Below are 57,671 nucleotides of genomic sequence, written 5' to 3' on the forward strand. Positions count from 1 at the left end.
TGAGCCTCTTCCAGAGGCGGTTAAAGTGGCAATCGCAGTAGGCCTTGAACGAAGTGAGGCCAGCGCCTTGAGACGCAGCCAGCAACAGGGGCTTATAGCCCCAGAGAAAACCACCCGTTCGACGGGTGGTTTTTATTGTGTTGTGGCGCCGGGCACGCTTGCGATAAGGCTGTTCAACTGTGTGAACTGCTGCGGGCGCAGATTTGGGCTAAGAATGTGTCACGAACTGTTTTATGGCTTATAATATAACTGTTGTCAATGTGTAAGCGCAAACAATATAAAACGTATCAGTTCACGCAGTGAGGCTGTTATAGGCCATTGACGATTCTGTCACCATCATCGTGGCGTCTGCCGCCGCAAGGGTGGCGTAAGCCGCAATGGCGACCGTGGTGCTAAGATGGGTCTAGGGAGCGGCAGGTCGGTTTGATTGGCTGCGGAAGTCAGCGGGAGACTTCAGGCGACTTTACTGCAAGCGTGACGCGATCATGGAGGCAGAGCAATGAGCATTGCAATCAGGTATTTTTCGAAGACCGGGAACACGGAAAAAGTGGCGCAGGAGCTTGGCGGGCACCTGAATGTTGAGGCGAAAAGCGTTGACATCCCGCTCGCCGGGCCGGTCGATCAGCTGTATTTGGGTGGTGCTATTCACATGGGCAGCATTGATAAGGAGCTGAAGGCGTTTGTGGCTCAGCTGGATCCGGCCCAGGTCAAGATGGTGACCATGTTTGGCACGTCTGGCGGTGTGATGTCGATTGGCCATGGCCTGGAAAAGGAGCTTAAAGCCAAGGGCCTGACTGTTTCCCAGGCCCGGCTGTTCCTGCATGGCCTGATGCCGAGCAAGAAGGCGCTCAGCGACGATGAAAAAGAAAAGATTGCCGCGTTTGCGCAGCAATCTTCCAAATAAGTCTAGATTGACTTTAACTGAGTTTGCTTCAACCAGGCGACAGGCGAGGAACTTTTCTCGCCTGTTTTGATTAGCCCTCAGTGTACGGGTGATCGGGATCGTCGTGCTTTTCTGGGGCACTGCTTTCAGCAGGCGCATCTGCGGCCTTTGGCGCCTCAGGTGCTGCCGGCGCTTTCGGTGCTGCAAACACGTCTGGGTTGATCCGCGAGTCCAAATTGTTTTGCGGTGCGGCACCATCATTGGGCAGCGGTTTGGACGGCAGCAGGGTGAGAATCAGAATCGACAGCGACACGGCCCATGACAGCAGGCTGGCGGCCGTTGAGTCTTTTGGCATCAGGTTGGTCGCGGCGTTGAGTGCCAGTTGAATCAGGTAGATCCACCACGGAATGCCCGCATCGCGGTAGCGGCGGATAACGATGGCGAGCGACGGGATCAGCACCGCCAGCGCAAAGACAATGACCAGCAGGAGGAAGACTACCAGGCCGATCCCCATGTGGCTAAAAATCCGCTCCGGGCTGAGGTGGTCAGGGTCGAGCCCGACCGCCGAGCCGACCACAGCGGCGATGAAGGCGATCATCGCGACAATACTCAGAATCGTCCCGAAGAGGATGGTCCACCAGTATTCACTGCGGCTTGAGCGCCCGGTAAAGTTGACGTAGTTGCCAAAAAAGGCCTTGATCGATGAAAACCCGGTGGCGCGGTAATAGCGATTGTGCGCCGTGGCTTGTTCTTGTGCGTTAGACTTGATTGCCATTTTTGCTCACTCCTTACCCAATTTTACTGAATCGTAGCATAACCCACAGCAGCGTGCAATCGCTGCCACCTAGGCGCCGTTCGTTTTGCGTGGGCATAAATGGTATACTAGAACGGATGGTGCGCTGACGCACCGCTGATTGGAGGCTGTTGCATGGACATTTTAACGTGGCGCGTGCTGCCGCCCCCATGGCGCAGAGCCAGTCGGACGCAGCTTAAGGTTTAAGGAGAGATAAATCATGACGCAAGCAATCGATTTACGTGCCGGCATGACGTTCGTGAAGGACGGCAAGCTGATCAAAGTTTTGGAAAGTAACCACCACAAGCCAGGCAAGGGCAACACCCTGATGCAGCTGAAGCTGTATGATGTGCGGTCCGGCTCGACTGTGCAGACGACCTACCGCCCGACGGAAAAAATCGAGCTGGCCGAACTGATCACCAAGCCCGCACAGTACCTGTACACGCAAGATGACACCGCCATCTTTATGGACATGGAAACTTACGAGCAGTACGAGATCCCGACGGAAAGCCTGGAATCGGAGCGCAAGTACCTGCTGGAAAACATGCAGGTCAATATCCAGTTCTACGGCACCGAAGTGATCGGGGTGACCCTGCCGAGCACGGTGAACCTCAAGGTCGTTGAGACCCAGCCTTCACTTAAAGGCGGCTCAGTCACCAACGGCGGCAAGCCTGCCACTATGGAAACCGGCCTGGTTGTGAACGTGCCAGACTTTGTTCAAGCCGGTGAAACCATCGTGGTCAGCACTCAAACGGGCAACTACGAGAAGCGCGCCTAATTATTTAGAAAGCACTGCTGCGGCAGTGCTTTTTTTGCGGGCGCAGGCGGTAAATTGGCAAGAGACGGGCAAAACTAAACTGCCCGCAACCGATTGATGAGCGGGCGATGAGAATCTAATCATTACTTCTAACAGGATTGTTAGGTTATCCGAGATGATTTCCCCGTATACTGGAAGAGCAATGGGGAAGGGCGGAAAACATTGAGAAGCGAACAAAAAACCAATCAGAAATGGGGACTGGCCCTAGGCAGTGTGGGTCTGCTAGTGGTCGTCATCGGCCTTTGGACGGCCTTTCGGGTCAACCGGCCGACTGCGCAGCACGATTCGGCCAGCGGGCAGGCCGCGGCGATTCTCAAGCAGCACCCGGGCAAACCAGTCAAGATCAAGCTGACGGCCGGGCGCGGGGCGTTTTTCCTGCCTGCTGGTGAGAAGACGGTTGCGCCGGCACTGAAACAGGCAGCATCAGCCGTACTGGCCGAGCAGCCGCAGGGGGCCAAGCAGAAAATGGTGATCGTCGCCACGGAGAAAAGCCAGGCGCCGCTGGGGCTGGTGTCCCTAGCAACGCATTTTGACAGCTTGTATACGCTGGGTCACCACGAGCATCACCAGCGTCTGCAGCGGCAGCTGACGGTGACCAAAGCCGGGAAGCTGGCCAAGATTGGCGACATTGTGGCTGACGACAACGCGCGGCGCGCCGTTAACTACGCGGCGCAGACGCACGTGGCGGAGACCAAGGCGCTGGATGAAGCGCAGCTGAGCGTCCTGATGCAACAGCCGCTACTGCACTCGCTTGAGGCGACAAATTTTACGCTGACGAAGGCGGGCATGACGATCAGGACAGCAGACGGTAAGCCGAGTGCCTCGGTCCCGTATCACAAACTCACACCTTACCTGAAAGGCGCGACGCCCCAGCCGCCGAGCGGCAAGTTGATCGCGTTGACCTTTGACGACGGGCCGAACCCCAAAACGACGCCGGCGATTTTGAAGACCCTAGCGGATGCTAAGGTCAAGGCCACCTTTTTTGAACTTGGGTCTGGCATCGCCGAATTTCCGGCGGTGGCCAAAAGCGTGAAAGCGGCGGGGCATGAGGTGGGCACGCACACCTACGATCACCCATTCTTGCCTAAACTAAGTGCGGCTCAAACGCTCGATGAGATTTACGGGAAAAACCTGTGGACCTACTACCATGTTTTCGGAACGCTGCCGCCGTTCATTCGGCCGCCGTTTGGGGCGATGTCCAAAGCTAACGGTGATCTGGTGGGGATGCCGGCGATTCAGTGGTCGGTCGACTCGCAGGACTGGAAATCGAAGAGCAAACCGGCAATTATCGCCCGCGTGCAGGCGACCGCTCAGCCGGGCGGCATCGTGCTGATGCATGACATTCAACCGGCCGAAGTCGAGGCCTTGCCAGTGGTGATTGCCAACCTGAAAAACCAGGGCTACCAGTTCGTGACGGTCAGCCAGCTGCTTGGTCAACGGCTCATGCCTGGCCATCAGTATTTCGGGCAAGGCGACGAACGGCCGCTCAGTTAGCCTCAGAAGCGTTTGCCGCGGCAGGCGCTTTTTTGTTATCATCACCTCGGAGGTGCGTCATGACAGAGTTTTACCTGGTGCGGCACGGACAGACCGAAATTAACCAAAAAGGGGCCTTCAACGGCGGGCTCGTCGATTCACCGCTGACGGCCAAGGGCGTGGCCGGAGCCCACGCGGTGGGTGCAGCGCTCGCCGGGGTACGTTTCACCCAGGTCCTCAGCTCGCCGCTGCCGCGGGCGCTGACGACGGCGCAGCTGATTCTGGCCGCCAACCAGTTTAGCACGCACACGCCGCTGCAAGCGGTCTGGGGGCTGAATGAGATGCGGCTGGGCCAATGGGACGGGCACACCATCAAACACGTGGCGGCCCAAGAGGCGCTTGATCTGTACTTTCACCGTCCGCTGGAATTCGATGCGGATTACGCGGCGCAGTACCAGATCGAGCCGTACGAAGCCGTGGCCCGCCGGGCAGTGCCCGTGTTTGAAACCGCCGCCTTGGCGCATCCGACCGGGCAAATCCTGGTGGTCGGGCACGGGCTGCTGTTTCAGATCCTGCTGACGGTGTTGTCAGGGCAGCCGCTGGGCCGCTTGCGTACGACCCCAATGCTGAAAAACACGACGGTGACAAAATTGACCACCGCAAATGGCAAGCATTTTTCGGTTGCGTTCCGCGACCGGCAACCCGACGCCAGCATACTGGAACAGGCCTGATTGCCGGCCGTACGCCACCACTGGGCCTTCCGCCGAAAAATAAAATTTCACTATGGGCTTGACATTGTTTTCTAATTTTTGTATTCTCTTGTCATACCAGTTCAACTGGTGCGAAGGAGTGTTGATCATGACAATGAATAAACCAACACAACTAAATCGCTCGTATTACTACGGCTATTACGGATAGCGGCTGCATCGCCAATCGGATGCAGACCGCGCAGCAGGTTTGCATCCATGATAGGCGCAGCGTTTAAGCATGACTTTTAAGCGGCCACATGGATGAGAGGATCTCTTCCATGTGGCTTTTTCTTTCCGGAAAGAAACTGGCCGGCCACAGGGGAAAATCCTGCGGCCGGCTTTTCTGTTTCGCGGCAAACGAGTGAACGCAATAAATTCTGGAGGAAAATTATGATGAAAATGAACAAGGTTTTGTTATCTGTTGCAGCAGTCGGGATGGTCGGCGCGCTTGCCGCGTGCGGCAACAGCGCCAGCAGCAATCAAACGGTGAAGGTCGGCGTCTTGCAGCTGATCGATCAACAGGCGCTTAATGCCGCCAACAAGGGCTTTAAGGAGCAGCTGGCCAAGGAAGGTTTCAAGGGCAGCAAGGTCAAGTTTGATAACCTTAACGCGCAAGGCGATCAGGGCAACCTGAGCTCTATGTCCGCCCGCCTGAAAAGCGATAAGAACACCGTCAACTTGGCCATTGCAACGCCGGCCGCGCAGGCTTTGCTGAAGGCGGACAACAAGACGCCGATGGTGTTCACCGCCGTCACTGATCCTAAGTCTGCCGGCTTGATGAGCGACCCGAAGAAGCCGGATAAAAATGCCACGGGCGTCACCGATATGGTCGACGTAAAGGGCCAAATCGACTTCACGCATCAGCTGTTCCCAAAGGCCAAGACAATCGGGCTGCTGTACAACGCTGCCGAGGAAAACTCGGTCGTTCAGATCAAAATCGCGCGCCAGGAAATCGCCAAGCTGGGGCTTAAGGCCGTTGTGAAGACCGCGGCCACCACCAACGACGTCCAGCAGGCCGCCGAAACCCTGGCCAGCCAGGCTGACGCCATCTACATTCCAACTGATAACACCGCCGCGGCGGCCATGCCGACGATTGGCAAAGTCTCTGCTGCTAAGAAGGTGCCAGTGGTCACTGCCGATGCGACGATGGTCAAGCTGGCCGGGGTCGCCACAGTCGGCATCAACTACGAGGACCTGGGCAAGCAGACTGCTAAGCTGGCAGTGAAGATCATCAAGGGTAAGAAGGTTTCCGACCTGGCCGTTCAGGCGCCAGCCAAGGCCACGCTGGTCACCAACAGCAAGCGCATGGCGCAGTTCGGCGTCACCAAGGCGCAGGCAGAAAAGGCGGCGAAGGCCGTCGAATAACCCTTCTGCGCGGTGAGCCGGAACCAAGTTTGTGATTAATTTCCAAAAGGTCCTTGACAGTGGGGATGAGATGAGTGTATTCTCATTTACATAGCAAAGGTTAATCTTTGCCAGTAAAGGACGTGTTGACAATGAATCAAGTAATCTCAACACAGCTTAATCGCAACTTTTTCGCCGGCTTTTTCGGATAGCGGTTTGCATCGTGGATGCAAGCCGCGGGCTTACATCCATGATGGCCGGCACCTTTAAACGTGCAATTTACCGCCACATGGAGCAACTTCATTCCATGTGGCTTTTGTTTTTCCTAGGACAAAAACAAGCGCCAGCCACTGGAATGAATCCGAGCGGCTGGCGTTTTCTGTTTCGCGGACAGAAGGCCGGCTGCTGGCAGTCCGGATCCGGCACCACATACTAGGAGGAATTCATGATGAAGTTGAAACACATCGCATTGGGCATGGCCGCCGTGGCCGTTTTGGCACTGGCAGGGTGCAGCAGCAGTGCAACCGCCAGCACCGATAACAAAACCGTCAAGGTCGGGATCTTGCAGCTGATCAACCAAACCGCGCTGGATGATGCGCGCAAGGGCTTTGAACAGGAGCTCGCCAAGGCCGGCTACAAGGGCAACAAGATCAAGATCGATTACGTCAACGCGCAAGGCGATCAAAGCAACCTGCAAAGCATGAGCCAGCGCTTGAAGCAGGACAACAACGACGTCAACTTAGCCATCGCCACGCCGGCCGCCCAGGCCTTGATGAAGGCGGATGAGGACACCCCGATGGTCTTCACCGCCGTCACCGATCCGAAAAGTGCCGGTCTGGTGGCCGACCCGAGCCACCCGAGCGCCAACGCGACCGGGGTCACCGACATGACGGACATCAAGGGCCAGCTGGAATACCTGAAGCAGCTGTTCCCTAAAACCAAGACGGTTGGCATGCTGTACAACGCCGCTGAGCAGAACTCGGTTGTCCAAATCAAAACCGCGACCAAGGCAGCCAAGCAGCTGGGCCTGAAGGTGGCCACCGCGACGGTCGCTTCGACCAACGATGTGCAGTCCGCAACCGAAACGCTGGCGGGCAAGGCGGACGCGATGTACCTGGTTACTGACAACACGGTCGCCGCGGCGATGCCAACTGTCGGCAAGATTTCTTTGAGCAAGCATGTGCCAGTGGTCTGCGCCGCCTCGACGATGGTCGAAGACGGTGGGGTCGCCACGAAGGGCATTTCCTATAAAGAGCTCGGCAAGCAGACCGCACGCATGGCGATCAAGATCCTGAAGGGGAAGAAAGTGGCCAACCTGCCAGTCGAAAAGCCGGCTAAGACCACTGTGGTCAAGAACGAAAAAATGATGAAGGCGTTCGGCCTGACCGACGCGGACGTTGAAAAGTAATCTGTCACTCAGTTTTTGGAGGTTAACATGGACATCCTGACTTCGAACATCTCTACCGGTTTTTTGTGGGCGATCATGGCGATTGGCGTCTACCTGACCTTTCGCATCCTAGACATCGCCGACATGACCGCTGAAGGGAGCTTTCCCTTGGGTGCGGCGATCACGGCCCACACGCTGGTTTCCGGCGTTGGCCCGATTCCGGCCACGCTGCTGGGTTTTTGCGGCGGCGCGCTGGCGGGGCTGGTTTCCGGCCTGCTGCACACCAAGTTAAAAATTCCTGACCTGCTCACCGGTATTTTGACGATGACGGGACTGTATTCCGTGAACCTGTTCATCATGAAGGCGGCCAACGTGTCGCTTTTGGCCGACATTAAGACGGTGTTCACGATGGTCAACATCGGGGATGCCACGATGACCACGATCGTCATCGGGCTGATTATTCTGCTGATTGTTATCGGTCTGCTGGTGCTGTTCTTTAACACCGAAATGGGCCTGGCCGCGCGCGCCGTCGGGAACAACCAGGCGATGGCCGCGGCCAACGGCATCAACAACGACAACATGAAGATCATCGTTTACATGATTTCCAACGGCCTGATCGCCCTTTCCGGTTCCCTGATGGCGCAAACCAACGGGTACGCCGACGTCTCGATGGGGATTGGCACCTTGGTCATCGCGCTGTCAGCCATCATTATCGCCGAGATCCTGGTGCGCAACCTCAGCTTTGGCCAGCGCCTGCTGATGATCATTGTCGGGGCAGTCATTTACCGCCTGATTATCGCTGGGGTCCTGCAGCTTGGGGTCGATCCGAACTACCTGCGCCTGTTCTACGCGCTGATGCTGGTGGTCTTCCTGGCTTTGCCACTGGTTGAGAAAGAGGTCAAAAAGGCTCGCGAGCGGGCTGCCAACAAACGGGAGATGAATAACTGATGACAACGCCAGCCTTAGAAGTACACAAGTTGAATCAGTGGTTCGAAAAGGGCACGCCCAACGAGAACCACGCACTGAAAGACATTGAGCTGACGCTGCAGCCCGGCGAATTCGTCACCATCATCGGCGGCAACGGGGCCGGCAAGTCCACACTGCTTAACAGCGTGGCGGGCTCACTGCAGGTCACGCAGGGTCAAATCAAAATTGCCGGTAAAGATGTCACTTACCAGTCGGTGGCCAAGCGGGCCAACCTGATCTCGCGGGTCTTCCAGGATCCGCGCTCAGGTACTGCGCCGCTGCTGACGGTGAAGGAAAACCTGGCTTTGGCCCTGAAACGTGGTTCCTGGCGCAACTTCTGGCGCCGCGGCGTGAAGCGCGAGGACTTGGCGTTGATGAAGGAAAAACTCGCCAGCCTTAACCTGGGGTTGGAAGATCGCCTGGACACGGACATTGGCCTGCTTTCCGGCGGCCAGCGCCAAGCCATCACGCTGCTGATGGCCACCATCAACTTGCCAGAGCTGCTGCTGCTGGACGAGCACACCGCGGCGCTTGATCCGGCCACATCCGCGACAGTCATGGACCTGACCCAGCAAATTGTTTCGGCGCAGCACATCACCACGCTGATGATCACGCACAACATGCAAGACGCTTTGATGTACGGGACGCGCCTGATCATGCTGGACCACGGGCGCATTGTGGTCGATCTGCCGCAGGAGAAGAAACAGGGGTTGACCATTCCAGACTTACTCGCACTCTTTAAGGAACAAAGCGGCGAAGAAATGAACGACGATGCCGTGTTGCTCAGTTGATCAGTTCCGCCTCGATTAATGATTGCCATCCGGTTGGCAATCTTTTTTTGCAAAAATTTTAGCACTCTACTTGTAAGAGTGCTAAACCCGTGGTACTATATATTATGTAAACAAGAAGGCGTGCGAAGCGGTGCGACTGACCATAGCTTAACCTCAGACATCGCCGGCTTGGCGGTGTTTTTTTGAAGGGTCGCGCACCCGGAGCCTACTTGGCGTGCACGTTGTGCTTGCGAACACTTAATTGACGAATGAGCCTGTCTTGCGTTGCCAGACGCAGGGCCAAAGGAGGAGTTATTATGGCACAATTCAATGATCCATTCTTTAACGATGGTATGGATGACTTTCTGAATCAGGTCCTGCACCAGATGGGCACCAGCGGCCAGCGGCGTTATGTGGTCAATGGCCACGAGTTGACGCCGGAGGAAATGGCTCAGCTTCAGCAAAGCGGCCGCATGCCGGCGCAAAACGCGCAGGAGATTCCGGTCCAAGAAAGTCAGCAGAAGCCCAAGGGCATTCTTGAAAAACTTGGCCGCAATCTGACCAAGGAAGCCGAGGCCGGGGCGCTTGATCCGGTCATCGGCCGCGACAAGGAAATTCAAGAAACCGCCGAAATTTTGAGTCGGCGGACGAAGAACAACCCAATCTTGGTCGGGGATGCCGGGGTCGGCAAAACCGCGGTCGTCGAAGGCCTGGCGCAGGCAATCGTCAAAGGCAACGTGCCCGAGGCTATTAAGGACAAGCAAATCATTTCAATCGACCTGGCCAGCCTCGAGGCCGGCACCCAGTATCGCGGCAGTTTTGAGCAGAACATTGAGGACTTAATCAAGGAAACCAAGAAGGCTGGCAACGTCATCCTGTTCTTCGATGAGATCCACCAGATTCTCGGTGCCGGCACGACCGGCGGCGAGGATGGCAGCAAGGGCTTGGCCGATATTATCAAGCCGGCGCTGTCTCGCGGCGAGATCACAGTGATCGGCGCGACGACTCAAGACGAGTATCGCAACACCATTATGAAGGACGCCGCGCTGGCGCGGCGGTTCAATGATGTCACCATCAATGAACCGAGTCCGCAGACCACGTTGGCCATTTTGAAGGGGGTCAAGGGCCTGTACGAGAAGCACCACAATGTGAAGCTGCCAGACGACGTGTTGAAGGCCGCGGTCGACTACTCGATGCAGTACATCCCGCAGCGCTCGCTGCCTGACAAGGCGATCGACCTGATCGACATGACCGCCGCGCACTTGGCGGCCAAGCATCCGGTGGTCGACAAAGTCACACTGGAAAAGCAGATTGACCAGAAGACCAAGGAAAAGGACGCTGCGGCCAAGGCGGAAGACTTTGAAAAAGCGGCCAAACTCAAGGCGGAGCTTGAAGCACTGGAGAAACAAAAGAACAGCACCAGTGCCGAGGCCGAACCGGTGGTCGCCACGCCGGATGACGTAGCCCAGTCTGTTGAGCGTCTGACCGGCATTCCGGTCGCGCAAATGGGTGCCAATGATATTGAACGCTTGAAGAACATCGGCAAGCGGCTCAAGGGCAAGGTCATTGGGCAAAACGAGGCCGTCGACATGGTGGCCAGGGCGATTCGCCGCAACCGCGCAGGCTTTGACGAAGGCAACCGGCCAATCGGCTCCTTCCTGTTCGTCGGCCCCACTGGGGTCGGTAAAACCGAGCTGGCCAAGCAGCTGGCTTTGGATCTGTTCGGCTCCAAGGATGCGATCATCCGTCTCGATATGTCCGAATACAGCGACCGCACCGCCGTATCCAAGCTAATCGGCACCAGCGCCGGTTATGTGGGCTATGAGGACAATGGCAATACGCTGACCGAACAGGTTCGCCGCAATCCATACGCAATCGTACTGCTGGACGAAATTGAAAAAGCCGATCCGCAAGTGCTGACGCTGCTGCTGCAGGTCATGGACGACGGTCGGCTGACGGACGGCCAGGGTAATGTGGTCGACTTCAAGAACACGGTCATCATTGCGACCTCAAACGCCGGCTTTGGTGAAGAGGCGTTGACCGGCGAAAAGACTAAGGACGAGCCGCTGATGCAGCGCCTGGCGCCATACTTCCGCCCAGAATTTCTTAACCGCTTCAACGGCATCGTGGAATTCAGTCACTTGACCAAGGATGACCTGGGCAAGATCGTAGACCTGATGCTGGGGGACGTCGACAAGACCCTGGACAAGAAGGGCCTGACGCTCACGGTCACGCCAGCGGCAAAGACCTGGCTGATCGCGCAAGGCTACGATGAAGCGATGGGGGCGCGGCCGCTGCGCCGGGTCATCGAGCAGCAGATCCGCGACAAGGTTACAGATTACTACCTGGATCACCAAGATGCGCAGCACTTGCAGGCCGACGTCGTGGCCGGCACGATTGCCATCAGTGCGGCCAAGGAAGCCGAGCCAGTCGCCTAAGGTTACGCTTTAGACGGTCCAACTTAACCGTCATAAAAAATGGGCATCACTCCTTCAAATGAGGGTGATGCCCATTTTGCTATGGCCACAGAAAGTGATCGACGGCCTTGATCACGGCCGGGTTGGTCCGCAGCAGGCGATGCTGGGCCAAAGGGCCGGTGAACTCTAGCGTTTGGTAACTTTTCAGCCGCGGTCCAAGCAGATACCGAAGTGAGCGGGAGGAAACGTTGTTGATCTTGCCGTCCCAGTGCTGACCGTCACCCAGGTCGCCGTAGATATTCAGAACTGAGACCTGATGCGCGGGGAAATGCCGGCGCAGCCCCAGCGCTCGGCGGTAGTCGGGCACGACCCAAGGCGGCTTGCCGCCAGGCCCCAGCCGGTGCTTGCGCCGCGGCCGGTGGACGCCGGGGATGCCATCGAAATTGCCGGCAATGGCGACGTATTTTTGCAGCTGTGGGAGCTGCTGGTACTGGCCGTAACGCAGCTCGTAAAACAGGACCGCAGCGTTACCCAGCGAGTGAGCGACGACGTTGTAGCGGCTGATGCCGTACTGCTGCTGCAACGCCACTAAGACGTCGCGAAACCAGTCCGAGATGCGATTGTAGCGCAATGTCCGGTTATTGACGAACACGACCTTGACCAGCGGCCGGTGGCTGTCTGCAGGCCAGTCGCCGCTGAATGTGACTGCGCCGTCGTTATTAACGCTGGCAGTCAGGACGCTGGTGGCGTGGTCCTCTTGTTCGGCGGTTTGAATCAGCGCGTTCATGGCGTTGGGGCCGGCGCGGTGGCCGTGCAGGTACAAGGTCGGGACCTGGCGCACCGTCGCCGCGTGAAGCGGTTGCACCGGGACCCAGGCGAGGGCGGCGAACATGATCGCGATGAAAATCATCACTCGTTTCCGCATGTGCGTCGCCTCCAGTTGTCCTCACTCTACGGGTATTTTTTGCCCGGTGCAAGAGGCGATTGGCCAACTTAAACAAAGTGCAACCCAGGGGGCTGGCCAGTTTGGTAAAAAGAAACAGCTGCGCCGGTGAGCGAACACAGACTGCAGCGCATTAAAATAACCGACCGCGCTGGGCGGCCGGCAAACTTTCGGCAAAAGTTTTTTTTAGGAGATAAGCAGAAACCCGGTTAGAGCTGAACGCCTTCCTGATCGAGGAAGTACTGCAGCGGCTTTAGTTCCTCGCCGTCATAATAGGCGAAGAGATCCTCAAGCGAATCGACCGATTGTTCCGCATCGTTGGCGTTAAACTCTGGGGCTACGGTTTCGACGACCCTGCCGTCAACGATTTTGACCTTGAGCGCTTCGACTGGGAAGCCGCGCTTCAAGGTGATCTTCGCGTTCAGGACAAACGGGCGCCCGGCGCTGGTGACTGCCATGGCCTTCGCAAAGGCCGCGGGCAGGTCGGCGGACTTGGTGACGGTCGCGCCTTCGATGCCCATGCCTTCGGCGATCTTCTCGAAGTCCTGATCTTCCAGGTCGATGCCGGAGTAGTCATGCATCCCCGGGATGTCGGCCTGCTCGTCGCGAATGAAGCCCAGCGTGGTGTTGGATGTCACGATGTTCAGAATCGGCAGGTGATACTTCTTCTGAGTGATCAAGTCTTGCATCACCATCGAAAAGGCGCCGTCACCAGAGATCGATACTACCTGGCGGTCTGGGTAAGACAGCGCGCCGGCAATCGCGCCGGGGATGCCGGCACCCATGGAAGCGAACAGGGCGGAGACGGTCCATTTGTTGGTCGGGGTGACCTTCATGTAGCGCAGCAGGTTGATGGTGTTGTCGCCCACATCCAAGGCTACCACGGTCTTCTCGTTGGTCACCTGGTTGAGTGCGTGGTACAGCGGCTCAAATTCCAGCGGATCCGTGGTCCGGGTGGCGAGCTTTTGCAGGTAGGCCTGCCAGTTGCGGTTGTCTGCCACTGCCGCCTTGAAAAACGCGGTCGGTGCGACGGCGGTGGACCGGTCGAGCATTTTTTCAACGAACTGGGTCGCGTCGCTCCAGATGCCCAGGTCGATGTAGTGGTGCCGGCCAAATTCGGATTCGTCGTTGTCGACCTGAATGAACTTGAAGTCGTGGCGCGTGTAAACATTATTAGCAAACGGGAAATCCGCGCCGATGGCGATGACTAAATCAGCGATGTCGATGATCTCGTTGGCCGATTTGGCCCCGGCCCGGTTGACAAAGCCGATGTTGCCTTCGTAGTCCTCAGAAATCATGCCCTTGGTCAGCCCGGTTTGAATGATTGGAATCTGCAACTTCTTGGACAGTGCGATCAGCTTGTCGCCGCCGCCTTGAATCCCGCGGCCAACGTGGAACACTGGGCGCTTGGCGGCCTTGATCATCGCCAACGCCTGGTCGATTTCGTCATCTGTGGCCACTGGCTGAGGCTGGGGTTTGTTGTCCGACGGGCTGGTGGACTTGTATGGCACGTCAGGGATCTGAGCGTAGCCAAAATCGTTGGGGATGATGACGACAGCCACGCCGCGGTTCTTGTAGGCCTCGCGAATGGCCTTATCGACCACGTATGGCAGACTTTCCGGTGTCATCACAGTGCGGCAGTAGGCGGCCACGTCGGCGAACATCGGGCCCTCATCAAACTCCTGGAAGAAGTTGTAGTTCATGTTGTAATGCGGCACCTGCCCAACCAGGGCCAGCACTGGTGCGTGATCCTCACGCGCGTCGTACAGGCCGGTCAGCAGGTTGGTCGCGCCGGGGCCGGCGGAGCCGAACGTGACCGCAACTTTACCGGTCAACTTGGCATCGGCACTGGCAGCCAGTGCACCCACCTGTTCATGGCGGACCTGGATGTACTTGATGTTGGCCTTTTCTTGCTCCAGGGCCGACATAGTGGAGTTGAAGGAGCCGCCGGGATACCCGTAGACGTGCTTGACGCCCCACGCCTCTAAGACCTTAAGCATCGCGACACTGGCGGGAACTGTGTTTGTCATGATTGCGCACTTCCTTGTATTGGTTTGATAACAGTTGTAGACAATTACTACGCCTACAATGTAACATCTTGAGAAAGCGGTTGCAACAGTTTTAGCCAATTTTATGTCACAAGAGTGAAAAAGTGGTCGGCAGCGCGCGGGGCCAACCAGAGGCACGTGACGGTCGCCGCGGTTTCCTGCTAAACTATTGGTAACAGTCATGACAAAATGAAAGAGGTGACCCAATGCGCAATAAGCTAACCACTCCGGCCGGTCGCGGGCTGCTCCTGCTGATCGCCCTGAGTCTGATTGCCGGCAGCATCAACTTGTTCTACGCGCCCCACGGTGTGGCTGCAGGGGGCGCGACCGGGCTGGCCATCATCGTTCAGGAAAGTATTGGTGTGCCGCTGTGGCTGACTACGCTTGCGTTTAATTGCCTGATGCTGATACTGGCCTGGTTCATGCTCGGTCGCGGGACATTTCGGCGTATCCTCGCCGGCAGCGTCGGCCTGCCGGTCATGCTGGCCCTGATTCCGCAGAGAATGATCGTGGCTGATCGACTGCTGGCGGTCATCATGGGGTCGGTGATTTTCGCGGTGGGCGTCGGGCTGATCTACCGCATCGACGCGTCGAGCGGCGGGACCACCGTGCCGCCGTTGATCCTGCAAAAATATCTGCGGCTCAAGCCGGCCATTGGGCTGTTTGCAGTGGACTTTCTGATCTGTCTGCTGAACATTCCGGTCGCGGGCATTGAGGCTTTCGTGCTGGCGGTCTTTGCCATCGGCCTCAGCAGCTTAGTGATGAACGCTGTGGAAACAGGGTTGGATCGCAAGAAAGTCGTCTACGTGATGAGCGAGCGGCACGCGGCCATCACCGCCGCCGTCCAGGCGCGCACCGATTACGGACTGACGCTGCAGTCAGTGGTGGGTGGCTTTTCTAAAACGCCGGGGACGATGCTGATGATCGTGGTCGAGCAGCCGGACTTTCGCGCGTTGATTGATGGCATCCGGGCAATCGACCCCGACGCTTTTATTTTGGCCGTTGAGGCCACTGAGGTGCACGGCGGGTCACTAGGGTGATGGCCGGGCGCTTTTTTGTATCAAGGTGCGAAGGGTTTGCGCACTTAGGGGAATGGGTAGCCTCGCTCAAGGCATTGCCGCCGGTCTTTGGCGGCGAGGCCTCGAGCGTAGCTAGCCACTTCCCCGTTGCAAACCCGTAGCCCAATTAGCCCAAAATGCCGAGTCTTTTCATTAGGTAAGCGCTTTATTTCGTGCTACGCTTCAATTGAATCCGCGAGGCGCGCTGCGTCACAGGGAGGCAGGCCCTCGCCGCCAAGGAGGGAGCAATATGCGGACTGAAATGTTGGGGATGATTCTGGCAGGCGGCCAGGGCACGCGCTTAGGCAAACTGACGCGCACGACGGCCAAGCCATCGGTGCCGTTTGGCGGCCGCTATCGGATCATCGATTTTACGTTGAGCAACTTGGCCAACTCCGGGGTCGATACCGTCGGCGTGATTACGCAGTATCAGCCGCTTGAGTTGAACCGCCACATCCAAAATGGCGCGGCGTGGGGTCTGAATGTCGCCGGCGCCGGCGTGACAATTTTGCAGCCGTACGCCTCTAGCGAAGGGGAAAAATTCTTCGAAGGGACCGCGCATGCGATTTACCAAAATATCGCCTACATCGACTCCTACGATCCCGACTACATCCTGGTGCTGTCCGGTGACCACATTTACAAGATGGATTACGGGCGGATGCTGCGAGCCCACAAGCTGAAGAAGGCGGCGCTGACAGTGGCGGTGATGCCAGTCCCTAAGGCCGACGCGCCGCGTTTTGGCATCATGAATACCGATGACACGGACCGCATCATCGAATTTCAGGAAAAGCCTAAGGAACCCAAGTCCAACCTGGCTTCAATGGGGATCTACATTTTTGACTGGCCGACCTTGCGCCGCTACCTGACCGAAAGTTACGCCACAGACGGTAAAATGGAAGACTTCGGCAACGACGTGATCCCCGCTTATCTGGCGCACAACGAGCCAACTTACGCGTACTCGTTTCACGGGTACTGGAAAGACGTCGGGACAATCCAGTCGCTGTGGGAAGCCAACATGGAGTTCCTGTCGCCGACCAATTCGTTGAACATTGCCAACCGTAGCTGGCGGATTGTTTCGCAAACCGAGCCGCTGCCGCCGATGTTCTTGACGAAGACGGCCAAGGTCTCCCGCTCGATGCTGACGGATGGCTCCTACATCGCCGGCACGGTGGATCACAGCGTGCTGTCGCAAAGTGTGCGCGTCGGTGAGGGCAGTACGGTCAAGGACTCGATGATCATGCCCAACGCCACGATTGGAAAAAATGTCACCATCGACCACGCCATCATCGGCGAGAATGCCATTGTCGGCGATAACGGCGAAGTGATCGGCAAACCCGATGACATTGCGGTGGTCGGGTACGGAGAAGCCGTGGGCAGAAAGGAGAAAGCATGACACTTGGAGAATTGAGCGCCGTCATCGACCTCAACGAAGATGGCGAGGCGCTGCTGCCGTTGACCGAAAACCGGCCGGTGGGGACCCTGCCGTTTGCCGGCCGCTACCGCCTGATCGATTTTCCGCTCAGTGCGGTCACTCACGCCGGGGTCCACAGTGTGGGCCTGTTCATGCCGCAGTCGGAGCGGTCGGTGCAAGACCACATCCGCGACGGCGCGTCCTGGAACCTGGATCTGATCCAGGGCGGCGTCTTCATGTTTCCGTACATTGCGACGCGTGACTACAGTGATCCGGTCTTGCGCCAGCGTTACTATGACGACTACATTACGTTTTTACGGCGCAGTGGGTCGACTTACACCGTGATTATTGGCAGCTCCAACATCGCCTCGGTCGACCTGACCGCGGTGCTGGGCTACCACGAGGCTGGCGAGGCGCCGATCACGTTGGTGTACAAGAAGATCCCCCAAGCCGCCAGTGCGCCAGACGATTGGACTCTGACTTTGTCCGAGCAGGGGACCGCCAGTGCCATTCTGCGTCAAAAAGACCGGCGCGAGCGGCCGAGCGATACCGTGCCCGCCTTTATGGACACCTATCTCCTCGCGACGGCGGATCTGATCGATTTGCTGGACGTGGCAGCCGGCTCGCAGACCTTGGTGACTTTGCCGGAGCTGCTGCGAGATTACGTGCTGGCGAACAACGCCAATGCGTTCGAGTACACTGGCTATCTGGCCCGGGTCACCACCATGCAGCGCTACTTTGAGGCGAGCTTGGGAATGCTGGATGACGCCAACTACCAGTCGCTGATGTTTTCCGCGGTGCCGGTGCTCACCAAGAGCAAAAACGAGGTGCCGACCTTCTTCGCGCGCGGCGCCGAGGTCAACGATGCGCTGCTTGGCACCGGGGCCTATGTGGAAGGTAAGATCACCCACAGCGTCATTTCGCGCAGTGTGGTGGTCCACCAAGGTGCTTCGGTAGAAAACAGTGTGATCATGCAAGGCGCCAAGATCTCGACCGGCTCGACGGTGAAATATGCGATCTTGGACAAAGGAGTCGTGATCGGCCCGAACCTGCAGCTGGAAGGCAAGCCCGAGGCGGCACTGGTGATCGGCAAGAACCGGACCATTCTAAAAAAAGCTGATCTGACGCCGCAGCCTGCCTGAGGGCCCGTAAGCCTCTCGCGACGCCGCCAGCCATGACCTGCTCGCCGCAATCAAAATAGCGCCTCTGGCCCGCGATTCAACTGAATCGGGGACTAGGGGCGCTTGTCGGTTAAAGCTGATTATTTGGCCGGCTGGCGCGGGTCAAGCTCAATGTCCGCGGTGACGCTGGCATTTTCGTACGGAAAGTGGCTTTCCGAGAACTCGAATGGTTCGCCTTCGACGGAGTAGCTGACCTGCCGGATCACCAGGACCGGATCGTTAAGCGCGGCGCCGATGGCCTTGACGTCCTCCTCGGTGGCCTTGATCGCGTACACCGTGCGGTGCGAGCCGGCAATGGCGATGCCGTGAGCCTTTAAGGCGGCGTAAATCGAGCCTTTCAGCATGTCCTCCGTGATGGTCATGATCGCCGTGGGCATAATCGTGTGTTCGTAGGAAAAAAGCTGTTGATCGACATAGCGGACGCGGTCAATGACGTAAACCGGGTCGGTGGGGCAAATGACGAGTGCCTCTTGCTCGCTTTCGTTGGGCATCCGCGCCGCAAAGCCGAGAATTTTGCTGGTGACCTTGTGGCCAGGCTGCGTCGCGGTCGTCCCCAGCGGCTGGTCGATTGGCGAAATGCCGCCAGTGGTGGCCCGGTAATCCTTGCGCAAAAAGGTGCCGGCGCCGCGCTTGGAATACACCACGCCTTCGACAATCAGCAGCTGGATCGCCTTGCGAATCGTGATGCGCGTGGTGTGAAACTGCTTGGCCAGCTGTTCCTGATCTGGCAGAAGGGCCCCAGGGGCATAGGTGCCATCAGTGAACATCTGGTGTAGCGATTGGGCGATCTGCTGATACTTGTACATGCGGGCTGGCTCCTTTCCAGATAGTGGTTGCTTATTTCATTATACGACAGCCCTTTCATAAGTTCAGCTGCTTTCTCTTTTAAAAATAAAAGTATACACAAATAGAAAAAAAGTGTTTACACGCCCGCATGAAAGCGCCATAATGTAACCGGATCCAAGAAATGATTAGGAGGCTGCGCAGCATGAGTCAAGCTTTACCGAAAGGATTTTTATGGGGCAATTCCACTTCCAGCATGCAGACAGAAGGCGGCTGGAACGAAGGCGGCAAAGGGAAGTCGGTGTACGACGACCGCCCAGCTTCGAAGGACGCTTCGGACTGGCACGTTGCCATTGACGATTACCACCGCTACGACGAGGACATTAAGCTCATGGCCGATCAGGGCATGAATGCTTACCGGTTCCAGATTTCCTGGAGCCGGGTCTGCCCGACCGGCGATGGCGACTTCAACGAGGAAGGCATCAAGTTCTATTCCGACTTGATCGACAAGCTCATTAAAGCCGGGATCACCCCGATGATTTGCCTGTACCACTTCGACATGCCACTGGCCTTAGCCGAGAAGTACAACGGCTTTGCCAGTCGCCACGTCGTTGAGGCGTTCGTCCGCTACGGCAAGAAGATGGTCGATGAATTCGCGGATCGTGTTCCGTACTGGATCACGTTCAACGAACAAAATCTGTACTTCATGCCCGATGCGTACCGCATTGCTGGTGACCTGGATGGTGAACGGAGCGATGCCGCTTTGTACACCATTTCCCACCACGTGATGGTCGCCCACGCCGAGGTCGCCAATTACCTGCACGAAAAGTCTGCCGCCAAGATCGGCGGGATGCTTGCCTACAGTGAGGTTTACCCGGCCAGCTCCAAGCCGCGCGATATTCTCTACGCGCGCCAGATCGACGAGTTTTTCAACAAGAACCTGTTGGACGTGTTCGTTAACGGTCAGTACTCCACGGAAGTCATGACCTTCGTCAAGAACCACGGCATCGACATGGACTTCACCGATGCCGACAAGGCCGCATTCAAGCAGCTGAAGAGCGACTTCATCGCCTTTTCCTACTACCGGTCCGGCCAGATCAACTCCGACAAGGTGCCAATCAACACGATCGTCAACCACTATCTCGACTACGGCTCCGAGCAAGTGCCCGGGCTGCAAGTCAACGAGTGGGGCTGGAACGTTGATCCGCTAGGCTTCCGCGACATTCTCACCAAAGTTTACGATCAGTACCACGTGCCCATGTTCCCGATCGAAAACGGGATCGGCATCCGCGAGCACTACACTGGCAAGCAGATCCAGGACGACTACCGGATCGACTACCACCGCGTGCACATTCAAGCGCTCAAGGATGCGGTGTACGAAGATGGCGTTGACGTCATCGGGTACCTCGGCTGGGGGCTGATTGATATTCCTAGCTCCAGCGGCAACATGGACAAGCGTTACGGCATGGTCTATGTCAACCGTACCAATTCAGATCTGAAGGACCTTAAGCGGGTCCCGAAGAAGTCCTACGCGTGGTTTAAGCACGTGATTGAAACCAATGGGGCAGATCTGAGCTAAAGCTTCTAGCTATTTTTTCACTGTTTTGATGTATCTAAAAGGGGGATTATTTATGGCCAAAGAGACCTCGTCCGAGAAGTTGCAGAACAATGCCTTCTTGAACAAGTTTACGGAGATCGCGGTCAAGTTTGGCAACCTACTGTATCTGCGCTCATTGCGTGATGCGTTCGCTGTCATCCTGCCGGTCTTCATTATCGCCGGCCTTGGCACGATGCTGAACAACACCGTGTTCATGTGGCTGTTTAAAGGCGCAACACTTGCCAAGTGGCAGGTGTTCGGCAACGCCATTACTAATGGGACCTTGAACGTCGCCGGCATCCTGGTTGCACCAATGATCGGGTACTGCCTGGCCCGTAACATGAACTTCGACAACCCAATCGCTGCCGCAGCGATGTCACTAGCTTCCACGTTTATCGTGATGCCGCAGTCCATTCCAGCCACCACACTGGCTGGCAAAGCTGTGACTGTCAGCGGCGCTTACTCCACACTGTGGACAGGCACGCAGGGCATGTTTGGTGGGATCATCGTTGGCTTGGTTGCCACGACGATTTTCGTCAAACTTGCCAGCATCAAGAAGTTGCAGATCAACCTGGGCGAAAACGTGCCGCCGGCTGTTTCGGCCTCATTTAGTGTTTTGCTTCCAGCCCTGATTCTGATGTCGTTATTCGCGATCATCACCGCCCTTCTTTCGGGGATCTTCAACTCCGATTTGATCGGCCTGATCAAGACCTGGATTCAGGAGCCACTGCGCGGGTTTAACACCAGTTTGGTTGGTTACTGTGTCATTTACTTCTTTGCGAACTTGCTGTTTACCTTCGGGATTCACCAGACTGTCCTTTCCGGCTCTCTGCTCGATCCGCTGGTTCTGATCAACATGAACCAGAACATGGCGGCTTATGCTGCTCACAAGGCAATTCCCAACATTATCAACACCAGTTTTGTTTCCAGTTTCACCCTGGTCGGCGGCTCTGGTTCTACGATTTCGCTGATCATCGCGATTCTGCTGTTCAGTAAAGTGAAGTCTTCCCGTCAGGTCGCGGCTTTGTCTCTTGGCCCTGGGATCTTCAACATCAACGAACCAATGATCTTTGGTTATCCAATTGTCTTTAACCTGCCAATGATGATTCCATTCGTTCTGTTCCCAATCGTTGGGACTTTGATTGGTTACTATGCAACGGCTGCGAGTCTGATTTCCAGAATGGTCGTGCTGGTTCCTTGGACCACGCCGCCGGTTATCGGTCCATGGCTTGCCACTGCTGGTGACTGGCGTGCGGTCGTGGTTCAGATCATCGTCATCGCTGTCGGCGTTCTGCTTTACCTGCCATTCATGAAGATTTCCGAACGCGTTGCCGCTCAGGAAGCCAAGATGGACGAAGCAGATTCAACCGAAGCTTAGTTTTCAGTGCGAAGGAGGGTAGACATGGAGAAAAGGAAACCTGCCGCTGGCAATCCGCGGCGTATCTGGATTAGTATCGCTGGTGCGGTATTGATGCTGATGCTGGCAATCAATGATATCAGCCGCTTCGGCTGGGGCATTGTGACCCTTTCGACGTTTGCCATCTGTGCGTACTTCATTTACGAAATTGTTCAGACCATTCGCAATCCTCAGCGGGTCGCGGATCGCCTCGATAAACATCACCGGTGGCACTAAGCCGGCGGGCAGCTCGTTGCACAAGCAGCGGGCTGTTTTTTTGTTGTAAGGCTGGCATTGAGGGGCGCAAACGCGGACGAGAAAAAATAACAAAAATTAGTTGACGGCGGTTTCATTGCGTGCAATACTATATCTGGATGACGAGTGGGTGGGGAAGGAACAACCCCATCAGCACCACTCGCCGACTACCGGGCAATCCGACCTCACTGTGAGGTTGACCCGGCGTGCTGAGCCGCCAGCTGGTTGGCTATGAAGACCACGTTAATCGCGTGGGGTCCTTTCAGGACGCATGGCAGGATGCTGCTATCACTTTCCTAACTTAATCAAGCGACTCGAAGCGGCAACGCGACGGGGATAGCAGGCAGGGGCGACCCTGCAATAAAAGTCCCCGGGCTTATCCCGGGGGCCGCGGACACCATTTCGCAGGAAATGGTGTCTTTGTCGTGTCTTTTTTCTGTGAAGGCGCGAGTCATACGCAAGGCCTTATTTCACTATTGATGGCGCTTACATGATATACTCGCGGTGACAAGGGGGCGACAGTCATGGATGAGACGCTAGCCAAGTGGCTGTATTTGTTTAATCGCGGCGATGATAATCAGAGCTTCAGGCGTTTTGGCGCGCACCGTGTGGACTCGGGTCGCTGGCAGTTTTTGGTCTGGGCCCCACACGCCAAGGCCGTTGCAATTGTTGGCGAGTTTTCTGATTGGCAGCCGGCAGCGTTAAAGCCGGTTGGTGAAACTGGGTGCTGGCTTGGCGAGCACGCAGGCGCCGTCGGTCAGCTCTACAAGGTGCAGGTGACGACCCACACGGGTGAGATCGTCGAAAAAATCGATCCGTTTGCCTTTGCGTTCGAGAAAAAGCCAGGCACTGCCGCCAAGCTGACTGATCTGCCCCAGCACGCCTGGCAGGATACCGCCTGGCTGACCCAGCGCAAGAATCACCCGTCGTATGACCGTCCGCTGAACATTTACGAGCTGCATTTGGGGTCGTTCAAACGGCACGATGACGGCAGTTACATCACCTACCGCGAGGCCATCAACGAAGTGCTGCCCTACGTCAAAAAGCTTGGGTACACGCACCTGGAGCTGATGCCGCTGATGGAGCACCTGCTGGATGCCAGCTGGGGGTATCAACTGATGGGGTACTTCGCCCCGACCAGCCGTTTTGGCCCGCCCGAGGATTTTCTGGCCTTCATCGACGCAGCGCACCAGCTGGGGCTGGGCGTGATCATGGACTGGGTGCCCGGGCACTTCATTCGCAACACCGACACCCTGGCGCAGTTCGACGGCACGCCGACCTTTGAATACGCCGATCCGCACCGCGCCGACAATGTCCGGTGGGGGACTTGGAACTTTGACTTGGGCAAGGCGCAGGTGCAAAGCTTCCTGCTATCATCGGCGATGTTCTGGCTGGACTGGTGCCACCTGGACGGCCTGCGCGTCGACGCTGTGTCGAACATGCTGTACATGGATTACGATGCCGGCAAAGAACACGATCGCAATCGCTTTGGCGGCCGGGAGAATCTGGAAGGCACCGCCTTTTTGAAGCGACTTAACACGCAGGTGTTCGCCGCGCACCCAGATGTACTCATGATCGCCGAGGAAAGTTCGGATTACCCCAAGGTTTCTGCCCCAATTGACACCGGGGGCCTGGGGTTCAATTACAAGTGGAACATGGGCTGGATGAACGACACGCTCAAGTACTTCAGCACGGATCCGTATGCGCGCCAAGCGCACATTGACCAACTGACGTTTTCTTGGGTCTACATGCAAAACGAGCAATTCATTCTGCCGTTTTCACATGACGAGGTGGTGCACGGGAAAAAGTCGCTGATGCATAAAATGCCCGGCGACCGTTACAACCAGTTTGCCAACCTGCGGACCATGGCAGTTTGGCACATGACCTTCCCGGGCAAAAAACTGCTGTTTATGGGCAGCGAGTGGGGTCAGTTTCTTGAATGGCGCGACTGGAGCCAGCTCGAGTGGGTGGACCTAAACGACCCGATGAATGAGAAGATGCAGACCTTCACGACGGTCTTGAACCACCTGTACCAGGCGACCCCGGCGCTGTGGCAGGAAGACTTTCAGGCGCATGGCATTAACATCACGATTGGCGACCGCAGTGATGTGATCGCCTACGAGCGGCGCGCCAGAGCAGACAAGGACCGCTTGATCGTGGTGTTGAACCTGTTGCCAGAGCAGCGCGATAACTTCATTGTGCCGGTCCCTCGCGCCGGGACTTACGAGATTGTCCTAAACACAGAAAGTGCGCGGTTTGGCGGCACGTGGACGCACCTGCAGCGGCGCCTGCGCACCCGCGGCAAGCTAGAGCGTGGCCAGCCAGACAGCGTGGCGGTGGTGCTGCCGGCGATGGGGGCGCTGTTGATCAAGCCGCTGACAGAGAAGACGCAAGGAGCAGGTTCCATGGAGGTGAAACGCGATGACTAAAGTGTTATTTGCGGCGGCGGAAGGCGCGCCGTTTTACAAAACCGGTGGGCTGGGTGATGTGGCCTACGCCTTGCCGCAGGCGCTGCACCAGGCCGGCGTTGATGTGCGGGTGGTGCTGCCGTACTACGGCAAGAAAATGCCAACGCAGTACGCGGCCAAGCTCAAGGACCGCGCCCAGTTTACGGTGCAAGTCGGCGATCAGGCCAAGTATGTTGGGATTAAAACGCTGAGCCTGAACGGCGTGCCCTATTATCTGATCGACAACGAGGAATTTTTCGGGCGCGATGGCTTATACGGCTACTGGGACGACGGCGGCCGGTTTGGCTTTTTCCAGATGGCGATTATCGAAATGCTTCAGGTGCTGGACTTCTTCCCGGACGTCCTGCATGTCAACGACTGGCACACCGCGTTTATCCCGGTGCTGCTGCACGACAAGTACGCCTGGATTGAAGCGTACCAGAGCATCAAAACCGAGCTGACGATTCACAACCTGCAGTTTCAGGGATGGTTTCCGGCCAGCATCTTGGATACGGTCTTTGGCATCGGGCGCCAGTTCTTCAACGATGACGGGTTCGCGCAGGACGGGCAGGTCAACTGGCTCAAGGGCGGGATCAACTTTGCCGACCTGGTCACGACGGTCAGCCCGACTTATGCACAGGAGATCCAGACCCCTGAATTTGGCCAGCACCTTGACGGCACCTTGCGCCGGCAGGCCTGGAAGCTGCGCGGGATCTTGAACGGTATCGACACCAAACTGTACGACCCAGCCAAGGATCAAAATCTCAAGGTCCCATATTCGGCCAAAACGGTGAAGGACAAAGCCAAGGACAAGCGCGACCTACAGAAAACGGTTGGCCTGCCGCAGCGCAGCGTGCCGCTGTTTGGCATTGTGTCACGGCTGACCCAGCAAAAGGGGATGGACCAACTACTTGACGCACTGGCGATGCTGCTGCCGGGCGAAGACATTCAGGTGGTCATGCTGGGCACTGGTGACAGCGACCTAGAAGAGGGCTTCAATCACTTACATGACCGCTTTGCCGGCAAGGTGGCGAGCCTGGTGCGTTTTGACGAAGGGCTGGCCCAGAAAATTTACGGCGGGGCAGACTTTTTCGTGATGCCAAGTGCCTTTGAGCCCAGTGGGCTGGCGCAAATGATGGCGATGCGGTACGGCACGCTGCCAATCGTCCATGAAACCGGCGGCCTGCGCGATTCCGTTCAGGCGTACGATGCCACCACTGGGGGTGGGACCGGTTTTTCGTATTACGATTTCACCCCGCAGGTGCTGGCCGAGACGCTGGTGCGCGCGTCAACAATTTGGCGGGATCAGCCCAAAGTATACTTACAGCTGCAGCAGCAGGCAATGGCCCAGGACTTTGACTGGGTCCACGCGGCGAAGGACTATTTGGCAACTTACCAGCAGCTGTAGCAAAGTGGAGGGACACACATGGCACTGACGACAGCACAATTTATCCGCGAATTTGAAGATAATGCCTTGGCCTTGTTTGCCGACGATATGCCCAAGCTGTCACCGCAGCAGCAGTACCAAGCGCTGGCAGTAACGGTCAAGCGCTATTACGCCAAGGACTGGGCCAAGACCAAGGACCACTACGACCGCACGCAGCAAAAGCAGGTTTACTATTTTTCCATCGAGTTTCTGCCGGGGCGGCTGCTGGCCTCGAATCTGTTGAACTTGGGCATTAAGGACACGGTGGAAGCCGGCCTGCGCAAGCTGGGACTTGATCCGGCGGTCATTTACGCGCAAGAGGCCGACCCCGGGCTGGGCAACGGGGGCCTGGGCCGGCTGGCTGCGGCTTTTCTGGACAGCATGGCCAGTATCGGCATGGCCGGCAACGGCAACGGGATTCGCTACCAGTATGGCCTGTTCCAGCAGCGCTTTGTAGACGGCTATCAGGTCGAGTTGCCGGATGACTGGCTGCGCGATCCGGACATGTGGGAGACGCGGAAGGAAAACCGTGCGGTCATCGTGAAGTACGGCGGGCAAGTCGAGTTGCGGCCGCGCCCAAACGGTACGCTGCAGGCCATCACCCACAACACCGACGACGTGCTGGCGGTGCCCTACGACACGCCGATGGTCGGCTACCACACCGGCGTGGTTAACACGCTGCGGCTGTGGGCCGCCGAGACAGTGCCAGGCCGGGTTCACAATCTGGCGGAAAAGGCGCGGGTCAACCAGATCACGCAGATCTTGTACCCGGATGACTCCGATTCGGCCGGCCGCGAGCTGCGGCTGCGGCAGGAGTATTTTTTCGTCTCGGCGGGGATTCAAAGTATCATCACGCACTTCAAACGGTTCCATAGCGACCTGGTGGTGCTGCCGCACTTTGTCGCTATCCATATCAACGACACGCATCCGGCGATGGCGGTGCTGGAGCTGATGCGCATCTTGCTGGACGAAGAGGAAATGAGCTGGGACCAGGCTTGGAATGTGACGGTCAACACCATGAGTTACACCAATCACACACTGATGGCCGAGGCGCTCGAAAGCTGGCCTCAGGCGATGTTCCAGGGGCTGTTACCACGGCTGTTTCAGATCGCGCAGGAAATCGACCGGCGGTTTCGGCTGACGTACGCCAGACGCTATGGCGAGCTGGTGGTGAACAACGCGGCCCCGCTTGCTGACGGTCAGCTGCGCATGGCGTTTCTGGCGGTAATCGGCAGCCATCAGGTCAACGGGGTGGCCAAGCTGCATTCCGAGCTGCTGAAGCAAAGCGTGCTGAAGGACCTTTACCAGATTTTTCCGGAGCGCTTCACCAACGAGACCAACGGCATCACGCAGCGGCGCTGGGTACAGATCGCGGATCCCGCGCTGGCAGCGCTGATCGATCGCAAAATCGGGCCAGCGTGGCGCCGCAACCCGCTGCAGTTGACGCAGCTGCGCCAGTTTGAAACTGATGAAGACTTTTTGAAAGCGCTGATGGCCGCCAAGCAGGCAAATAAGCAGCGACTGGCCGATTTGATTCAGCGCCAGCTAGGGCTGACTGTAGCTCCGGCTGCGCTGTTTGACGTGCAGATCAAGCGGCTGCACGCGTACAAGCGTCAACTGCTCCACGTTTTCGGCATTCTGGAGGCTTATCTCGCTTTGAAAAACGGTGAGGAGCGGCCGCCGCGGGTCCATGTCTTCGGCGCCAAGGCAGCGCCAAGCTACCAATACGCCAAGGCGGTCATTAAGCTGATCAACGCGGTGGCCGACCTAGTCAACCACGATCCGGCGGTCAACGCCAAACTCAGGGTCGCCTTTTTGCCCAATTACGGCGTCAGTTTGGGCGAGCAGATCATTCCGGCGGCGGACATCTCAGAGCAGATCTCGCTGGCGGGCACCGAGGCGTCGGGCACGTCCAACATGAAGCTGATGGCGACCGGGGCACTGACGCTGGCCACGCTGGATGGCGCAAATATTGAAATCCGCGATGCGGCGGGCAAGGACACGATGGCCGTGTTTGGACTGACGGCCCAGCAGGTCGAAGCGGCGCAGCGCGAACACAGCTATCACGCGCGAAAGCTGTATGAGCAAGATCCGCTGCTCCACCGCATTGTGGACATGCTGACAGACGGGTCCATTCCCGGAATCGCCAGTGAGGGCCGCGAGATTCAAGACGAGCTGCTGGAGTATAACGACAATTACTTCGTTCTGGCCGATTTTGAAAGCTATGTCGCGGCGTCCCGCCGGCTGGATGCGCTGTACCAGACGCCGCTGGCGTGGGCCAAGGTCGCCTTGGCGAACATCGCCGCTAGCGGGCAGTTCGCGGCGGATTTCACGGTTGCCCGCTACGGCCGCGAAATCTGGCAGGTGCTGCCAAGCCAGCCGGCAGACGAGTAGGAGGCACTGATGGAATACGATTCGTTTTTAGACCGTACGCCAAGCGGTGCAGTGGTGGCCGGGACCGCAATCCACTTCATGGTGCAAGGACGTGACGCCGACACGGTGTCGCTGGTGCTCCGAAAAGACGGGGAAGCGGCGGCCAGTTATCATTTGGCGCACACCGCCGAGGCCTTTGAAGGCAGCACGCCGGCGCTGACTGTGGGGCTGTGGTGGTACCAGTTTGCCGCGGCTGGCCCGACCGGCGATGGTGTGCTCGCCCCCAGCCGCAGCGGCGTCGGCGGTTCGGCAAGCTGGTACCAAGGCGAAGACGAGGCGCCGTGGTACCAGTTGACCGTGGTGGCACGCCAAGAGACGGTGCCGGCATGGTATCAAAACGCGCGGATCTACCATATTTTTGTCGACCGCTTTAACAACGGCAATGCAGATGGCCACGTGAACGCCCCAAAGGCCAACACTTTTTTGTACGGTCAGCTGAGTGATGACCCATACTACATCAAGGATGCGGCCGGTGAGGTGGTGCGCTGGGACTTTTACGGCGGCAACCTGCAAGGCATCATTCAAAAGCTGGACGTGATCGCGGCACGTGGTTTTACCGCACTGTACCTCAGTCCAATTTTTGAGGCGGCCAGCAACCACCGCTATGACACGGGTGATTACTTCAAAATCGACCCGGTGCTGGGGACGCTTGCGGATTTTAAGGCGCTGGTGGCGGCCGTGCACGCCCGGGGGATGCATCTGATCTTGGACGGCGTCTTCAATCACGTTGGCCGCGATTCCCGTTACTTCAACGCGTTTGGCCATTACCCGACGGTCGGCGCGGCGCAGGATCCGAGGAGCCCCTACGCGGACTGGTTCACCTTTAAGCATTTTCCCGATGATTATGCGAGCTGGTGGGGCGTTTTGGACCTGCCGGCGATTAATAAGCAGAGCCAGTCCTTTCACGACTTCATTGCCAAAGGCCCTGACTCGATGATCGGCTACTGGACGGGGCTGGGGGTTGACGGCTGGCGGCTGGACGTCGCCGATGAGCTCGATTTGGGCTTTCTGCGTCAGATTCGCCGGTTGCTGGACCAGTATCCCGAACGCGTCTTGATCGGCGAGGTCTGGGAGGATGCCTCAAACAAGGTCGCGTACGGTGCACGGAGGCCGTACCTGATGGGTGACATGCTGCAAAGCGTGATGAATTATCCCCAGCGCGCCTTGATTCTGGATTTTGTGTTGGCCAAGCAGCCGGCCGCCGCTGTCTTGCAGCAGCTCCTGACGCTGCAGGAAAACTATCCGCCCGCTGTCTTCCAGTCCAATTTCACAAGTTTAAGCACGCACGACACGCCGCGGGTGCTGACCGTTTTGGGCGAGAACATGGCGGCCTTAACGCAGGCGGTGATGCTGTGGACGATGCTGCCTGGCGATCAGGTCGGTTATTATGGCGACGAGGCTGGGCTGACCGGCGGGGCCGACCCGCAGAATCGCAAGTTCTACCCGTGGGGTCGAGAAAATCAGGCGGTGTTGGCCATTTATCAGCAGGCCGCCGCATGGCGTCGGCGTCCAGTGCTGCAAAATACCGCCGCGTTCACCGGTTTCACTTTTGGTGCCGGGCTGGGCGTGGTGCGTGAGTCTGCCGGCCAATCGCTGGTCGCGCTGTTTAACCCGACCGATCAGCCGATGACCTTCACCCCGGCGCAGGCGGATCTGCGGTATTTGACGACTGATCAGCAGGCGCTGTTGCGGGCGGCAACGCTCTCGCCGCATGGTCAGGTGATTCAATCTAGCGACTAAAAAAGCCGTGGGCCTCTTGGTTGAAGAGACTCACGGCTGATTGAGTTAATGGCCCATCTCCGGCATCAGGGTTTCGCGCAGTCCACCGGTTTGGCTGATGCGCGTGTCCTTGGTGATGAAGACCGCCTCGGCGCCTTCGTTTTCCATCAGGGTCAGGCCTTCTGGCAGGCCGGCATAGAAGCCAATAGAGGATAGCACGTCGGCCTTTTCGGCGGAATCGGCGACCACCGTGATGCTGGCCATGTCGGATTCGACCGGGCTGCCGGTTTGCGGGTCGAGCAAATGGTGATAGATGTGGCCGCGGCGATCGAAGTGCCGGAAGTAAATACCGGTCGTGACCAGCGCCTTGGGGGCCGTGGTCAAGGTGGCAATCGGCGGATTCTTCGGGTCGCGCGGATCCGGTAGGCCAACCTGCCACAGTGGCACGCCGCCTTCACTGTTGCCAATCAGCACCTGGTTGCCGGCCAGGTCGATGCGGCCGCCGGTAACGCCGCGGCGCGTCCACAAGTGAGCCAGCTCGTCGAGGATGAAGCCCTTGGCGATGCCGCCAAGGTCCAGGGCCATGCCGGGCTGGCTGAGAAACACGGTTTGCGCCTCAGAGTCCAGAATGACCTGGTCGGGATCCGTCAGTGCCAGTTTTGCCTTGATCTGGTCGGACGAGGGGACGCTGGCGTCGTCAAAACCGATCCGCCACAACCCGACCAGCGGGCCAATCAAGGCGTTATATCCCAGTCCACGCTTGCTCCACGCCACGGCGCGCGCAATGAGGTTGAACACCGGCCGCACCGGAATCTGCACCGGCGATAGGCCGGCCTGTTGATTGATTTGCGCGAGCAGCGAGGTCGAGTCATAGAAGGACAGGAGCTTGGCGTACGCAGAGACGAGGGCGACACTTCTGTCAAACGTGCCAGGCTCACCGCCGCTGTAGATAGTCAAAGTGTTCTTGGCGCCGAGGCCGTCGAATTGAAAGGTAGATGTCATTGGGAAACCTCTTTTCTGAGTGCCAGATGCCGGCACGCTATTCGCTCTTATTATCCTGCCATTGGGAAACGTTTTCAAGCGACGGGGACTAAAGTTATTGTTGGCAAAAAATATTTTTAAAAAATGTCAAGACAGGGCAAATAAAAGTAGTATTATATAAATCAATAAATACTTTGGAGGTGTTGGTGATGATCAATTACACGGCGGCCCACGAGGCGGCCTTGACTGAGTTTAAGGCGGATATCGGGCACTTGAACGCGCTGGCCAATGCAAATCGGCAGAAATTACTCATGATTTTGGGGCAGAGTTCAGACGGTCAAGGAGTCAAGGTCAACGATTTGGCGAAAGAGATAGGACTTTCGCAGCCGGCCACCTCGCACCACCTGAAGACGCTGCACGATATTGGCATGGTGGGGTCACGCCAAGAAGGCAACGTTGTGTACTACTATCTGACACTTGACGACACGATTCACCGGCTGGAGCGGATCACCGCGGCGTTGCGGGCGCGGGCGGCCGAAACGGCAGACGAAGATTGACAGTAGGCCGCTATGGTGGGACACTAAGGACAATATTTCGACCGGAAGTTCAGTAGTTTAGCAGCGGATGCCTCAGAAAGTCGGCGGGGGATGAAAGCCGACCTTCGCTGCCTGACGAATTACACCTTCGCAGCATGGCCTACGGGTGATGGCGTTATTCATCGAGAGTGATGGCTGGTTAGCCATAACGTGGGTGGTACCGCGGAATTTTCCGTCCCTGTTTGCAGATGCGAACAGGGCTTTTTTTCGGTCGTAACCTTAATAGGAGGAACATAATGGCAGAGAATATTTTAGACGAGCTGGCGTGGCGTGGCGCCTTGAATCAACTCACCGATGAGGACGGTCTGCGCAAGTTAACGTCTGAAAAGCATGTTGGCATTTACGTGGGGACTGATCCGACCGGCGACTCGCTGCACGTGGGGCACCTGATCCCGTTCATGATGCTGAAGCGCTTCCAGTTGATGGGGCACAAGCCCGTGATCGTTATTGGCGGCGGCACCGGCTCGATTGGTGACCCCTCCGGTCGCAATTCCGAGCGCGTGCTGCAGACAATGGCCACCATTGACGAGAACAAGAAAAAGCTGACTGTGCAGATGGAGCGCCTGTTTGGCACGGACAATTTCCGCATCGTTGACAACTACAGCTGGCTTAGTAAGCTCAGCCTGCTTGATTTTCTGCGCGATTACGGCAAGTTGTTCCCGGTCAACCAGATGCTGAACAAGGAAGTGGTGGCCAGCCGGCTGGAAAACGGGATCTCATACACCGAATTCACTTACCAGATCCTCCAGTCGATCGACTTTTTGAAGCTGTACCAAACCGAGGACGTGCAGGTGCAACTGGGCGGCGCCGATCAGTGGGGTAACATCACCGCCGGCATCGACCTGATCCACAAGGTGGAAGGTCCGGACGCCAAGGTGTACGGGCTGACCAACCCGCTGATGCTTAAGTCGGATGGCACCAAGTTCGGCAAGTCGGCCGGCGGCGCGGTTTGGCTCGATCCCGAAAAGACCTCGCCCTACGAGTTCTACCAGTTCTGGTTCAACCAGGATGATCAGGACGTTGAAAAGTTTCTGAAGTTCTTCACCTTCTTATCTAAAGAAGAGATTCAGGATCTGGTCGAGGCAACTGAGACGCATCCGGAAAACCGGGAAGCGCAGCGCCGGTTGGCCCAGGAAGTCACCAAGTTCGTGCACGGCCAGAAAGCCGTCGACCAGGCTGAAGCCATCTCCGCCGCACTGTTCTCTGGCGATGTGCAGGACCTGACGGCTGAGGAAATCGAGCAGGGCTTCAAGCAGTTTCCAAGCAAAACGGCGCCGGCCGCCCCTGAGAACATTGTGACTTGGCTGGTGGACACCACCGGCATCGAATCTTCACGGCGGCAGGCACGCGAAGACGTCCAAAACGGTGCTATCACCATTAATGGTGAAAAGCGGCGCGACCTTGACTTCACCGTGGACCCGAGCGCGCATTTTGACGGCGCGTTCACAATCGTGCGCCGCGGCAAGAAGAAGTACTTTCTGGTCCGGATTCAAAAGTAAGCGTCCGGCCCAGAAGAGGTCAATAAAGCGACGGCAGCGTCGCTTTTTTCGTGGCCGCCACCAGCGTGGCCTCGGGTCAGGATGCTATACTAATAAAAAAGGGGGAATTCGGCATGGCCTATTCGGTGATTGGTGCGACTTATCAAAATCAGTCGCTGACCGTCTTTTATTCTGGGCTGGACGGCCAGCGGCTGCTCAGTTTTGAGGCGGCGGGCCACGAAGCCCTGCGGCTGCTCAACGCGGAGCTTTCGGCCTGCCCGCTGCCGGATATCCATGAGCTGGCTGAGCAGGTGCTGACGTTTGCCATCAAGCGGCCGGTCGACCTGCATCGGCTGGAGGAAGCCACCGGCGATGCACTTTCGGTCAGCTGGTTTGCCGATGATCACTTCATCATCGCGGTGATGGATCGAACCGAGGCCTTTCAGCTGCACCTGGAGGTCGTCCCCGTTCGGGCTGAATAAGTGGTTTTGCTCAGGTTGAGAGCAGGCCAAATTGCCTTTGTCGCGTTTCACAAAACGACGCCCAACTGACAGGCGCTCCTGCACCGCGATTCGATCAATGAATCGTGGTGCAGGAGTGCTTTTGCTTTGGGCTAAAAACATTTTTGCCCGCCGGGAATTGACTCGGTTTATTAACTACTCTGTAACGCCGGTGTAACTTCCAACTGATATGTTGATGACAGTCAAAACAGAGGAGTGTGTCAATATGAGGTTAGGGAAGATTGCGGCCGCTTTGGGGGCTGCCGCGCTGATCGGGATTGCCGGCGGATCCCAAACGATGGTTTCGGCGGCCCCGACGGCAAGCACGAGTCAGCCAACTGACGTGATCGAACAGTTGCGAGCAGCTCAGGACCAGGTCCTAAAGTCCAGTAATGAGGCCTCAAACCTGGTCACAAAAATTGCTCAAACTCAAGCGGCTATCGATGATACGCAAGGTAAAATTGGCAAATATCAGGTGCAAATCGATAACGCCACTACTGAGGTGAAAAGTCGCAAGGCGGTGCTGAAAAACCAGCTGGTTGAGCTGCAAAAGCAGATCGGCGATTCGGCCACAGGCAACGTCTACGTTGACTTTTTGCTCAATGCCAAGAACTTCTCAGACTTGGTTGCCCGGGGCTTTACGGTTAACAAGCTTAACCAGGCCTCACGGGAGGCGCTTCAGTCCATTCAAGACGCCAAGGCGAAGGCGGAGACGTTGAAGCAGGCGGAAATAGCGAAAAAGGCCGAGTTAGTGGCCAATCAGGCTAAGCTGGAAGCGGCTAAAATTCAATTGGATAAGGCCACCGCACAGGCCAAAGCGGACGCCACTGCGTTGCAAGGAAAAGTGGCCGCCAGCAAGCCGCAGCTCGTTGCGCTGACGAGCGCCAAGAGTAAGCGTACTGCTTCGGCAGCCAAGGCGCTGGTTCAGGAGACCGCAACACCAGCCACTCAGGCTGCGCCGTCCCGGCCGACCCTCAATGGCGGCTCACTGGTGGCAAATGCCCTGGCGATGCAAGGGGTGCCATACGTTTCTGGTGGTAAGACCACTGCTGGGGTTGATTGTTCCGGCTTAGTGTACGTGGCTGGACGAGCAGCTGGCATTCCGGCGCTGAGCACTTACCACACTTCCCAGGCTCTCAGCTCGATGGGGCAAAATGTTTCAATGGGCAGTCTGCAGCCGGGAGACTTGCTTTTCTGGGGCCGCGTTGGCGCGGCCTACCACGTCGCCATTTACGTTGGCGGTGGCACCTACGTGCACGCGCCTAAGCCTGGCGATCGCGTACACACTGCCAGTATCAACGGCTACCGACCGAATTTTGCGCGGCGGCTTTAATCGGTTTCGCAATGTAAGCTCGCATCTCGGTGTGAGCTTTTTTCTGTGCCAATTTTGGCTTGTTTTATTCTCTGGTTTGTGCATGTACACCTCTCGAAAGTGGGGGAAATGTTGCATTTGCCATATTGCAACAAATGGCGACCTGACAGTCTTTGATTGTTAACCTCGCTGTAACACCTCTGTAACGTTCGCTTGTTACACTCGTCTACAGTTGATTCATTGAGGAGTGAATGTTTAATGAAAATTTCCAAAGCCTTATCAGTTATCGCGGTGGCTGCACTGCTGAGTGCCGGCACCTTAAGTACCGGGACAATCGTTTCCGCCGATTCTGTCAGCGACGCGAAGAGTGCCGTTTCGAAGAACCAGTCGGCCACAGCGGCACTTGTGACCAAGCTGCAGGATGCACAGGCTAATGTCAGCAAGATCAACAACCAAATCTCTGACAAAGTCGTTTCGATTCAAAACACCCAGGACAGTATCGATGCCGCTGAGACTAAGATCGCCGATTACGATGGCCAGATTCAGAAGGCCACCGCTGAGGTCAACAGTCGTAAAGCGGTTTTGAAGCGCCAACTGGTTTCGCTGCAAAAGCAGGTGGGCGATTCCGTTACTGGTAATGTCTACATGGACTTCATGCTGAACGCCAAGAACTTGTCCGATTTGGTTTCTCGCGGCTTCACCGTCAACAAGCTGAACCAAGCTAGCCAGGAAGCCCTGTCTGCGGTTCAGGAAGCAAAGGCGAAGGTCGCATCACTGAAATCCGAGCAGGAAGCCAAGCGGCAGCAGCTGGTTACCAGCAAAGCCACCCTGGTTGCCGATAAGGCCAAACTTGAGACAATGAAGGCTAGCGCCACCAAGCAGGCTAACGATCTTTCTGCTCAGGTCGAAGCAAACAAAGCGCAGTTGACCAATTTGCAGAGTTCGGTGTCCAAGGCAACTGCTGATGCTGCTGCCGCACTGGTTGCCCAGGCCAACACGGCTAAGGCCCAGCCACAAGCTGCAGTGGTGGCAACGAGTCATCACACGGCCGCTTCCGCTGCGACGACGATTGCATCGGCGACCCCGGCCGCTCATTACGGCAGTAACATGTCCGGCTTTGTGGCCGCGGCACTGGCTCAGCGCGGGAAACCTTACGTCTGGGGCGCTGCTGGTCCTTCATCCTTTGACTGCTCCGGGTTAGTGGTTTACGCCGCTAAGCTCGCCGGGCTTGGCAGCCTGCCTCACCAGGCTTCACAACTGCAGCAGATTGGGTCACCGGTATCACTTTCCAATCTGCAGCCGGGTGACTTGCTGTTCTGGGGTGCGCCAGCTTACCATGTTGCGATTTACATCGGCGGTGGCACTTTTGTTCACGCGCCAAATCCTGGCCAGACCGTGACGACTCAGAGCGTCGGTTCATGGACGCCAACCAATGCTCGCCGGATCTAACCAATTAAACATTTACTCAACGAGGTCGGCGATTTGCCGGCTTTTTTGATTGCTGGTTTTAAGGTAAAATGGGCCTAACAACCAAGGAGGGGCACTCATGCAGCGCAAATTGATCGTGATCACTGGCGCGACCGGCACTGGTAAGACCACCGTTTCTTCCTACCTGAAAAAGCACTACGGCGTTGACCGGGTGATGACCCACACCACCCGGCCGCGGCGGCCAGGCGAGGTGGATGGTGTGGATTATTTTTTTGAAACGCCAGAAAGCTTTGCCGCGAATCATTACATCGAGCATGTCACCTATGCGGGCTACGAGTACGGCAGTTCTTACGAGTCTCTGAATCGCGCGTGGACCCATGGCGATTTTGTCTCGATCGTGCTGGACACCAAGGGGGCCTTGACCTATGCGCGTCAGTTGGGCAATCGGCTGGCCGTGCTTTATCTCACGATTGAGGATCCGTCGATTCTGAGGCGGCGTTTATTGAGTCGCGGGGATCCCGAGGAAATGGTGGCCAAGCGGTTGGCCTCACCGGAGTATAAGCGCGACTTGCAGCTGCCAGCAGGGCTTACTGACGTCGCGACGGTCATCAAAAATGACGATTGGCAGCAGGCGTGCCGCCAGATCGATGCGTTCATGCAGCAGCTGACTCAGGCGGCAGTGGCCAAGGGGTAATTGCGGCTAGGCGCCTGATATGATAGACTGAACTAAATCGTAATCAGTCCGATTAAAACGGAGGCCACTATGTCACAGGCAACAATTGCAATTGAAAAAATGAAACAAAGCGGAATGCGGGTCACCAAGCAGCGCCGGGCGTTGGTCGCTTATCTGGACGAAAGTGGGCGCTTCGTGCCGGTGACCCAGCTGGATCGGTACATGCGCAGCCAGTATCCGGGGCTGTCCCATGACACGATTTATCGTAATGTGAAGGCCTTTGAACAGCTTGGAATTTTAGAAAGCGACGTGGAAAACGAGCAGGCTATTGTGAAGCTGCAGTGCGACTTCCAGCACCCGCACCACCACCACTTCATCTGCACCAACTGCCACCGGGTCCAGGAAGTCAAAATGTGCCCGCTGGAATACTTTGAAGACCAGCTGCCCGGCGCCAAAATCGCCAGCCACAACTTTGAGCTTTATGGCTTGTGCGCGGCCTGTGCGCAGAAGCTTGGCCGATAATCGATCCCGCGGTGGCGGGATTTTTTAGTGGCCAAAATGCGATGATTGTGTGCTTTTCGGCTTTCTTAAGCGCACACCTTGGTCGTTTAAGTTAGAATCAAGGTAGCAAGTTTTCAAAGGAGGACCAGTAATGGCCTATCGTACTCCGCCGCTGCTGTCACCGGCGGCAATCGTGTCGCTGATCATTTTGATCAGCGGCTATAACTGGATCAATAACACGGTCAACCCGACCAGCACGCCGAAGTCCCCGGCGGCACAGAGCTCCCTGGTGTCCAGCATGAAGGCTAAAGATAGCAGCTCGTCGTCGTCCAGCAGTCCGGCCTCATCGTCGAGCAGCAAGCCGGCCGAGTCTTCCAGCGCGCCGGCGGCCTCGAGTGCCTCGACTTCATCAAGCCAGCCTGAAACCACCACCGGCGAAGGGGCAGAGTCCTCGAGCAGCAGCGAAAGCAGCGTCACGTCCAGCAGCAAGCCAGCCTCGAGCAGCAGCTCCAGCACCCAGACCGGCACCACGACCCAGGGCGGCACTGACGCAACCAGCACCAATCAATAGGAGGTGAGTACATGCTGACGGCTTTAGACGTCCTCAACCGACTGCTCAGTTATTTCAACATTCAAGATAAGGCCAAAGGCAAGGCGTTCACGGTGGTGGCGGGTGCCGCTAACTTTTACATTCTGTATCTAGCCATCACTTGCCTCCGCTATCCCGGTTACCGCATCAAAGGGGTCCTGTTTCTGCTACTGTTTTTGGTCCTGCTGTATTTCGTTGTGCTGAATGTGATTTATTACTACACGGACAAAACGGTGCCGTTTGACATCTCGCCCAAGGTGGAAAAACTCCTTGGTGGGAATCCGGAACGCATGAAAGAGGCCGAATCCGCCCTGACGCGGCAGAATCAGTCCGGCGCGGCCAGCGGGCTGTTCGCTGACCAGCAGCTGCTGCCGACGACCGTGATCAGCTCAGACGCGCAGCAGCACGCGCTGGCCGTCCTGGTCGACCAGCTGGTGAAAACCGGCGCGCTCACATTAAATTATCAAGGGCTTGATGAGCGGGCCGTTCTGCGGGTGGCGCAGCACTCACACAAGCCGGTGTCCGCGATGGGCGGTCCGTTTGACCTGCCATACTTCCGCTTGAGCCAAGAAAATGGCCACCTGCTCGTGTATGGCGGGCTGAATGCCCTGCAGCCGGTGGTGCTGGGCGAGATCACACAGGTCGGTTTGATGCCGGTCAAGCAGGCAGAAAAGGATTATCAGCTCGCTGCTGCCCACGTTTTTCTGCAAGGCGGCGAATCGAAGCGGCCCGGCCGCGCCGGGTTGCTGACCGAACACGCGCCTTATACGATCAGCGTCCAAGTGGCGTACACGCCGCGGCCAAAAGTGACAACGCCGCAATAAAACTTGCACCGCGCCTGAATATTGGTAGAATTATTTAATAGATATGATAATTCGACCAATGTTTCAGACGTTTTTTTGTCCGCTAGATTGTTCTCAAATGGCTGACAAGCGTCTTGAAACCGTGGCCGGATGCGGCACGCTGAAACGGCTTCCAGGCTAGCAGAGCGTGCGGGTGGTTATCAAGCCGTGACTTGACACCTAATTTGCAGGTCATTATTCTTGCAAACAGTTGTCCTGACGCGGTATTCTAGACGCAAGCACTGCGCACTATATTTTGCTTGCGTAAAGGGGGAATCACGATGTCAATGATCGAATTTCACGACGTCGAGAAATACTATGGAAAGTTTCACGCGTTAAAGAACATCAATCTGACCATCGACCGTGGTGAGGTCGTGACCATCATCGGGCCCTCTGGCTCGGGCAAAAGTACGCTGCTGCGCACGATTAACGGCCTGGAGCGAATCACTTCCGGTCAATTGATCGTCAACGATTTCGATCTGGCGGACAAAAAAACGGACATGAACCGCATCCGCAAGAACGTCGGCATGGTTTTCCAGCACTTCAATCTTTACGCAAATAAGACGGTGCTCGAAAATATCACCCTGGGGCCGACATTGGTGCTCAAAGAGGATCAGGCAAAAGCCAAGAAGGAGGCCATGGATCTGCTGGACATGGTCGGGCTCGCCGACCAGGCGCCCAAGTTGCCAGCCGCCCTGTCCGGGGGCCAGAAGCAGCGGGTCGCCATCGCACGGTCGCTCGCAATGAATCCGCGCGCCATTTTATTTGATGAACCGACGTCGGCGCTTGATCCGGAAATGATTGGCGACGTGTTGGACGTCATGCAAAAAATTGCCAAGCAGGGCATGACGATGGTCGTGGTCACCCACGAAATGGGTTTTGCCAAGCGCGTGGGCGACCGCATCGTCTTCATGGCGGACGGCCAGATCCTCGAGGACTCTTCCGACGTGGCCGGCTTCTTCGATCACCCGAAGGAACCGCGGGCGCAGGAATTCATCAGTAAGATCTTGAACCACTAGGAGGGGAGACTATGGCTAAAAGAATTCGCCGCCTCGGCGTGCTTTTTGCCGCTCTTGCCATGCTCCTGGTGGTGAGCGGCTGCGGCAAGTCCGTGGCAGATAGCGATGCGCTGGCCCGCGCCAAGCGGACCGATAAGATCGTTTGGGGCGTCAAGGCCGACACCCGCCTGTTCGGGCTGATGAATACTAAGACTGGCCAGATCCAAGGGTTTGAAGTAGACATGGCGAAGGCCTTGACCAAACAGATCCTGGGCAAAAATGGCAAGGCAGAGCTGACCCAAATCACCTCGGACACCCGCGTGCCAATGCTAAAGGCGGGTAACGTCGACGCCGTGATCGGCACCATGACGATCACGCCAGAGCGGCTCAAGCAGCTCAACTTTTCCAAGAGCTACTTTTCTGCCGGCCAGTCGCTGCTGGTTGCCAAGGGCAGTAAGATCAAGTCAGTCAAGGACCTGAAGAAGGGCACCTCAGTTATCGGGGTTCAGGGCTCAAACTCGGTGGACAACATTAAAAAGGCGGCGCCAGATACCCGGGTGCTGCAGCTGTCCGATTACTCGCAGGCTTTCACGGCGCTGAAGTCCCATCAAGGCGACGCGTTGACGACTGATAACGGCATCCTTTACGGGATGTCGCAGCAGGATCCGCGTTACGTGGTGGTCGGCGGCACCTTCACCAAGGAGCCGTATGGCATCGCGATGAACAAAGGCCAGACCAATTTGACCAACGCGATGAACCAGGCGCTGGACACGCTGCAAAAAAGCGGAACTTACGAACGCTTGCTTAAGAAATGGTTCAGCGACGTGCCGGGCTTTGACGTTCAGGAGGTGCAGCCATGATCAACATCTTGACGAACAATTTTGGCACCCTGATTTCCGGGCTGGGTTACACGCTGCTTTCCTCGATTATCGCCTTGGTCGCCAGCTTGATCATCGGCACGGTGTTTGCGCTGCTTGAGATTTCGCACAAGAAATGGGTCCGCGTCATCGGCAAGGCTTACGTTGAGTTCATTCGCAACATTCCGCTGCTGGTTATCACAATGGCCTTTTACGTCATCGTGCCGCAGTTTGTGATGCAGATGGACGGCTTCACTGCCGGGACCATTGGCCTGACAATCTACACCTCGGCCTTCATCGCCGAAACTGTGCGTGCCGGGATCCAGGCCGTGCCCGCCGGCCAGATGGAAGGCGCCCGCAGCAACGGCCTCAGCTACACGCAGGCCATGGTGCACATCGTGTTTCCGCAGGCCATCAAGATCGTGGTGCCGTCGCTTGGCAATCAGTTCATCAACTTGGTCAAGAATTCGAGTATTCTGGCCTTCGTTGCGGGCTTTGACCTGATGTATCAAGGCAAGATCATTGCAGCCACCACCTTTAACACCTTTGACACCTACTTGGTGGTCGGGGTCTTGTACCTGGTGGTCACGATGCCGATGTCGTACGCGATGCGGTACCTTGAAAAACACTGGTCACGGGCATAGGAAGGGGGAGCGAGAATATGCAAAACTTTATTAATGCTTACTCTGCTGTCAACCTGTCCTACCTGCTCCGCGGTCTGTGGGTCACCGTCGAAGTTTCGGTGGTGTCCATCTTCTTCAGCTTCATCATCGGCACGCTGCTGGGGGTCGCTCGGTACGTCAAAATCAAGTACTTCAGCGCCATCGTTGGGTTCATCATCGACCTGATCCGCAACCTGCCGCTGCTTCTGATTTTGTTCTTCACGTACTTCGCGCTGCCGAACATCGGCATCCGGCTGTCCGTCATCCCGGCGTCGATCATCGCGATGACGGTGTTTGAGTCTGCCATGTTGGCCGAGATTATTCGGTCCGGGATCGGCGCAGTGCCGATCGGTCAAATGGAGGCCGCGCGCAGCAACGGCATGACCTACTCGCAGGCGATGATTCAGATCATCTTGCCCCAGGCCTTTAAGAAAATGATCCCGCCGCTGGTTTCTCAGTTCATTTCCCTGGTTAAGGATACCAGCTTGGCCACGATCATCCTGCTGCCTGAACTGACGCAGCACGCGCAGATCATTTACGGGCAGAACGTCAATTACACGATTCCGATGTTCGCCGCGCTGGCGCTGCTCTACTTCATCGTCAATTATGCGTTGTCGGTCGCGTCGCATGTGATCGACCGGCGCCTCAACTAGTTCCACAACGTCATCGCCGGCTCGGAGATGGCGTTTTTTGGTGGAACAAATTAAAATAAAATGTCAATGTTTTCACTTAAATTTGTATGCGCTATACTTGCCCCAATGTGAGCAAGGAGGCAAACAATGACAGAGGAATTTAATCAGCGCAAAGCGAACCAGCAGGTGCGTCTGCTGCACCAGGCCATTTACGCTGGCTTCAGCGATCTTCAGGACATGCAGATCTGGCATGAGACCCGCGAAGACCACCGGGACGTGCCACCGGCAGACGCCGACTGGCAGCCCGTCAAGGTGGGCGATACTTGGTCCGGCCGCGACGATTACTACTGGCTGCGCTTCAAGGTGCAGGTGCACGCCAGCAAGGCCAGTGAGACCGTGCTGCGCCTGGATCTGGGACGGACTGGGGAAGGCAACAACTCCGGGTTTGAAGCACTGCTGTTTTTGAACGGCAAGCCGCGTCAGGCCGTGGACTCAAATCACGAAGAGGTGTTTTTGGGGCCTGAGTATGATGGCCAAACCGTCGATATTCAGATCATGATGTGGACCGGGCTGGAAGGCGGCGGGCCCAAAAAGATTCAGCATTACGTCTTCACGACCGCGCAGCGCGGGCCGGAGCGGCGGACCGTGCGCCGAGCATACCGGTACCTGAGCAACATCGTCAACCTGATTCCGGAACTCAGCGAAGATAATCCGCTGCGCTACGATTACATTCGCTTGGTCAAGCACGCGTTTAAGGGCTTTTTCTGGGCGACGGCGACCCCTGCGGAAACTGAACAGGACGCCGAGCAGGCGCTGAGTCTGATCGATGCTTTCATTGCCAAGCACCAAAACGAAAAATTGGACTTTGCTGTCGATGCTATTGGTCAGACGCACATCGATGTGGCCTGGCTCTGGCGGTACCGCCACACGCGTGAAAAGGCGCGCCGGTCGTTTGCGACGGCGCTGCGCCTGATGGACCGCTATCCCGACTTCAAGTTCTTCTATTCCACCCCGCAAGTGCACAAGTTTGTTGAAGAAGACGACCCGGAGATGTTCAAGCAGATTCAGGCGCGCGCAGCAGAAGGCCGCTGGGAGCCGGACGGCGGCACCTGGCTGGAGCCGGACACGAACCTGCCAAGCGGTGAGGCCCTGGTGCGCCAATTCCTGTACGGGACGCGCTACTTTGAGCAAAAATTCCACCACAAGCAAACCGTGATGTGGTTGCCGGATGTTTTTGGGTACTCGTACGCGCTGCCCCAAATCATGCAAGGCTTTGGCATCAAACGGTTTGTGACCATCAAAATTTCTTGGAATGACACCAACCGGATGCCCCATGACTTGTTCATGTGGACCGGGCTGGATGGCAGCCGCGTGCTGACACAATTTTTAACCACGGTTGAACGCACCGAGGATTACTCGCAGTCCAAGGTCTGGAACTACACCTATAACGGTGAGATTTCGCCGCATGTCGTAATGGGCTCTTACCACGAGTACAAGGATAAGGACAAGTCCAACGTGCTGCTGATGCCTTATGGCTTTGGTGACGGCGGCGGCGGTCCGACCAAGGAAATGATTGAGAACCTGCACGTGATCGACGCGCTGCCAGGCCTGCCGCACGCCAAGAACAAGACGGTCGCCGATTTCTTCAATGACCTGGAGCAGTCAGTCAAAGGCAACGAGGAGACCTATCCGGAGTGGAACGGTGAGCTCTACCTGGAGTTCCACCGCGGCACTTACACCTCGCAGGCGAAGACGAAGCGCAACAACCGCAAGCTTGAACTCGCATTGCGCCGCGCCGAAATCCTGGCGACTACTGCGCTGGTGGAAAAGGGGACGCCATACCCGAAGGCCGAATTCGACCGGGCCTGGGAGATTTTACTGCGCAACCAGTTCCACGACGTGCTGCCGGGTTCCGCCATTGGCGAGGCCTACGAGGATGTTGATAAGCTTTACGCCGAGGCTTTTGACCTACTGGCCAAAATCACGGCTGCGCGCACTGCTGAAACTAGCGGCATTGAGCTGAGCAATCCCCTGCTTGGCGAAAAAGCGGCGGCATTTGTGCCTGAGAAACAAGCAGGTGAGTTTAAGACCGCGGCGGGGACGACGGTTCAGGCGAAGCGCTTAGGCACGGGTTATGTGTTGCCTAATGTCACCGTGCCGGCCTTGGGGACAACCGCGTTGACCTTCACCCCAATTGGTGAAGCGGCCGCACCGACCCCTAGCCAGACGAACCAGATCGAAACCCCGCATTATCTGATCAAGTGGAATGCGGCCGGGCAGCTGACCTCCGTGTACGACAAGGACAACGACCGGGAAGCCATCAAAACAGGCGGCCTGGGCAATGTTCTGACCATTTATGAAGACCGGCCGACCTCATTTTCCAACTGGAACATTGATGCCGATTATCCGGATAAGTCGCGCACGCTTTCTGCTGAGTCGATCACGACGTATCAGGAAGCGGCCGGCTGCCGCGTGGTCTTCAAGTACCGGTTTGACCAGTCGACGGTCACGCAAACGTTGATTGCCGAAAATGACTCACGCCGGCTTGACTTCAAGACGACGGCTGATTGGCATCAGCACGAACTGCTGCTGCGGACCAGCTTTGACCTGAACGTCCTGACCGATCAGGCGACGTACGACATCCAGTTCGGCAACATTCAGCGCTCGGTTGCCCGCAACACCTCCTGGGAACAAGCCAAGTTCGAGGTCGTCGGCCACCAGTGGGCCGACTTCTCCCAGCGCAACTTTGGGGTGGCGCTGCTTAACGACAGCAAGTACGGTTATGCGGCGACTGACCGCGGGCTGTCGTTGTCTCTGATCAAGTGTGGGGTCTACCCGGATACTGATGCGGATCAGGGACTGCACGAGTTCACCTACAGCTTGCTGCCGCACCGTGGCGACTTCATCGAAGGGCGCGTGGCGGAAGCAGCCGCGGACTTGAACGACCCCGTGGTCGTGCGGCAAAATGCGGCGAGCGGCCTGACGCCGCTGTTCACGTTTGAAAAGGCGGACGCGGTTCAGGTCGATGCCATCAAGGCGAGCGAGGACGGTGATGCGGTCATCTTGCGGTTGCACAACAACACGCCTGGCGACACGCAGCTGCGCATTTCGCCGACCTTCGCTTTTGCCAGTGCCGAGCGGGTGGAGCTGGATGAATCGCCAGTGGCTGAGCTGACCGCTGGGGATGATGGCGCGTTTGACCTGGCGCTGAAGCCGTACCAGATTTTGACCGTGGCCTTCAAGCGGAATTAATCTCGGAAGCTCTCATACTTTTCTCACATAAGTGCTTGACACTTATCAGATTTTCATTTAGTATGACTGTCAATAAAGACGAAGAGTAGCAGAGTAGCTGAGTCAGCCATGTCAGTGAGCCGCGGTGAGTGGAAAGCGGTGATGGTCAATCAGCGAAAGTAGGCTATGAGTTGGTGCGGCGACTACGGAAGTTGCACCTGGGATTGCGCCCATTACAGCAATGGCATATTGCCGAATGAATCGGCCGTACGCTCAGAGGTCTAGTTGGCGACGACTAGGCGAATTAAGGTGGTAACGCGCGCAAGCGCCCTTAGCAAATCATTTGCTAGGGGCGCTTTTCCTGTCTTCCGGGATTCTCTCTAGCTCGCGCCTTTTCGTTAATCTTTCATTGGAGGCAGCATTATGGCAAACACCAATCCGAAGCTGACCAAGCGTCAGTACATCACTTTAGGCTCCATGCTATTCGGCCTGTTCTTTGGCGCCGGCAACCTGATCTTCCCAATTCATTTAGGTCAGCTGGCAGGCGGCAACTGGCTTCCGGCCACGTTGGGGTTTCTGCTGTCGGCCGTGCTGCTGCCGCTGCTGGCCATTCTCGCCATTTCGATGACCGAATCCGATTCGATGTTCCACCTGGCCCGGCCGGTCGGGCGCGGGTTCGCGCTGTTTTTCCTGATTGCCACGCACGCCAGCTTGGGCCTGTTGATCGCGACTCCGCGCACGGCAACGGTCGCGTTTGAAATGGCGGTCCAACCGTTCATCGGCCAAGAAAATACTCGCTGGTGGCTTTTGGGGTTCACGGCGCTTTACTTTGCCGCCGCGTACTTCTTTTCCCGCAAGCCGTCGAAGATGACCGATTACGTGGGTAAAATCCTAAATCCGTTGCTGCTGCTGTTGCTGGCCAGCGCGTTCATTGCGGCGTTTCTCATCAAAGGGGACGGTGGGACGCTGCTTCGCGCCACGCACGCCACCGCGGCGGGCAGCAACCTCACCAACGGCTTTTTGCAGGGTTACAACACCATGGATGCGCTGGCCGGCCTGGGCTTTGGGGTCACCATTGTCACTGCGCTTGGGTTCTTCGGCGTTAATCGGCCGCTTCAGCGCTCGAAGGATGTGGCGAAGGTTGGCGCCTTGGCCATGGGTCTGGAGGCAATCATCTACGCGCTGCTGATCGCGCTGGGGGTGCTCTCGCTGAACTTTACCAAGCTGTCAGCCAATGGCGGCCCGGCGTTCACAGCAATCATGACGCATTACACCGGGCTGATTGGCACGGGGCTGCTTGCGGCGATGACGCTGCTGGCCTGTCTGACCTCCGCTATCGGTTTGGTGACCTCGCTGTCGCAGGACTTGGGTCACCGCTTTCCTAAAATCGGCTTCAAGCGGTTTTTGCCACTGACCTGCACGGGCTCGTTCATCATCGCCAACTTCGGGCTGAATGACATCATCACGCTGTCCACACCAGTGCTGATGCTGCTGTACCCGCTGGCCATCGCGCTGATCGTGCTGGGCATCTTGCACCCGTTCATCGGCAAGAACCCAATCATTTATAAAACGACCGTCTTCATGACGCTGATTCCGGCCGTCCTCGACGCGTTGCACTCACTTTACACGGCCTTTCCAGCGCTTTCGCTGCTCAAGGGGATCGATGCGTTTGCCAGCACCTACATTCCGTTGTTTAACATTTCGATGGACTTCCTGCCGTTTATGCTGATCGGCCTGATCGGCGGTACGCTGATTGCTAAGCTGTCCGGCCAGCCGCTGCGAGATCAGTCTTACGAGGCGCTCGACAGCGAAGATTAGGTTATGCTTCTTCCCAAAAGTACAAAGCGGCCAGTGAGGGACTTTTTGCCCCCGCTGGCCACTTTGCGTTGTTCATCAAGATTACGATTTGAAGATTGAATTTTTCGACTGTGTCTGGTGCATCATTCGAAATGGTGGCGTTACCTGATTTAACGGGAAACAAAAGGCATTGGTGTGACGGTATTTTTCTATTTGCAAATTGACAAAACGAGTTAGCCACTGGTTAAGTCACGAATAGCACTTTGAAATTTTTCATCGTTGAGTTTCAGGTCCAAATCATCTCTCATTTCATCAAAGAGCATTTCTAAGATGGCAAGGTAATTCTCGTAGCTTAACTGCCCGGTTGTCACGTCCAACCAAATGGTGCCGTCATCTGAGTTGCCGGCGCTCAGTAGGAGATGATGCTCTGATAAGCTCACACTGTTGTCCTCCTTAAGGCTGAATTCGTCAACTGATGTGACTGGGTGAAATGTTTTGATTATCTTATAAAGAATACGCCAGATACCAACTTTCTCCTGTACTCAGAAAGTTTACAAAAACCGTCACAGGCAGTAAGGCCGAAGCCAGATTACCTATGACGGTTAGAGCGGAAGTTAGCCCTTAATCTTAATTCAATTGAGTTTGGGGACTTAGTCTTCCTCAACCAGATACTGCCGCAGCTTGCCAGCCTGAATCGGGTTGACAGTGGTTTTGACCTTCGTGCCATTTTCCACGTACTCAGTCTTGATCACACCGGTTTCGCGGTTGATGAAATCGACGAGCTGACCCTGGTCAAACGGGATCAGGTAGGTGTGAACGGCGGAGTCCGCGAAGACACGCGCCGTGATCATCTGAACCAGCTTGTCCAGCGACGCCGGATCCTTGGCGGAGTATATCAGCGTGTTGCCGTTCTCCTCAGGGAAGCGGGTGCCGGGCCGCAGATCTGCCTTGTTGTAGGCCTCGATCATCGGGATATTCTCGATACCGATGCTTTTCAGGGTGTCGGTGGTGACCTTCATCATTTCTGGGTAGTGCTCGTCGTGATAGTCGACAACCTGGATCAGGAGGTCGGCGTTGGCCGCCTCGGCCAGCGTCGCTTTGAACGAGTCGATCAGGTTATGCGGGAGCTTGGACACGAAGCCAACCGTGTCGGACAGCAGGAACTTCCGGTTGTCCTTCAGGCTGATCTGACGCACCGAGGTGTCCAAGGTCGCAAACAGCATGTCTTTTTCAAAAACTTGTTTGTCGGCGCCGCGGTCGGTGTAGCGGTCCAGCAGTCCGTTCATTGTTGTGGACTTGCCGGCGTTCGTGTAACCGACTAAGGCGACGACAGGCAGCTTGTTTTCTTTGCGCTGGGCGCGGCGCACTTCCTCGCCGACATCGGCGTCCTTGAGCTCGCGCCGCAGCCGGGCGATGCGCTTGTTCAGCACCCGCTTGTCCATTTCCAGCTTGGTTTCACCGGCGCCGCGGTTAGCCAAACCGCCGGCGCCACCGCCGCCTTGCTGGTCCAGTTTATTCGCTGACGGGTGCAGACGCGGCAGGGCGTATTGCAGCTGGGCAATTTCGACCTGCGCCTGAGCTGTTTTGCTGGCCGCGCGCGAGGCAAAAATGTCGAGAATCAGCTGAGTGCGGTCGACGACGTGCAGCTTCATTTCCTTTTCCAGGTTGCGCAGCTGCGACGGGGACAGCTCATCGTTGATGACCACGGTGGTCGCGTCATTGGCGCGCGCCAGTTCCGCGACTTCCTCAACCTTGCCAGAGCCAAAATAGGTGGCGCCGGTTGGCCGGTCCAGGTTTTGGCGAGTGTCGCCGACCACGTCATAGTGGCGGGCCAAGGCAAGCTCCTTGAGTTCCTGCATCGAGTAGTCAAAATTTTCTTGCATCCGGGAGATCCCGGCGATAATTACTTTTTCAGGTATTTCTTGCATAAATCCTCCATTGGGCACTGCTTGCCGCACTTCACAAAAAAAGGGGCGCACTAAGCTCCCCAGACGTGTGAAACCGGCTCGCAAGCAGCGCAAAAACGATTAGTCATTGGTCGGCGTTGCCTTTCTTAAGCGCATCGCAAGTCGGCTCCTTTCCTTATAGATGCCTTCAGTCTAACACGATTAGGCGATTCCAGCCAATTAGGCCTTCGGCGCTGGCGACGTGCCTTGGGCCAGTTTACCCAGCTTTTCGCCCAGCGGCTCGACCGGCTTGGTCAGGACCTGAACCTTGCCCGAGATTACCTGCATGCGCAGGGGCAGGCCCACGCTTGGGTCGCCGTCAATGCGACTCTTGAGCTTCGTATTCGGCGTCTTGTTCTCGATGGTCAGACTGTCGGCGGCAAAGTACGTCATCCCCGGCAGCTTGGCAAAATTCCCGGTCAGAAAGTACGGCAGCATCAGCAAAAAGCCGCCAAGCGTCGGTTTTGGCGCGACGAAGACGTGAAACAGGCCGTCGTCGGGCTTGGCCTGCGGGGCAAAATTGCGAAAGCCGCCGACCGAGTTGGTCATGGTGACCAACAGAAAGCTGGTGTTGCGCTCCCAAGTGGTCCCGTTTCCGGCGATTTTCAAGTGCCAGTGCTGGTTGCGGCTCAGCGAGTTCAGCCCGCGCGTGAGATACACAATCGGTCCGAAGCGCTGCTTGTCTTTTTGCGAAACGGACACCGCCGCGTTGGCCAACACGCCCAGCGTCAGCGTTGAAATCATGACGCGGTCGTTGACGATGCCGATGTCCAGGTCATGCGGCGTGCCTTCCAGCAGGTTGACCAGAGCCAGGTCGGGCATCAGCGGGATGTGCAGCACCTTGGCCAAGTTGTTGACGGTGCCTTGGGGGATGATGCCTAGGCGCGGCGGGGTGCGGCGTTTGACCAGCCCGCCGGCCACCTGATTGATCGTGCCGTCGCCGCCGATGGCCACGACCACCTCGCTTTTGGCGTGAAAGGCCAAGTCAGTGGCGTCGCCCGGGGCTTTGGTCGGCTGTAGGAGGGCGGTGTGGCCCGCTGCTTTGATGCGGCTGGCCATGTGCTCAGCCACTGCCGAGGCCCCTTTGCGCCCAGCCTCCGGATTGTAAATCAGTGTGTAAGAAGTCATACGCGCATCCCTCCAATAGCTCCAGTGTAACACGCTGGGGCCGAGGCGTTAGACGTGAAAAGCGGGCACTCACCAGCGCATACTTTAGAAAAAGGGGGAATCGCCATGTTACACACGACGCTGATCATTGCAGGAGCGCTCACCATCGGTACCGTGGCTGTGCTGACGGTCGTGCGCAGACGGACCAATGTGCCGGTGCCAATGCCGGTCGCTCGCCGCCGTTGAATTTTTGTGAAGGCTCGAGGTGCGGATCGGTCCTCGCCGCGACCTAATGAAAGCCCCTGACAAGTGTTTAGAAAACTTGCCAGGGGCTTTTGCGTGATGTTGTGAATTTAGGTTAGTTCTCTTCCGTGACGATCCCCCGCCGGCCGTTGCGCGTGGCGGACAAGGTTACCGCGACCATCACAATGTCGATCACAAGGATGACGCCCCACTTGAGGGCGACCGGTGCGTTTGCCAGGATACTGGTGGCTAAGCCGTAGCTGACAAGCGCAATCAAGGCAACGTCGGTCACGATGGTGATCAAGACCCAGGTGGTCGGCTTGAACGCATTACCGCTTTGCTGGCGTTTGGCGATCCACGGCATCATGAAGCCAAGCACGACCATGCCGATTGGCACGATGATGTTCATTGCCAGCTGCAGCGCGAAGGTATCAGCAGTGGCGTCAGTCGGGAAGAAGCCCAACAGTGCAAGCAGCGCGGTGATGCCGAGCATCCACGCGCCGACGAAAATGGCCACGTGGCGGTTCTTCAGGTAAGTGTAGCTTGGCTTCGGGAACCGCTCCGGGTGAATGCGGACCATCAGGTAGGCCCAGAACAGGAAGCAGGTCGAGGCCGGTGACACGATGCCGTTCAGGTTGAGCAGCCAGTTGAAGATGTCGTTGATCTTCGGCAGCAGGCCGCCCAGCGCCATGATCAAGGCACACAGGATGGTGGTCATCCAGTAGCCGTTGATCGGCAGGCCGTCGCTGTTTTTCTTGGTCAGCTGACGCGGCATGAAGCGCTTGGCCACATCCGACAAGAAGACGCGGGTCGAGGCGTCCAGGATGACGGCCAGCTGGGCGAGCATGTAAATGCCCTGCACGCCGGCAAACACGTACATGAGGCTCTTACCCATGCCGAACTGCTCCCCGATACGCAGGAACGCGTAGTAGGAGCCGTTCATTTTCAGATCGTTCGGCAGGTGGTGGGCATTGAAGTACACGCCCAAAGAAAAGGTGCCAAGGAGAGTCAGGAACATCGTCATGATGGCAATCATCTTCAGGGCCTTGGGGAAATCCTTGGCCGGGTGCTTCATGTCAGCGGTGTATGGCGCCGCCAGTTCCGAGCCGTTCATCGCGAAGACGAACAGACCGAACGTGGACAGGAAGCCCAGTGAGAAGAAGTCCTTGGGGATGAACGCCTTGAAGTTGAACGGGTGGGTGGCAATCGGGTTGCCCTTAGCCAGCCCCACAAAGGTCATGATGACGAACAGCACGGTCATGATGAACATGGCCCCGCCGCCGATGGTGGACATCACTTCCAGTGACTTGTTCTTAAACAGGTGCTGGATCCAGATGAAGACCACGAAAATCGCGGCGGTGGTGATCCCAAACCAGGCATTACCCAGGTGGGCCTGAATGTTGCCGTTACCGGAGATGATCCACCCCAGCGAGATGACGACCGAGTTGGCGACATCGACAACGTAAGGCAGGCCGGTGATCCAGTAGAACCAAGCGGCGTAGTAGCCGACGGTGTCGCCGTTGGTTTCGCGCATCCATGAGGTGATGCCGCCGCCGCGTTCGGCGAAGGTCGAGCCCATGTGGGCGACGATCAGGTTGTAAGGAAGCACGTACAGGAACGTCATCAGGACCCATGAGGTGACGGCGACGAGTCCTTGGTTCTGGAAGTTATAAATAATATCATCAAAGCCGATGACGGTGACGAAATCCATCAGGCCGACAATGACCCATGGAATATATTCTTTTCTATCTTTAGTATCCATTTTTTCCTCCGAGTGTGACTAAGTACGGTCAACTCTCAAAGGCCCGGGGCTTTATTTCTGCGCATAGGGCTCCTCCAAGTCAGACAATTTTGTCTTACCCATTTTACCCTATATTGGTTTTCAGTAAACACCTAAAATGAAGGACCCGGTGTGACTGGAGAAAATTGTCCCACGAATGTTGAACCGCATGAAAATAAACTCGGACACATTTGGGTGAGCCCAAACAAAAACGCCACCAGCCGTCTGGCCGATGGTGGCGTAAAATGGTGACTAATTCTTTCACGCGGCGCTAACGCCTTTGCGGCCGTTGCGCGTGATCAGCAGCACGAGCCCCACTGCAAGCAGGTCGAAGACAATGACCAGTGCCAGCTTAGGCAGGGCGGCAAGGCTCGCAAACAGGCGCACATCGATGCCGTAGCTGACGGCTGCGACCGCCCCAATCGCGAGTAGCACGGTGATGATCTGCCAGCCGCGAACGCTGAAGGCCGCCCCGCGGGCTTGCTGCCGCTTGGCGAGCCAAGGCATCATGAAGCCCAGGATGATCATCCCTGCCGGTACCGCAAAATTTAGCGTCAGCATGGTGGCGAAGGTCTTCGGATCTGAATCGGTTGGGAAGAAGCCCATGACCGCCAGAATGAAGGTGACGCCGAACATCCACAGGCCGACCAGAAAGCCCAGCTTGTCAGACTTGATGTAGGTGTATTCCGGGGTCTTGAATTGGTCGGAGTGCCGCCGCAGCATCATGAAGGCCCAAAACAGGAAGCAAGTCGCAAACGGCGATACAATGCCGTTCAGGTCCAGCAGCCAGTTGAAGATGTCGTTGATTTTCGGCAGCAGGCCGCCGAGAGCCATGATGACGCCACAAATCGCGGTGGTCAGCCAGTAGCCGTTGATCGGCAGGCCATCGCTGTTCTTCTTGGTCAGCTGCTTGGGCAGGAAGCGTTTGTTCACGTCGGCCAGGAAAATCCGAGTAGAACCGTCCAGCAGAATGGCCAGCTGCGCCAGGTCGTACAGCAGCTGCGTGACCGTGAAGGTGTACAGCAGCGTGTTGCCCAGGCCAAACTGATGACCGATCAGCTGAAATGCGTAGTAATTCCCGTTCATTTTCAAGTCGTTCGGCAGGTGGTGGGCGTTAAAGTAGACGCCCAGACTGAAGGTGCCAAATAGAGTCAGGAACATGGTCATGATGGCGATCATCTTCAGCGACTTGGGAAAATCGCGACTCGGGTGCTTCATGTTGCCCGTGTACGGCGCGGCCATTTCGGAGCCGTTCATCGCGAAGACGAACAGGCCGAACGTGGACAGAAAGCGGAAGGACCAGAAGTGCTTCGGCATGAAGGCCTGCAGGTTGAACGGATGGGTGGCGATCGGCCGGCCCTGCTTCAGGCCGACGAACGTCATGATGACAAACATCACCGTCATCCCAAACATGGCGATCCCGCCGATAGTGGACATGACCTCCAAGCTCTTGTTCTTGAAGAGGTGCTCGAGCCAGATGAAGACCACGAACACGAAGGCGGACAGAATTCCGAACCACGCGTTCCCCATGTGCGACTGAATGTTGCCGTCGCCGTTAAGGATCCAGCCGGCGGAAATGATGACTGAGTTGGCCACGTCCACAACGTAAGGCAGTTCAGTGATCCAGTAAAACCAGCCGGCAAAGTAGCCGACCGTATCGCCGTTGGTCCGGCGCATCCAGGACGTGATGCCGCCGCCTTCGTCAGAGAAGGTCGACCCCATGTGCGCGACGATCAGGTTGTAGGGGATGACGTAAAAGAACGTCATCAGCACCCAGGTGAACAGCGCGACCAAGCCCTGATTGCGAAAATTATAAATAATATCATCAAAGCCAATCACGGTGACGAAGTCCATCAGGGCGATGATGAACCATGGAATGTAATGATTTTTTTCGTCTAATTCATTATTCATTTGATTACTCCTCAGCTGTCAGTGACGTTCAACAAACCGAGGGCCGGGGGCTTTGTTGCGGGCCATGACCACCCTCCTCACGGGCACTGTGCGGCAAACTTGCACAGTTTACTTATGACACTATTGATTAATTCTAGACGTCTTTTCAGAAAATTCTAGGCCATTTCAGAAAATATGTTGAGAAATGGTTAAGCGACTTACAGAGTTGTTAGCGGCCACCCGCAAAACGTAAGGTCACAGCGCGGCGTTTTACGTTACGATATTGGCATGGACAAATTAGGGGGCACTCGCCTCAAATGGAGGAATCAACATGGCAGAGCAACCGGTCGTCAGCGTTAAGGACGTCACCAAAACTTATGGCAAGCGCGGCGAAAAGCAGTATCAGGCCTTGAAAGGCATCACGTTTGATGTGCAGCCCGGCGAATTTGTCGGCATCATGGGGGCCAGCGGCTCCGGTAAAACCACGCTGCTCAACATTTTAAGCACACTGGACCGGCCGACTTCCGGAAGCGTCGCAATCAACGGCCAGGACGTCACCGCGTTGCGGGGCAACCAGCTGTCTGATTTTCGGGCCAAGCGAGTCGGGTTTATTTTCCAGGACTTCAACTTACTTGAGAACTTGACGGCCCGCGAAAACATTGCGCTGCCGATGGCGCTTCAAAACGTCAAAAGTGCCCAGCAGCAGACGGCAGTGACCCAAATCGCCCAGACGCTAGGTATCGATGCGGTGCTCGACCACTACCCAACGGAGCTGTCCGGCGGCCAAAAGCAACGCGTCGCGGCCGCCCGCGCCTTGGTGCAGCAGCCGGCAATCCTGTTTGGCGATGAGCCGACCGGGGCCTTGGACTCGCAGTCCGCACGCGAGCTGCTGAATACGATGGCGCAGCTGAATGACCAGCAGCATGTGTCGATCCTGCTGGTGACGCATGACCCGTTTTCTGCCAGCTACGCCAAGCGCATCCTGTTCATCAAGGATGGCCAAATCGGCCAGGAGCTGGTGCACGGCGAAAAGACGCAGGAGCAGTTCTACCAGGAGATTTTAACGACCCTGGGCACATTTCAGCAGTAAGGAGGCGGGAAGATGTTACGCAAATTAGCACTCGGCGGGATCCGCTCCCGCTTTCGCGATTACGCGGTCCTGTTTTCCGGACTGGTGATCGGCAGCGCGGTGTTTTACATGTTTCTCAGCCTCGCAACCAACAAGGCGTTTCTGACCGCCAACACCATGGTGGGGATGACCTCGTTCATCTTCGGCTTTGGGGAGGTTCTGCTGGTGATCATCACAACGGTGTACATCGTTTACGCCAACAGTTTCCTGATGAGTATGCGCCAGCGCGACTACGCGATGTTCATGATGCTCGGCGCCAAAAGTCGCAAAATTGCGCAGTTGATTTTTATTGAGACGGTCACGGTCGGCGTGCTCGCCGCCGTGGTCGGCATCGCCTTAGGCATGGGCCTGACCGGCGTGGCCGGACACGTCTTAATGGCGCAGCTGCACGCCCCGGCGACGCATTTTTCCGTGGTTTGGCCGCCGGCAATCATGTGGACGTTTGTCTTTTTCCTGCTGATGTTTGTGGTCGGCGCGCTGATCAACGCGCACAACCTGCTTAAAACACCGCTGCTGGACCTGCTGCACGCGGCCACGACCCCGAACCGGCTGAAGACAAAAAAATGGGTGCTGGGGATTCAGGCCGTTTTGGCGGTGGTGCTGCTGGCAATCGGGTATTGGGCGATGAGCCAGCTGGCCAAGCTGGTCCTGGCCGGCATCGCAATTGCGCTGGTCACCATCGTGCTGGGTTCCTATTTTCTGTTTAATGCGCTGCTGGTGTGGCTGATCGGCCTGCTGAAAAAGAATAAGCGCTTTGCCGCCAAGGGCCTGCACACGTTCACGCTCAGCCAGCTCAGTTTTCGCATCCGAGATTACACTCGGATTCTGGCTGTCGTGTCCATTCTGTTTGCGCTGGCCCTCGGTGCCATTACCGTCGGGCTGGGATTTGAGCATGACATCCCGGACCTGGCCTCGAAGCAAAATGCGTACGATACGGTCGTCGTTGATCCGAATGCGGCCACCATGGCCAAGGCGCGCCAGCTGACCGGGGTCAAGGCCCAGATCAACTACCACCTCAAACAAGACGCCAAGCACGTTTACTTCAACGCTTCGGAACTGGACCGTGACCCAGTGCTGGTGGTTCAGTTTGCCCGTGGGCCGGTCAAATTCACAAAGCTGACCGCCGCCAATTTTGCTCAGAAGAGCGGCGATTACGATAGCCAGTTAGGCCAGTTTTTGCCGGCCAAAGCGCAGGGCAAGCAGCTCGCCGTACTGACCGCAAGCCAATTTGCCGCCTTGACTAGTCCAGTGCAAACTGCGCACACCTGGCGGCTGAAGGACTTCACGGCTAACTACGACCAGCTCTCAGCGTTGAACAAGGCCATCGTCGCCCAGTACGGCAAAGAAAGCACCGCCGTTTACGGGCAGAAGTTTACCTATTACGACATGATCAACGGCGCCTTTTCGGGGATGGCCTTTATGGGCTTCTTCCTGGGCATCGCGTTCCTAGCCATGCTCGCGTCGACCTTGATGTTCAAGATTCTCAGCGGAGCGTCCTATGACCAAAGCCGCTATCTGATGCTGCAAAAAATCGGCGTGCGGCCAGGCCTGCTGCGCAAGTCCGTGCGCCAGGAGATCGGGGCCCTGTTCTTCTTTCCTGGCCTACTTGGCGTGATCCACGTGCTGTTTGGCCTGAAGATGTTTGTCGGTCTACTTCAGGAGCCTTATGGTCACTTGCTGCTGCCGTTCGGGTTGTTCCTAGTGCTGTATGCTGTATACTACCTGCTGACCGTGTGGCTGTATGAGCGCATTGTCATCCAGAAGGATATCGCGACTGATTGAGGCGACTTGAACAATCACGAATCGATATTTGACTTTTCAGAAAGGCGGCTGTTTAGCCGCCTTTTTTGATGTGGGAAAAGTAGCCGGCAGCCCCATTCTGATGCGGTCTGAGCCGAATGCTTGACATTGCCAGAGGCAAGCAGTATGCTAGCTCTCGTTTTCAAATTACAGCGGCTCGCGTTGGGGCGAGTCAGGGGGGCTATCATGATTTCGCAAGACATGGCGTTCGCGCCAATCGATGATATTGGTGCGATCACATATCCAAGCTTGGCTGGGCTTTCCTGCCCGCACTGCGGGGCTGACCATTTTGTGCCGGTGCGTCTTTCGCACCGCAAATTGCGGATGGATATGGTGATGGAAGATGATTCGGTGCAACCGGTCGCCTTCAAACCCATCGAAGTGCAGTGCCTCGTCTGCGGCC

48 protein-coding genes (1 of these 48 running past the window's edge) are annotated in these 57,671 nt (G+C 56.8%); 38 read left to right on the plus strand and 10 right to left on the minus strand.

The genetic code is table 11. The annotated features are described in order from the left end of the window. Both JUE30_RS05990 and JUE30_RS05995 read left to right on the plus strand, forming a co-directional pair. The coding region (locus JUE30_RS05990) for a hypothetical protein (protein WP_203624063.1) at nt 1–244 on the plus strand (244 nt) is incomplete at its 5' end. A 255-nt stretch (nt 245–499) separates the two neighbouring features. After that, nucleotides 500–904, plus strand: coding sequence for a flavodoxin domain-containing protein (locus JUE30_RS05995; protein ID WP_203624064.1), 405 nt, complete (start codon nt 500–502; stop codon nt 902–904). Between the two features lie 70 nt (nt 905–974). Here JUE30_RS05995 and JUE30_RS06000 read toward each other — a convergent pair whose 3' ends face one another. Then, a complete protein-coding gene (locus JUE30_RS06000) occupies nt 975–1,658 on the minus strand; it encodes a DUF805 domain-containing protein (protein ID WP_203624065.1) in 684 nt (227 codons plus the stop codon). 238 nt (nt 1,659–1,896) lie between these two features. Between JUE30_RS06000 and efp the strand changes: the two genes are divergently transcribed. The 8 genes from efp to JUE30_RS06040 all read left to right on the plus strand — a co-directional run bounded on the left by efp (nt 1,897) and on the right by JUE30_RS06040 (nt 11,620). After that, complete coding sequence (efp, locus tag JUE30_RS06005) at nt 1,897–2,454, plus strand: elongation factor P (protein ID WP_125757758.1); 558 nt, start codon at nt 1,897–1,899, stop codon at nt 2,452–2,454. Between the two features lie 201 nt (nt 2,455–2,655). Beyond that, nucleotides 2,656–3,987: a polysaccharide deacetylase family protein gene (locus JUE30_RS06010; RefSeq protein ID WP_203624066.1), complete on the plus strand. Its 1,332-nt coding sequence runs from the start codon at nt 2,656–2,658 to the stop codon at nt 3,985–3,987. Between the two features lie 59 nt (nt 3,988–4,046). Next, on the plus strand, nt 4,047–4,697 hold the full coding sequence (locus JUE30_RS06015) for a histidine phosphatase family protein (RefSeq protein ID WP_203624067.1): 651 nt from the start codon (nt 4,047–4,049) through the stop codon (nt 4,695–4,697). Between the two features lie 411 nt (nt 4,698–5,108). Further along, entirely contained in the window at nt 5,109–6,080 is a 972-nt protein-coding gene (locus tag JUE30_RS06020; RefSeq protein WP_203624101.1) for an ABC transporter substrate-binding protein, read from the plus strand. Between the two features lie 424 nt (nt 6,081–6,504). Beyond that, on the plus strand, nt 6,505–7,467 hold the full coding sequence (locus tag JUE30_RS06025) for an ABC transporter substrate-binding protein (RefSeq protein WP_203624068.1): 963 nt from the start codon (nt 6,505–6,507) through the stop codon (nt 7,465–7,467). A 27-nt stretch (nt 7,468–7,494) separates the two neighbouring features. Then, a complete protein-coding gene (locus JUE30_RS06030) occupies nt 7,495–8,394 on the plus strand; it encodes an ABC transporter permease (protein ID WP_203624069.1) in 900 nt (299 codons plus the stop codon). Beyond that, entirely contained in the window at nt 8,394–9,203 is an 810-nt protein-coding gene (locus JUE30_RS06035) for an ABC transporter ATP-binding protein (protein ID WP_203624070.1), read from the plus strand. The genes JUE30_RS06030 and JUE30_RS06035 overlap by 1 nt, the downstream gene beginning before the upstream one ends. Before the next feature lie 296 nt (nt 9,204–9,499). After that, nucleotides 9,500–11,620 (plus strand): ATP-dependent Clp protease ATP-binding subunit, encoded by a 2,121-nt coding sequence (locus JUE30_RS06040; RefSeq protein WP_203624071.1) that lies wholly within the window; start codon nt 9,500–9,502, stop codon nt 11,618–11,620. Between the two features lie 79 nt (nt 11,621–11,699). Here JUE30_RS06040 and JUE30_RS06045 read toward each other — a convergent pair whose 3' ends face one another. Together JUE30_RS06045 and spxB are read right to left on the minus strand one after the other, a co-directional pair. Beyond that, entirely contained in the window at nt 11,700–12,524 is an 825-nt protein-coding gene (locus tag JUE30_RS06045; protein WP_203624072.1) for an alpha/beta hydrolase, read from the minus strand. Nucleotides 12,525–12,751: 227 nt separating this feature from the next. Continuing rightward, nucleotides 12,752–14,575 carry a pyruvate oxidase gene (spxB, locus tag JUE30_RS06050; RefSeq protein WP_374706436.1) on the minus strand — a complete coding sequence of 608 codons (1,824 nt, stop codon included), beginning with the start codon at nt 14,573–14,575 and terminating at the stop codon, nt 12,752–12,754. A gap of 221 nt (nt 14,576–14,796) precedes the next feature. Between spxB and JUE30_RS06055 the strand changes: the two genes are divergently transcribed. The 3 genes from JUE30_RS06055 to glgD all read left to right on the plus strand — a co-directional run bounded on the left by JUE30_RS06055 (nt 14,797) and on the right by glgD (nt 18,201). After that, nucleotides 14,797–15,630, plus strand: coding sequence for a YitT family protein (locus JUE30_RS06055; protein ID WP_203624074.1), 834 nt, complete (start codon nt 14,797–14,799; stop codon nt 15,628–15,630). A 268-nt stretch (nt 15,631–15,898) separates the two neighbouring features. Beyond that, nucleotides 15,899–17,041, plus strand: coding sequence for a glucose-1-phosphate adenylyltransferase (locus JUE30_RS06060; protein WP_203624075.1), 1,143 nt, complete (start codon nt 15,899–15,901; stop codon nt 17,039–17,041). After that, nucleotides 17,038–18,201: a glucose-1-phosphate adenylyltransferase subunit GlgD gene (glgD, locus tag JUE30_RS06065; RefSeq protein WP_203624076.1), complete on the plus strand. Its 1,164-nt coding sequence runs from the start codon at nt 17,038–17,040 to the stop codon at nt 18,199–18,201. The genes JUE30_RS06060 and glgD overlap by 4 nt, the downstream gene beginning before the upstream one ends. Before the next feature lie 119 nt (nt 18,202–18,320). Here glgD and JUE30_RS06070 read toward each other — a convergent pair whose 3' ends face one another. Beyond that, nucleotides 18,321–19,046, minus strand: a complete 726-nt coding sequence (locus tag JUE30_RS06070) for a GntR family transcriptional regulator (protein WP_125756906.1) — start codon at nt 19,044–19,046, stop codon at nt 18,321–18,323. A 182-nt stretch (nt 19,047–19,228) separates the two neighbouring features. Between JUE30_RS06070 and JUE30_RS06075 the strand changes: the two genes are divergently transcribed. The 7 genes from JUE30_RS06075 (at nt 19,229) to JUE30_RS06105 (ending at nt 30,317) form a co-directional block, all read left to right on the plus strand. Beyond that, nucleotides 19,229–20,602, plus strand: coding sequence for a glycoside hydrolase family 1 protein (locus tag JUE30_RS06075; RefSeq protein ID WP_203624077.1), 1,374 nt, complete (start codon nt 19,229–19,231; stop codon nt 20,600–20,602). 52 nt (nt 20,603–20,654) lie between these two features. Further along, nucleotides 20,655–21,998: a PTS sugar transporter subunit IIC gene (locus JUE30_RS06080; protein ID WP_203624078.1), complete on the plus strand. Its 1,344-nt coding sequence runs from the start codon at nt 20,655–20,657 to the stop codon at nt 21,996–21,998. Between the two features lie 24 nt (nt 21,999–22,022). Next, complete coding sequence (locus JUE30_RS06085) at nt 22,023–22,253, plus strand: hypothetical protein (RefSeq protein ID WP_125756900.1); 231 nt, start codon at nt 22,023–22,025, stop codon at nt 22,251–22,253. Nucleotides 22,254–22,795: 542 nt separating this feature from the next. Next, nucleotides 22,796–24,700 (plus strand): 1,4-alpha-glucan branching protein GlgB, encoded by a 1,905-nt coding sequence (glgB, locus tag JUE30_RS06090; protein ID WP_203624079.1) that lies wholly within the window; start codon nt 22,796–22,798, stop codon nt 24,698–24,700. Continuing rightward, complete coding sequence (glgA, locus tag JUE30_RS06095) at nt 24,693–26,126, plus strand: glycogen synthase GlgA (RefSeq protein ID WP_203624080.1); 1,434 nt, start codon at nt 24,693–24,695, stop codon at nt 26,124–26,126. The genes glgB and glgA overlap by 8 nt, the downstream gene beginning before the upstream one ends. Nucleotides 26,127–26,144: 18 nt before the next feature. Further along, nucleotides 26,145–28,538 (plus strand): glycogen/starch/alpha-glucan phosphorylase, encoded by a 2,394-nt coding sequence (locus JUE30_RS06100; protein ID WP_203624081.1) that lies wholly within the window; start codon nt 26,145–26,147, stop codon nt 28,536–28,538. 6 nt (nt 28,539–28,544) lie between these two features. Further along, a complete protein-coding gene (locus JUE30_RS06105; protein WP_203624102.1) occupies nt 28,545–30,317 on the plus strand; it encodes a glycoside hydrolase family 13 protein in 1,773 nt (590 codons plus the stop codon). 45 nt (nt 30,318–30,362) lie between these two features. Here JUE30_RS06105 and JUE30_RS06110 read toward each other — a convergent pair whose 3' ends face one another. After that, nucleotides 30,363–31,298, minus strand: a complete 936-nt coding sequence (locus tag JUE30_RS06110; protein WP_203624082.1) for an FAD:protein FMN transferase — start codon at nt 31,296–31,298, stop codon at nt 30,363–30,365. 188 nt (nt 31,299–31,486) lie between these two features. Between JUE30_RS06110 and JUE30_RS06115 the strand changes: the two genes are divergently transcribed. From JUE30_RS06115 to brnQ, 15 genes are all read left to right on the plus strand, one after another. Further along, nucleotides 31,487–31,834, plus strand: coding sequence for a helix-turn-helix transcriptional regulator (locus JUE30_RS06115; protein WP_125756890.1), 348 nt, complete (start codon nt 31,487–31,489; stop codon nt 31,832–31,834). Nucleotides 31,835–32,109: 275 nt separating this feature from the next. After that, a complete protein-coding gene (gene tyrS / locus JUE30_RS06120; RefSeq protein WP_203624083.1) occupies nt 32,110–33,372 on the plus strand; it encodes a tyrosine--tRNA ligase in 1,263 nt (420 codons plus the stop codon). A gap of 113 nt (nt 33,373–33,485) precedes the next feature. Further along, nucleotides 33,486–33,833, plus strand: coding sequence for a hypothetical protein (locus JUE30_RS06125; RefSeq protein ID WP_125756887.1), 348 nt, complete (start codon nt 33,486–33,488; stop codon nt 33,831–33,833). Between the two features lie 244 nt (nt 33,834–34,077). Next, entirely contained in the window at nt 34,078–35,184 is a 1,107-nt protein-coding gene (locus JUE30_RS06130) for a C40 family peptidase (protein ID WP_203624084.1), read from the plus strand. Between the two features lie 237 nt (nt 35,185–35,421). Further along, entirely contained in the window at nt 35,422–36,612 is a 1,191-nt protein-coding gene (locus JUE30_RS11340) for a C40 family peptidase (RefSeq protein ID WP_203624085.1), read from the plus strand. Between the two features lie 97 nt (nt 36,613–36,709). Continuing rightward, complete coding sequence (locus JUE30_RS06140; RefSeq protein WP_203624086.1) at nt 36,710–37,285, plus strand: guanylate kinase; 576 nt, start codon at nt 36,710–36,712, stop codon at nt 37,283–37,285. 69 nt (nt 37,286–37,354) lie between these two features. Then, nucleotides 37,355–37,786, plus strand: a complete 432-nt coding sequence (locus JUE30_RS06145; RefSeq protein ID WP_203624087.1) for a Fur family transcriptional regulator — start codon at nt 37,355–37,357, stop codon at nt 37,784–37,786. A 130-nt stretch (nt 37,787–37,916) separates the two neighbouring features. Then, the gene (locus tag JUE30_RS06150; protein ID WP_203624088.1) at nt 37,917–38,336 is read left to right on the plus strand and encodes a hypothetical protein; all 420 of its coding nucleotides are present in this window, start codon (nt 37,917–37,919) and stop codon (nt 38,334–38,336) included. Between the two features lie 11 nt (nt 38,337–38,347). Further along, the gene (locus JUE30_RS06155) at nt 38,348–39,178 is read left to right on the plus strand and encodes a DUF6681 family protein (protein WP_203624089.1); all 831 of its coding nucleotides are present in this window, start codon (nt 38,348–38,350) and stop codon (nt 39,176–39,178) included. A 299-nt stretch (nt 39,179–39,477) separates the two neighbouring features. After that, nucleotides 39,478–40,215 (plus strand): amino acid ABC transporter ATP-binding protein, encoded by a 738-nt coding sequence (locus JUE30_RS06160; RefSeq protein ID WP_304599160.1) that lies wholly within the window; start codon nt 39,478–39,480, stop codon nt 40,213–40,215. A gap of 11 nt (nt 40,216–40,226) precedes the next feature. After that, a complete protein-coding gene (locus tag JUE30_RS06165) occupies nt 40,227–41,054 on the plus strand; it encodes a transporter substrate-binding domain-containing protein (RefSeq protein ID WP_203624090.1) in 828 nt (275 codons plus the stop codon). After that, nucleotides 41,051–41,695, plus strand: coding sequence for an amino acid ABC transporter permease (locus JUE30_RS06170; RefSeq protein WP_125756870.1), 645 nt, complete (start codon nt 41,051–41,053; stop codon nt 41,693–41,695). Before JUE30_RS06165 ends, JUE30_RS06170 begins: the two co-directional genes overlap by 4 nt. Nucleotides 41,696–41,712: 17 nt before the next feature. Beyond that, nucleotides 41,713–42,366: an amino acid ABC transporter permease gene (locus tag JUE30_RS06175; protein ID WP_203624091.1), complete on the plus strand. Its 654-nt coding sequence runs from the start codon at nt 41,713–41,715 to the stop codon at nt 42,364–42,366. 126 nt (nt 42,367–42,492) lie between these two features. After that, nucleotides 42,493–45,597: a glycoside hydrolase family 38 C-terminal domain-containing protein gene (locus JUE30_RS06180; RefSeq protein WP_203624092.1), complete on the plus strand. Its 3,105-nt coding sequence runs from the start codon at nt 42,493–42,495 to the stop codon at nt 45,595–45,597. 402 nt (nt 45,598–45,999) lie between these two features. Then, nucleotides 46,000–47,394: a branched-chain amino acid transport system II carrier protein gene (brnQ, locus tag JUE30_RS06185; RefSeq protein WP_203624093.1), complete on the plus strand. Its 1,395-nt coding sequence runs from the start codon at nt 46,000–46,002 to the stop codon at nt 47,392–47,394. A gap of 212 nt (nt 47,395–47,606) precedes the next feature. Here brnQ and JUE30_RS06190 read toward each other — a convergent pair whose 3' ends face one another. From JUE30_RS06190 to JUE30_RS06210, 5 genes are all read right to left on the minus strand, one after another. Continuing rightward, nucleotides 47,607–47,813 (minus strand): hypothetical protein, encoded by a 207-nt coding sequence (locus JUE30_RS06190; protein WP_203624094.1) that lies wholly within the window; start codon nt 47,811–47,813, stop codon nt 47,607–47,609. Nucleotides 47,814–48,023: 210 nt separating this feature from the next. Then, entirely contained in the window at nt 48,024–49,301 is a 1,278-nt protein-coding gene (gene hflX, locus JUE30_RS06195; RefSeq protein WP_203624095.1) for a GTPase HflX, read from the minus strand. A gap of 198 nt (nt 49,302–49,499) precedes the next feature. Then, the gene (locus JUE30_RS06200) at nt 49,500–50,447 is read right to left on the minus strand and encodes a diacylglycerol kinase family protein (protein WP_203624096.1); all 948 of its coding nucleotides are present in this window, start codon (nt 50,445–50,447) and stop codon (nt 49,500–49,502) included. Between the two features lie 337 nt (nt 50,448–50,784). Beyond that, the gene (locus JUE30_RS06205; RefSeq protein ID WP_203624097.1) at nt 50,785–52,431 is read right to left on the minus strand and encodes an APC family permease; all 1,647 of its coding nucleotides are present in this window, start codon (nt 52,429–52,431) and stop codon (nt 50,785–50,787) included. A 279-nt stretch (nt 52,432–52,710) separates the two neighbouring features. Next, the gene (locus JUE30_RS06210; RefSeq protein WP_203624098.1) at nt 52,711–54,360 is read right to left on the minus strand and encodes an APC family permease; all 1,650 of its coding nucleotides are present in this window, start codon (nt 54,358–54,360) and stop codon (nt 52,711–52,713) included. Nucleotides 54,361–54,670: 310 nt separating this feature from the next. Between JUE30_RS06210 and JUE30_RS06215 the strand changes: the two genes are divergently transcribed. From JUE30_RS06215 to JUE30_RS06225, 3 genes are all read left to right on the plus strand, one after another. Further along, on the plus strand, nt 54,671–55,429 hold the full coding sequence (locus JUE30_RS06215) for an ABC transporter ATP-binding protein (protein WP_203624099.1): 759 nt from the start codon (nt 54,671–54,673) through the stop codon (nt 55,427–55,429). A 12-nt stretch (nt 55,430–55,441) separates the two neighbouring features. Beyond that, nucleotides 55,442–57,250 (plus strand): FtsX-like permease family protein, encoded by a 1,809-nt coding sequence (locus JUE30_RS06220; RefSeq protein ID WP_203624100.1) that lies wholly within the window; start codon nt 55,442–55,444, stop codon nt 57,248–57,250. Between the two features lie 204 nt (nt 57,251–57,454). Further along, nucleotides 57,455–57,671, plus strand: partial view of a hypothetical protein gene (locus tag JUE30_RS06225; RefSeq protein WP_125754689.1) — the 5' portion only. Its footprint extends 308 nt past the window's final position; only the first 217 of its 525 coding nucleotides appear in the window; it begins with the start codon at nt 57,455–57,457; the stop codon falls past the right edge of the window.

It is taken from the genome of Lacticaseibacillus sp. 866-1 (assembly GCF_016861825.1).
GTDB lineage: Bacteria > Bacillota > Bacilli > Lactobacillales > Lactobacillaceae > Lacticaseibacillus.

Coding starts and splice junctions, on each gene's coding strand:
- JUE30_RS05995 (WP_203624064.1), top strand. CDS start 500: ATGAGCATTGCAATCAGGTATTTTTCGAAGACCGGGAACACGGAAAAA.
- JUE30_RS06000 (WP_203624065.1), bottom strand. CDS start 1,658: ATGGCAATCAAGTCTAACGCACAAGAACAAGCCACGGCGCACAATCGC.
- efp (WP_125757758.1), top strand. CDS start 1,897: ATGACGCAAGCAATCGATTTACGTGCCGGCATGACGTTCGTGAAGGAC.
- JUE30_RS06015 (WP_203624067.1), top strand. CDS start 4,047: ATGACAGAGTTTTACCTGGTGCGGCACGGACAGACCGAAATTAACCAA.
- JUE30_RS06020 (WP_203624101.1), top strand. CDS start 5,109: ATGAAAATGAACAAGGTTTTGTTATCTGTTGCAGCAGTCGGGATGGTC.
- JUE30_RS06025 (WP_203624068.1), top strand. CDS start 6,505: ATGATGAAGTTGAAACACATCGCATTGGGCATGGCCGCCGTGGCCGTT.
- JUE30_RS06030 (WP_203624069.1), top strand. CDS start 7,495: ATGGACATCCTGACTTCGAACATCTCTACCGGTTTTTTGTGGGCGATC.
- JUE30_RS06035 (WP_203624070.1), top strand. CDS start 8,394: ATGACAACGCCAGCCTTAGAAGTACACAAGTTGAATCAGTGGTTCGAA.
- JUE30_RS06040 (WP_203624071.1), top strand. CDS start 9,500: ATGGCACAATTCAATGATCCATTCTTTAACGATGGTATGGATGACTTT.
- JUE30_RS06045 (WP_203624072.1), bottom strand. CDS start 12,524: ATGCGGAAACGAGTGATGATTTTCATCGCGATCATGTTCGCCGCCCTC.
- JUE30_RS06055 (WP_203624074.1), top strand. CDS start 14,797: ATGCGCAATAAGCTAACCACTCCGGCCGGTCGCGGGCTGCTCCTGCTG.
- JUE30_RS06060 (WP_203624075.1), top strand. CDS start 15,899: ATGCGGACTGAAATGTTGGGGATGATTCTGGCAGGCGGCCAGGGCACG.
- glgD (WP_203624076.1), top strand. CDS start 17,038: ATGACACTTGGAGAATTGAGCGCCGTCATCGACCTCAACGAAGATGGC.
- JUE30_RS06070 (WP_125756906.1), bottom strand. CDS start 19,046: ATGTACAAGTATCAGCAGATCGCCCAATCGCTACACCAGATGTTCACT.
- JUE30_RS06075 (WP_203624077.1), top strand. CDS start 19,229: ATGAGTCAAGCTTTACCGAAAGGATTTTTATGGGGCAATTCCACTTCC.
- JUE30_RS06080 (WP_203624078.1), top strand. CDS start 20,655: ATGGCCAAAGAGACCTCGTCCGAGAAGTTGCAGAACAATGCCTTCTTG.
- JUE30_RS06085 (WP_125756900.1), top strand. CDS start 22,023: ATGGAGAAAAGGAAACCTGCCGCTGGCAATCCGCGGCGTATCTGGATT.
- glgB (WP_203624079.1), top strand. CDS start 22,796: ATGGATGAGACGCTAGCCAAGTGGCTGTATTTGTTTAATCGCGGCGAT.
- glgA (WP_203624080.1), top strand. CDS start 24,693: ATGACTAAAGTGTTATTTGCGGCGGCGGAAGGCGCGCCGTTTTACAAA.
- JUE30_RS06100 (WP_203624081.1), top strand. CDS start 26,145: ATGGCACTGACGACAGCACAATTTATCCGCGAATTTGAAGATAATGCC.
- JUE30_RS06110 (WP_203624082.1), bottom strand. CDS start 31,298: ATGACATCTACCTTTCAATTCGACGGCCTCGGCGCCAAGAACACTTTG.
- JUE30_RS06115 (WP_125756890.1), top strand. CDS start 31,487: ATGATCAATTACACGGCGGCCCACGAGGCGGCCTTGACTGAGTTTAAG.
- tyrS (WP_203624083.1), top strand. CDS start 32,110: ATGGCAGAGAATATTTTAGACGAGCTGGCGTGGCGTGGCGCCTTGAAT.
- JUE30_RS06125 (WP_125756887.1), top strand. CDS start 33,486: ATGGCCTATTCGGTGATTGGTGCGACTTATCAAAATCAGTCGCTGACC.
- JUE30_RS06130 (WP_203624084.1), top strand. CDS start 34,078: ATGAGGTTAGGGAAGATTGCGGCCGCTTTGGGGGCTGCCGCGCTGATC.
- JUE30_RS11340 (WP_203624085.1), top strand. CDS start 35,422: ATGAAAATTTCCAAAGCCTTATCAGTTATCGCGGTGGCTGCACTGCTG.
- JUE30_RS06140 (WP_203624086.1), top strand. CDS start 36,710: ATGCAGCGCAAATTGATCGTGATCACTGGCGCGACCGGCACTGGTAAG.
- JUE30_RS06145 (WP_203624087.1), top strand. CDS start 37,355: ATGTCACAGGCAACAATTGCAATTGAAAAAATGAAACAAAGCGGAATG.
- JUE30_RS06150 (WP_203624088.1), top strand. CDS start 37,917: ATGGCCTATCGTACTCCGCCGCTGCTGTCACCGGCGGCAATCGTGTCG.
- JUE30_RS06155 (WP_203624089.1), top strand. CDS start 38,348: ATGCTGACGGCTTTAGACGTCCTCAACCGACTGCTCAGTTATTTCAAC.
- JUE30_RS06160 (WP_304599160.1), top strand. CDS start 39,478: ATGTCAATGATCGAATTTCACGACGTCGAGAAATACTATGGAAAGTTT.
- JUE30_RS06165 (WP_203624090.1), top strand. CDS start 40,227: ATGGCTAAAAGAATTCGCCGCCTCGGCGTGCTTTTTGCCGCTCTTGCC.
- JUE30_RS06170 (WP_125756870.1), top strand. CDS start 41,051: ATGATCAACATCTTGACGAACAATTTTGGCACCCTGATTTCCGGGCTG.
- JUE30_RS06175 (WP_203624091.1), top strand. CDS start 41,713: ATGCAAAACTTTATTAATGCTTACTCTGCTGTCAACCTGTCCTACCTG.
- JUE30_RS06180 (WP_203624092.1), top strand. CDS start 42,493: ATGACAGAGGAATTTAATCAGCGCAAAGCGAACCAGCAGGTGCGTCTG.
- brnQ (WP_203624093.1), top strand. CDS start 46,000: ATGGCAAACACCAATCCGAAGCTGACCAAGCGTCAGTACATCACTTTA.
- hflX (WP_203624095.1), bottom strand. CDS start 49,301: ATGCAAGAAATACCTGAAAAAGTAATTATCGCCGGGATCTCCCGGATG.
- JUE30_RS06200 (WP_203624096.1), bottom strand. CDS start 50,447: ATGACTTCTTACACACTGATTTACAATCCGGAGGCTGGGCGCAAAGGG.
- JUE30_RS06205 (WP_203624097.1), bottom strand. CDS start 52,431: ATGGATACTAAAGATAGAAAAGAATATATTCCATGGGTCATTGTCGGC.
- JUE30_RS06210 (WP_203624098.1), bottom strand. CDS start 54,360: ATGAATAATGAATTAGACGAAAAAAATCATTACATTCCATGGTTCATC.
- JUE30_RS06215 (WP_203624099.1), top strand. CDS start 54,671: ATGGCAGAGCAACCGGTCGTCAGCGTTAAGGACGTCACCAAAACTTAT.
- JUE30_RS06220 (WP_203624100.1), top strand. CDS start 55,442: ATGTTACGCAAATTAGCACTCGGCGGGATCCGCTCCCGCTTTCGCGAT.